This is a genomic window from Streptomyces sp. NBC_00989 (assembly GCF_045162655.1).
Classification (GTDB): Bacteria; Actinomycetota; Actinomycetes; order Streptomycetales; family Streptomycetaceae; genus Streptomyces.
On record NZ_CP108728.1, the window covers coordinates 6,724,385 to 6,780,481 of the forward strand.

Consider the following 56,097-nt stretch of genomic DNA (forward strand, 5'->3'; position numbering starts at 1 on the left):
GCTCCGCGCAGGAGGTCTACGAGCGTCTCGCGCTGCTGCTGCCCGCGCGCGGGATGCCCACCGGGGCGCCGCTCGACCCCACCCGCCCGTTCCTGCGCCCGCACGCCCCCTGGCCGGACCGCGCCCGCACCCCCGCGCCGCAGCCCGCCCCGCTCGCGCCGCCCGCCGCCGGGAAACCCGATGTCGCCGCCGCCGTCGACGAGGTCAAGCGGCTGCTCGGCGAGGGCCGTATCACGCAGGCCGTCGACATCCTCGGCGCGATCCTGCCCACCGCCGCCGAGCAGCACGGCGTGCACTCCCCGGTCGTCCGCACCCTGCGCAAGCAGTACGCGGCGACGCTCATGGACGACGGCCAGTACCGGCGCGCGTTGCCCGAACTGCGCCGCCTCGCCGACGAACGCGCCGCCGAGGCCGGCCCGTCCGACCCGCAGTCCCTGCGCTACCGCTACGACGCCGCCCAGTGCCTGGAGTCGCTCGGCGACCCGGCCGCGGCCCTCACGGAGTACCGCGCGCTGCTGCCGTACTACGAGAACCAGTACATGGCCGGCGACCCCGAACTCGCCCACGAGGTCCGCCGCCGCATGGGCCACCTGCTGCTCGCGCTCGGCGACCGGGGCGCGGCCCACGAGACCCTCGCCCGCCTCCTGGGCGACGTCGAACGCCGGCACGGCCCCGGCCACCCGCTCGCGGCCGACATCCGGCGCACGCTGCAATGGCTGGGGCAGGTGCGGGGCTAGCGGGACCGGCAGCTAGATTTTGCCGAGCACATTCAAGCCACACGCAACACCAGTCACGTACAAACCAGGGGTGGGGTCGTTCATGTCCGAGCACCGGCAGTCGAAGAAGCGCAGATACATAGCCTGGGGCGTCGCCGGTGCCGCCGTCGTCGCCGGCGGCGGCATCGCCGCGACGGACTCGATGGCCGCCACCACCTGGCCCGCCCAGAAGACCTACACCGGCCACGCCTTCGACACCTGCGCCGCCCCCTCCCTCGCCGCGATGAAGGCCTGGCACACCGACGGCGCCTACGGTGCCGCCGCCGTCTACATCGGTGGCAAGAACCGCGGGTGCAGCCAGCCCAACCTCACCGTCTCCTGGGTCAAGTCCCTCACCACGGTCGGCTGGAAGTTCATCCCGCTCTACGTCGGCTCGCAGCCGTCCTGCGGTTCCGGCGGCTCGGTGAAGATCAGCGCCTCCACGGCCGCCGCCGTCGGCAAGTCCGAGGCGGACGACGCGGTGGCCAAGTCCTCGGCGCTCGGCTTCAAGGCCGGCAGCCCGATCTACCTGGACATGGAGTCGTACGACATCACGAACACGTCCTGCAACAACGCCGTGTTGACGTACGTCCGCGCCTTCGACAAGGAACTGCGCGCCAAGATCTACCGCGCCGGCCTCTACGGCTTCTCCAGCTCCAGCGCCAAGGCGATCGCGACCGCGACCAACAAGACGGACCTGCCGGGCAACCTCTGGTACGCGCTGTGGGACAAGACGTACACCACGACCTCGGACTGGCCCTGGGGCTCCACCCAGTTCACCAGCCACAGCCGCGCCCACCAGTACATGGTCAACAGCAAGGAGACCCGCGGCGGTTACACGATCACCGTGGACCGCGACGCCTGGGACGCGCCGGTCGCCATCACCGGCTGAGCGCGCGGGCCCGTAGCGGGCGGGCGCGACGGACCTTGCGGAGCCCACGCGTGCGTGCCGGTGCCCGAAGTCCTGGTGAATCGTTGGTCGAATGGGTTGGCCCCAGGCGACCCACTGCCTACCATCGATCACCGCAAGACTTTGTGCACCGTCGCACAATCTCCAACGGGAGGCTCCCTTGCACCGCCGCCGTCGCACCGCGCTCGTCCTCACCGCCGTGATCGCCGCCGCGGCCCCTGCCCTGACCGCCTGCGGAAACGAGGCGCATCCGGGCGCCGCGGCCGTCGTGGGCGGCCAGCGCATCACCGTCGCGCAGCTGCAGAGCCGGGTCAACGAGGTGCGTACGGCCCAGCGGTCGGCCGTACAGAACGAGGCACAGTACGAGCGGGCCATCGCCACCACCGGCGGCCTCACCCGCGAGACGCTCTACGGCATGGTCTTCGACCAGGTCGTCCACCGCGCCGCGCAGGACGCCGGAGTCACCGTCACCCGCAAGGACATCCAGGACATGCGGGCCGGCCTCGCCCAGCAGGCGGGAGGCTCCAAGGCCCTGGAGGCGACCTGGCTCGCACAGTACGGCGTCCCCCCGCAGCGCCTCGACGAGAACCTCCGCCTCCAGGTGGAGGGCCGCAAACTCGCCGCGAAACTCGGCACCGACACCTCCCAGCCCGCCTTCTGGAAGGCCCTCTCCAACGCCTCCAAGGAACTCCATGTCGACCTCAACCCGCGCTACGGCACGTGGGACGTGACCAAGAGCAGCCGGGTGGACGCGAAGACGCCCTGGGTGCGGGAGGTCACCGCGGCGCAGAGCCAGGAGCCCGCGTGACCGGTGGGGTGGCGTAACGGTACGGCGGGCTTCCGCCGGGCGGCCGGCCTGTGGACAACAAGGGTGCACGGTGGCCTGTGGACAACCGGGGTGGACGCGGGCCTGTGGACAACTCCGGGGCTGTCGGCGGCGTGGGTTACGTTCGGAGGGTGAACGCAACCAGCCTCGGTCCCGAGGGCGCCCCCGCCCCCACCCCCGGCCGCATCGTCCTGCTCACCACCAGCCACCGTGTCGCCCTCGGCCTGCTGTCCTGGCCCGCCTGGCAGGCGCTGCGCGACGCCGACCGGGTGCTGTGCGCGGACGGAGCGCATCCCCAGCTGCCGTATCTCCGCGAAGCAGGGATACGGGTGGACGAGGCATCCCCGACCGCCGAGGAACTGGTCGCGGCCTGCGCGGGCGGCTCCACGGTCGTGGTCGTCGCCACCGGTGAGGGCGAGCCCACCCTCACCGACGGCCTGGCCCGCCTCGCCGGCTCGGGCCGCGTCCAGATGCCCGACCTGGAGCTGCTCCCCGCCTCCTACGACCTGCCGGGCGCCCGCCTCCTCGACCTCGTCCAGGTCATGGACCGCATCCGCGCCGAGTGCCCGTGGTCCTCGCAGCAGACCCACAAGGGCCTGGCGAAGTACGGCATCGAGGAGGCGTACGAACTCGTCGAGGCGATCGAGGAGGGCGACCGTGACGAACTGCGCGAGGAGTTGGGCGACGTCCTCCTCCAGGTCGTCTTCCACGCCCGCATCGCCGAGGAGGACCCCGACACCCCCTTCTCCATCGACGACGTGGCCGCCGGCATCATCACCAAACTGATCCACCGCCACCCCCATGTCTTCGGCGACGAGACGGCGTCAACTCCCGAAGAGGTCAAGGCGCATTGGCTGCGCACGAAGGCGGTCGAGAAACAGCGCACCTCCATCACCGAGGGCATCCCCATGGGCCAGCCCGGCCTCGCCCTCGCGTCGAAACTGGCATCACGCGTGCGTACGGCGGGACTTGAGGTGCCGTTGCCGACGGAGGACGACGGCATCGGGTACGAGTTGCTGGCGCTGGCCGCGCGGGCGGAGGCGGACGGGGTGGATCCGGAGGCGGCGCTGCGGGCGGCGGGACGGGCCTATCGGGATGCGATCAGGGAGGCGGAGGGCGTAACCGACGCCGAAGGCTGAGCCAACGGGCTTGTGAATCAGTACCTTTGACGGCGGGCGGTTGGGGATCGCGCGGGGGACGGGGGCGAGCGTGACAGAGGAACAGAAGCGGCTGGCGGTTGCGGGCGCCCAGGTGCTCATTGCGGGGGCGACCTCGACCGACTCGTGGGCGCCGATCCGCGACAACTTCGCGGCGTGGTTCAGGCGCCATCCGTCGGCCGATACGGACCGCCACCTCGGCGCGCTCGAAGGGCTCGACCGACGACTACAGGATCCGGACGCTCGGATCCTCATCGAGCTCAGGTGGAACTGGCGCATCTTCCTGTTCGACGTGCTCAGGAGCGCGTCCACCCCAGCGGCGGCCGCCACCGAACTCGCCTCTCTCATCAACGAGTTCGACCCCACCCGCGTTGTGCACCCGCCCGAACAACCACCCCCATCCGGCGACCACCTCGACTTCCGCGGCAGCACCTTCAAAGGCACCGTCGCCGCAGTCCAGCACAACCACTACGCCCCCACCTCCACCCCCATCCCGTCCGCCTGGCGCCCCGTCGGACACGTAGGCCCCGTGGAGTTCGGTGTACGTCCGACGCGGCACGTGCCCGGGCTGCCCGACGTGCCGCCGTACGTGCGGCGGGACTGTGACGACGACCTCCGTACCCGTCTCGCCCACAACGGCCTGGTGCTGATCCTCGGGGAGCCGTGCGCGGGCAAGTCGTACACGGCGTGGCACGGGGTGCGGTCGCTGAAGGACCACCGGCTCCACGCCCCGGACCAGGGCGACGACCTCCGTGCCGTGCTGCGCGCGTTGGACGGGAATCCCGGTGACTACGTCGTCTGGCTGGACGAGTTGACCGACCACCTGGGAAGCGGCGGTCTCGATCTGAAGCTCCTGGGACGGTTCACCTCCCTCGGAGCCGTCATGCTCGGCACGATCAGCCCCGACGAGTACTACCGGCGCCGCTCCGGGACCGCCCCGGGCGAGCGGGTCATCGCCGCGGCCCGCACGGTGGAGCTGGCGCGCGAGTGGAGCGACGCCGAACTGGAGCGGCTGGCGGGGCTCGACGACCCGCGCGCGTACCCGGCGTACATGTGGAGCGGCCGGGAGGGCGCGGCCTCGTACTTCGCGATCGGGCATCTGCTGTTCGACGAGTGGCAGCGCGTGGGGACCCAGGTCGAGCACCCGCGTGGGCGGTTACTGGTGCGAGCCGCGGTCGATCTCGCCCGGTGCGGCGTCAGGGGAGCGGTGCCGCTGGAGTTGTTGAGAGCGGTCCAGGGGCAGTACGGAACAGAGGAACGCGAGTCGTTCGAGGACGCTCTCGCCTGGGCGACGACACCTCTCTTCGGCGTATCGGGGCTCCTGGTGCAGGGGGACGAGCCGGGGACCTGGCGGGCGTACGGGGCTCTCGTCGCGGAAGCGCTGAGATCGGGCGGCAGTCTGGAACCGGTACCGGACGGCGTGTGGTGGGCGCTGCTGGACCAGCCCGGGGCACGCCTCTCCATCGACCGCGATGCCGTCCTCGACGCGGCCCGTACCGCGTTGCATCCCCGGCTCACGGGGGAGGACACGGCCCTGATGATCGCCTTCGCCGGCCGCGTCGGACCCAACGAGCGCTGGGACCTGCTGCGCCGGGCGGCGGACGCGGGCGACCGGCAGGGGGCCGAGGAGCTGGCCACGTTCCTGCTGACGCGCGGCGACACCAAGGAAGCCATGCCGTATCTGGAGCAGGCTGCCGAGGCAGGCAGCTCCAGGGCCGCGACCGCCCTGGGCGCCCTCCTCCGCGGCCAGGCCGAGACCTGGCTGCGCAAAGCAGCCGAAGACGGCGACCCGGTGGCCGCCCACGCACTCGGCGACGTGCTGATCGGCACCGGCCGTGAGGACGAGGCGCTCCGCTGGTACCGCCAGGCCGCCGCCGCGGGCCGTCACGAGGTCGCCGTAGGTCTCGGTGCCCTGCTCAGCAGATGGCGGGACCCCGAGGCGAAGGTCTGGCTGAGTTACGCCGCCGCATGGGGCGACCCGCGCGCCGTGGGCGAACTCGGCGTCCATCTCTCCTGGGAGCCGGAGGCCGACGAGGCGGAGGTGGTCCCGCTCTACCAGCGGGCCGCGCACGCCGGAGACGCGAACGCGGCGCACAACCTCGGCCTGTGGATGGTCAGACAGGGCCGGTTCGACGAGGCGATGGAGCTGTACCACCAGGCCCTCGAAGGGGGCGTCACCGACGCGGAGCGGTCCATCGCCCAGTTGCTGGAGGTACAGGGCAAGCCCGTCGAAGCCCAGGACTGGTACCGCAGGGCCGCGACCGCCAACCCCATCGGCCTCCCCGCCTCGCTGCCCCCACCACCCGAGGGCGACCGCATCCCCACCCCGGATACCGTCAGGGAGTGACCAACCAGCCCAGCCCGCCGAACCCCACTCCCATCCCCACCCCGACTCCCGCCCCCGAACTCTTCACCTGGGAATTCGCCACCGATCCCTACCCCGCCTACGCCTGGCTCCGCGAGCACGACCCCGTGCACAGGACGCGCCTCCCCAGCGGGGTTGAGGCCTGGTTGGTCACCCGGCACGCCGACGCCAAGCAGGCGCTCGCCGACCCGCGGCTCTCCAAGAACCCCGCGCATCACGACGAACCGGCGCACGCCAAGGGCAGGACCGGTATCCCGGGTGAGCGCAAGGCCGAGCTGATGACGCATCTGCTCAACATCGACCCGCCGGACCACACCCGCCTGCGCCGGCTGGTCAGCAAGGCGTTCACGCCTCGGCGGGTGGCCGAATTCGCGCCCCGGGTGCAGGAGTTGACGAACGATCTGATCGACCGGTTCGCGGCGAGCGGCTCCGCCGACCTCATCCACGACTTCGCCTTCCCACTCCCCATCTACGCGATCTGCGACCTGCTCGGCGTCCCCCGCGAGGACCAGGACGACTTCCGGGACTGGGCGGGCATGATGATCCGGCACGGGGGAGGGCCGCGGGGCGGGGTCGCACGGTCCGTCAAGAAGATGCGCGGCTATCTCGCCGAACTCATCCACCGCAAGCGCGAGGCCCTCTCCGACGCCCCCACCCCGCACCCCGGCGGGAACCTCTCCGGCACCCCCGCCCCCGTCCCCGGCGAGGACCTCATCTCCGGCCTCATCCGCGCCTCCGACGAGGGCGAGCACCTCACCGAGAACGAGGCCGCGGCGATGGCCTTCATCCTGCTGTTCGCCGGGTTCGAGACGACCGTCAACCTCATCGGCAACGGCATGTACGCCCTCCTCACCCACCCCGACCAGCGCACCCGCCTGGAGAAGTCCCTGGCCGCGGGGGAGCACGGCCTCCTCGAAACCGGCGTGGAGGAACTCCTGCGCTACGACGGCCCGGTGGAGCTCGCCACCTGGCGCTTCGCCACCCGCCCTCTCACCCTCGGCGGGCAGGACATCGCGGCCGGCGACCCCGTGCTGGTCGTACTCGCCGCCGCGGACCGCGACCCGGAACGGTTCGCCGATCCCGACGTCCTCGATCTCGGGCGCCGTGACAATCAACACCTCGGCTACGGCCACGGCATCCACTACTGCCTCGGCGCCCCGCTCGCCCGCCTGGAGGGCCAGACCGCGCTCGCCACCCTCCTCACCCGCCTCCCCGACCTGCAACTCGCCGCGGATCCGGCCGACTTGCGCTGGCGCGGCGGCCTCATCATGCGCGGACTGCGCACGCTCCCCGTGGAGTTCACCCCGGAGCGCCGCTGAACAGGGAGTTCCGGAGCGCCGCCGAACAGGCGATCCAGCCCCCTAAACCTGAAAGTGACACTTCTTCAACTCTGTGATCTTCACGTGATCTCCGTGGCATTAACTTGTGACAAGTGATCGACTGTGGATACGTTCACCTACCAGCGCGGCACCCCGCACGACCCCTCGCACCATCCCCCGCACCACCCGCCGCGTGGTCCCCCCGCTGTCACGCGAAAGGCCTCCGCATGCTCTCCGGGAACGGTCGTCACCGTCGCCCCCGTCAGGCTCCGGCTCTCCTCGTCGCGGCCGGCGTGACCGGCTCCGCCATCGCCATCCCCCTCCTCGGTGCCGCCTCCGCGAACGCCGCCGACGGGACCACCTGGGACAAGGTGGCCAACTGCGAGAGCGGCGGCTCCTGGAGCGAGAACAACGGCAACGGCTACTACGGCGGCCTGCAGATGTCCCAGGACGAATGGGACAAGTACGGCGGCCTCGACTACGCGCCGAGCGCCGACCTGGCCAGCCGCTCCCAGCAGATAGCCGTCGCCGAGAAGATCCTCGACGACAAGGGCACCACCCCGTGGATGACCTGCGCGCTGATCTCGGGCCTCACCACCACCTCGGGTTCGACGAACGTCGACACCGGCCTCGCGAGTGACTCTCCGTCGGCCAATCCGACCGACTCCTCCGACTCCGGCTCTGATTCCGACAGTTCGTCCGACTCGTCTGCTTCCTCCGGGTTGTCCGACTCGGGCACCACGGACTCGACTTCGTCCGACGCGTCCGGCGACTCGTCGACCGACAGCCCCTCGCCCGCCGCGACGGACAACTCCGCCAAGTCCGACAAGTCCACCACCCCCTCGAAGGGCAACGACTCGGTCGCCGCCTCCCCGAAGCTCGACGAATCGGACAACTCGGCCCAGGCGGTGGGCAAGTGGAGCCTCGTCGACACCGGCGCGCTCGGTGATTCCGATGACCGGCAGAGCGACCAGCAGGGCGGGCAGCAGAGCACTCAGCAGAGTGCCGGCAAGCACCGCGGGGCCAGCGCCGAGGAAAATGTGTCGCCGCAGACCTATACCGTCCGCGCCGGCGACTCCCTCGCGTCCATCGCCGACTCCCTTGGCTTCGACGGCGGATGGCGTGCGCTCTACGCCGAGAACAAAAAGGTGATAGGCGCCGATCCGACCCAGATCGCCGCCGGTCAGACCTTGGACGTGGGTACGGAAGCGGACGAAAAGTAGCAAGCGAACGGCGGGAGTTCACGTCACGCTTCGAGCTGAATGTCCGGTTTGATCAAAGTGTGGGATGAGTCTCAGAAGCCCTGATCGTCTTTGAAATTCCGCCGATTCCCTGTCTACGGTCAAGGCCGCTCGTCACCACGAGCGTCCGGTTGCCGCAACGCCGAGTCCTGCCAGCGGCCTCCGGGAACATTCGTCGCGTCAAGCGCCGTAGGCAGGAGCGGGGGACCCAAGGTAAGTGCCGGGCCCGGGAGTTGAGAGACGACCGGAACCGGCTTGGGGTTAAGTCGCGCACCGAGAGGTGTGCGGCCGGGCAACTCACACGGCCCGAACCCGACAGCTCACCTCGCAGGCGTCGGTGAGGGGATTGGGATTTTCCATGCTGTTTTCCAGCAAGGGCAAGCACCGCCGTCCGTCCAAGGCCACCCGCGTCGCCACGCTCGCTGGCGTCACCGGTGTCGCGATAGCCGCCCCGCTCATGGCGACCGGCAGCGCCTCCGCCGCCACCGCGTCCGAGTGGGACACGGTCGCCAGCTGCGAGTCCGGCGGCAACTGGTCCATCAACACCGGTAACGGCTACTACGGCGGCCTTCAGTTCTCCGCCTCGACGTGGGCCGCGTACGGCGGCACCGCCTACGCCTCCACCGCGAACCAGGCCTCCAAGTCCCAGCAGATCGCCGTCGCCGAGAAGGTTCTCGCCGCCCAGGGCAAGGGCGCCTGGCCCACCTGTGGCACCGGCCTGTCGGGCGCCGCCTACTCCGGCGGCAGCTCCAGCTCGTCGAGCGGCTCCAGCAGCTCCAGCTCCTCCAAGAGCACCACCGAGCGCTCCACGGGCGACACCACCGCCTCCCGCTCCGCCGAGCGTCCGGCCGCCAAGAAGACCGTCACCACCCCGACCGGCAAGAAGGTCAAGAAGGGTGACGGCGAGTACAAGGTCGTCAAGGGCGACACCCTCAGCGCCATCGCCGAGAAGCACAAGGTGAAGGGCGGCTGGCAGCAGCTGTTCAAGCTGAACAAGGACATCATCGACGACGCCGACTTCATCTTCCCGGGCCAGCAGCTCCACCTGAAGTGACGTCCCAAAACGATGTCCCGAGTGACATATCGGGCTCGTAGCTGAACCACAGCGCCCTCACATCCGTGGTGTCCACCATGGAGACCTCGTGAGGGTCACCCCCGTCCCCCACGGGCTCCCCGCTCCGGTGCGTGTTCCCCCGTACGCACCGGGGCGGGGCTTTTTGTGTCCCCGTGTTCTTCCGCGGGACTCTTTGTTCCGTTCGGAAACAATTTACTCTCGGTTCTGTCCAACAGACGGCCGACCGGATGGCCAATCGCCCCGAGCCGGTTAGGCTCGTCTCGCAGAGCCGCTGCGGTGTTGCCGTAGCCGCGTCAGATCCCCAAGAAGGAGATGCTCGTGCCGTCCATCGACGTCGTCGTAGCCCGGGAAATCCTGGACTCCCGAGGCAACCCCACGGTCGAGGTCGAGGTCGGCCTCGACGACGGCAGCACGGGTCGTGCCGCCGTTCCGTCCGGCGCCTCCACGGGTGCCTTCGAGGCCATCGAGCTGCGTGACGGTGACCCCAACCGCTACGGCGGCAAGGGTGTCGAGAAGGCCGTCCTCGCCGTCATCGAGCAGATCGGCCCGGAGCTCGTCGGCTACGACGCCACCGAGCAGCGCCTGATCGACCAGGCGATGTTCGACCTGGACGCCACCGACAACAAGGGCTCGCTCGGCGCCAACGCCATCCTCGGCGTCTCCCTCGCCGTCGCGCACGCCGCGTCCGAGGCCAGCGACCTCCCCCTCTTCCGCTACCTCGGCGGCCCGAACGCGCACCTGCTGCCCGTTCCGATGATGAACATCCTGAACGGCGGCTCGCACGCCGACTCCAACGTGGACATCCAGGAGTTCATGATCGCCCCGATCGGCGCGGAGTCCTTCTCCGAGGCGCTGCGCTGGGGCGCCGAGGTCTACCACACCCTCAAGAAGGTGCTGAAGACCAAGGGCCTGTCCACCGGCCTCGGCGACGAGGGCGGCTTCGCCCCGAACCTGGAGTCCAACCGCGCCGCCCTCGACCTCATCATCGAGGCCATCAAGCAGGCCGGTTACATCCCCGGCGAGCAGATCGGGCTCGCGCTCGACGTCGCCGCGTCCGAGTTCTACAAGGACGGCAAGTACGAGTTCGAGGGCAAGTCCCGCTCGGCCGCCGAGATGACCGAGTACTACGAGGAGCTCGTGGCGGCCTACCCGCTCGTCTCCATCGAGGACCCGCTGTACGAGGACGACTGGGCCGGCTGGAAGGTCATCACCGACCGCATCGGCGACAAGGTCCAGATCGTCGGCGACGACCTCTTCGTCACCAACCCCGAGCGCCTCGCCCGCGGCATCGAGGAGGGCACCGCCAACGCCCTGCTCGTCAAGGTGAACCAGATCGGCTCGCTGACCGAGACCCTGGACGCCGTCGAGATGGCCCAGCGCAACGGCTTCAAGTGCATGATGTCCCACCGCTCCGGCGAGACCGAGGACACCACCATCGCCGACCTCGCCGTCGCGGTGAACTGCGGCCAGATCAAGACCGGCGCCCCGGCCCGCTCGGACCGCGTCGCCAAGTACAACCAGCTGCTCCGCATCGAGGAGATCCTCGACGACGCCGCCGAGTACGCGGGCCGCAGCGCCTTCCCGCGCTTCAAGGGCTGACCTCAGGGTTCCACCGGGTCAATCCTTAGCCAGTCGTACGTACGTCCCCGCACCCGGTCCCGTACCGTGTGCGGGGACGTACGCACGTGTGAAGGGGAGGCGGGACATGGCCGTGAAGGACCGGGACCGGTTCTCCACCGCGACCAGGCTCAAGCTGCTCGGCGAGCAGACGGCGGCCCGTGTCTACCGCTCCCAGACCAAGCGGCAGGCCCGCCGGTCCCGGCTCACCGGCCGGGCGGCCCTCCTCGCCCTGGTGCTGTGCTCGCTGATCGTGGCGCTCGCCTACCCGATAAGGCAGTACGTCTCCCAGCGCGCCGAGATCTCCGATCTCCAACGGCAGCAGGAGCAGGCGCGACAGCGCGTCGAGCAGCTCCGCGACCTCAAGGCGCGCTGGCAGGACGACTCGTACGCGGAGCAGCAGATCCGGCAGCGGCTGCACTACGTGATGCCCGGGGAGACGGGCTACATCGTGATCGACCCGGACGCGGCCAAGCAGTCGCGCGCGGAACTGGGGGCGGCCGACCGTCCCTGGTACGCGAACGTGTGGGACGGCGTCGACAAGTCCGACGCCTCCGACCAGTGAGAACCACCAGCGAGCCAGTGAGAACCACCGGCGAGAACTGACCCAGAGAAAGACGTCCTGAAGACAGTCATGCAAACGCCCCCGCCGCCCACCCCGCGCACCGAGCCCACCGACGCGGACGTCGAGGCCTTCAAGCAGCAGCTCGGGCGTCCGCCGCGCGGGCTGCGCGCGATCGCACACCGGTGCCCGTGCGGACAGCCGGACGTGGTGGAGACGGCCCCCCGCCTCCCCGACGGCACGCCCTTCCCGACGACGTACTACCTCACGTGTCCGCGCGCCGCCTCGGCGATCGGCACCCTTGAGGCGAACGGCGTCATGAAGGAGATGACGGCCCGTCTGGAGACGGACCCGGAACTCGCCGCCGCGTACCGCGCCGCGCACGAGGACTACATCGCGCGCCGCGACGCCATCGAGGTCCTGGAGGGCTTCCCGAGCGCGGGCGGCATGCCGGACCGCGTGAAGTGCCTGCACGTCCTGGTGGGCCACTCGCTGGCCGCGGGCCCGGGTGTCAACCCGCTCGGCGACGAGGCGATCGCGATGCTGCCGGAGTGGTGGAGCAAGGGCCCGTGCGTGAGTGTGCCCGGGGTGCCGCCGACCGGCGAGGGCTGGCAGACGGAGACGACCGAGGACGGCAAGGGCTACTTCGCGTTCAAGCCCGTCGAGAAGCCCGTCGAGACGGCGGAGGACGACCAGTGACCCGGGTCGCCGCCGTCGACTGCGGTACGAACTCGATCCGCCTCCTCGTCGCCGACGTCGACCCGGCGACGGGCCAACTCCTCGACCTGGACCGGCGGATGACGATCGTCCGGCTCGGCCAGGGCGTGGACAAGACCGGCCGCCTCGCCCCCGAGGCGCTGGAGCGCACCTTCGCGGCCTGCCGCGACTACGCGGCGATCATCAAGGAACTCGGCGCCGAACGCCTCCGCTTCGTCGCCACGTCGGCCTCCCGCGACGCCTCGAACCGTGACGACTTCGTCCGCGGAGTCCTGGACATCCTCGGCGTCGAACCCGAGGTCATCACCGGCGACGAGGAGGCGGAACTCTCCTTCACCGGCGCGACAGCGGAACTGACCGGCCGGGATGACCTGGCCCTCGCCAAGCCCTACCTGGTCGTGGACATCGGCGGTGGCTCGACGGAGTTCGTCGTGGGCGACGACCAGGTCCGCGCGGCCCGCTCCGTGAACATCGGCTGCGTCCGCATGACCGAGCGCCACCTGGTCCGCGACGGCAAGGTCACCGACCCGCCGACCCCGGACCAGATCACGGCGATGCGCGCGGACATCGAGGCGGCCCTGGACCTCGCCGAACAGACGGTCCCGCTCCGCGAGGCCCGCACCCTGGTCGGCCTGGCCGGCTCGGTCACCACGGTCTCGGCGATCGCCCAGAACCTCCCCGAGTACGACACCGAGGCCATCCACCACTCCCGCGTCTCCTACGACCGCGTCCGCGAGATCACGGAGTCCCTCCTCCGCTCCACCCACGCCGAACGCGCCGCGATCCCCTCCATGCACCCGGGCCGCGTCGACGTCATCGGCGCGGGCGCCCTCGTACTGCTCTCGATCATGGAGCGCGTCGGGGCGACGGAGGTCGTGGTGAGCGAGCACGACATTTTGGACGGGATCGCTTTCTCCGCGGCGGCCGAGTCGAGGTAAGCGGCGGTCCTCGACGGGATCGGATGGTCTTTGGGCCGACCGCCTACAGGTTGCGGTACACGTCCCGCCGGTCGCCCACCTTGACGACGAGGATGACGAGTTCGCCATCGTTGATCTGGTAGGCGACCCGGTAGCTTCCGACCCGCAGCCGGTAGAGCCCCGACGGACCGGTGAGCTTCTTGACGTCGGCGTTCTCGTGATACGGGTCGTCACCGAGTGCGGTCAGCGCCGTCAGGATGCGCATGGCGTCGAGTCGACTGATGGCCCGGAGCTGCCGCTGCGCCGCCGTGGTGAACCGGAACGCGTACTTCACGCGGCGCCTTCACCGCGCTCGGTGAACAGATCTGCCAGCAGCTCGGCCATGGTCACGGTGGGGCCGTTCTCGGCCAGGACAGCTTCGGCCTCTCGGGCCAGCATGACGTCGGCCGCGTCTTCCAGGGCTTCGAAGTCCGCGATCGGTACCACGGCAGCCACCGGAGTGCCGTTGCGAGTGATGACCGTCGGGGTGCCTTCTTCGGCCAGGTTGATGCGCTCCGCGAGATGGGCACGGGCTTCCCGTATGGTCACGGTTTCCTCGGTCATGACGCCAGTGTACGCGCATGTGTGTACACGTGGCCGGAGTGAGTCGCGTTCAGGGGGCCCTGTGGTCCGTGAGCGGAACGTGCGCGACGGGGGGTGCGGATGATGGCAGTGCTGCCGTTTGACATCGTGATCGTCGTCCTGATCGGAGTGCTGATCTGGGCGTTGGTTCGTTCCAGCGCTCGACGTGCCCAAGCGCGACGTCAGGCCGGGACGGGACCGACCGTCCTGCCGCGCGTCCCCCAGGCACACGACCAAGGGGGCCGTACCCCGTCCGCACCTTCACCGGCCGGTGACGCGGGGCGACGTCCCATGCTGACGGTGGCCGCCGAGATAGCCGGAATCCTCGGGCTGTTCATCGCCCTGATCGTCCTCATCGACCCGCTAGGCAAGGGCGGACGCGGGCGCACCTCCGGCATCGCGTCCGGGGCCGCCGTGCTGGTGCCGGACGCGCACCACCAGCTTCCCCGTGGCCCGGTTGTGCTCCATGTCCCCGTGGGCCCGCGGTACTTGCTCCAGGCCGTCGTACACGCGGTCTACAGGGAAGGCGAGTTGACCGGCGGCGACCGCGTCGAGGATCTCCTGGAACACCGCAGGGGACAGGTCGGACGCGTCGCCGAAGTAGCCTGCCAGCCGAACTCCCCTCGGCAGGTACTCGTTCGGGGAGAAGTCCCGCACCGTCCACTGGTTGGAGAGGCTGCCGCCGAAGCAGGCCGTGCCGTGGACGCGTACCGCGCGCAGGGTGTCGGGCAGCGTCGGGGTGCCGACGAGGTCGAGGGCGGCGTCGACGCCGGACGGGTACAACTCCCGGACGGCGGACGCCACTTCGCCGGTGTCCAGCAAGGGGTGGTCGACGCCCCGCTCCTTCAGCGAAGTGAGGCGGTCGGGACGGCGGGTGGTGGACAGGACTGTCGCACCGCGCCACTTCGCCAGCGCGGCTGCCGCGAGCCCCACCGAGGACGTGCCGCCGCGGATCAGCACGGTCTGGCCGGGTCTCAGGTCCAGGCCGACGGTGAGCGAGCCGTAGGCGGTCTGCACCATCTCCGGGAGGGCGCCCAGCACTTCCCAGGGCAAATCGGTCTCGACGGGGATGACTTGGGACAGCGGCACCGACGTGTACTCGGCGTAGCCGCCGTCGTAGGTGCGCCCCATGTCGCCCATCATCGCGACGACCTTCCGCCCGCGAGCCAGTCCACTGCCGGCCGGGGCCGCGTCGACCGTGCCGGTGGCCTCGATACCCGGCACCCGGGGGAAGCTGACGCCCTCGCTCACCCCCAACCGCAGCTTCAGCTCGGACCGGTTGAGGCCGAACGCCTCGACGCGGATGCGTACCCAGCCGTCCCGCTCGGGCGGCAGCGGGAGCGTGGTCAGCCGTAGGTTCTCGACGGGGCCGGGGGCGGAGAGCTGGACGGCGCGCATGGTGGTCGGCGAGGACGTCATGGGGCTGCCAACGTGCGGCCGCGGCGGCTTCATTCCCGACACCCCCTGGATCTACGGCCGTTGGCGCACATGTAGGTCAGTTGATGTACGCGTGGGTCAGAAGTCCGCCACCAGGAGCCGGTAGCCGACGTCGACGGTGTCGAGCGCGAGCAGGTCGGCGTACCGGTCGTGCCAGCGGCCGGTCGCGAGGTCGTCCCTGAGCGCGGCCAGGCCGGGGGCGAGGGCGTCCTCCCCGGTCTGGGCGAGCATGGAGATGCCGGCGCGCACCCGGGGGTCGAGGTAGGCGTGGGGGCGGCGCCAGTACGCCGCGCCGAACCCGTCCGTGCAGTCGTGCGGGACCGGGACGGTCTCCACCCGCGCTCCGCCGAGCAGCGCGGCCAGCCGTTCGGTCGGGACGGCGCGGGTGTCGTCGTAGGCGGCGGCCTGGGGGAGGTAGTCGCGCACGAGCCAGAACCGCTCGCGGAAGACCCGCTGGTCCCAGGTCAGGACGACGACGCGGCGGCGCGCGACCCGGCGGAGTTCCGCGAGGCCGGCCGCGAGGTCGCTCCAGTGGTGGACGGTCAGCAGCGCCATGACGGCGTCGGCGGCGGCGTCGCGGAGGGGAAGGCGTTCGGCCACCGCGCACACGGCGGGCGCGGACCCGGGCGGGCGCTGGGCGAGCATGATCCGGCTGGGTTCTACGGCGAGAAGCGTGTGCGGAGGTTCGTAGGAGCCCGTGCCCGCGCCGATGTTGATCACGTCCTCGGCGTCCCCGAGGGCCGCGTGGATCCGCGCGGCGATGCGGGTGTCCGGGCGCCGGGTGCCGGCATACGTCGTGCCGAGCGTGTCGTAGACGGCCATGTCTTCAAGTATGGAGAGGAGCGGCTGTTCCGGACCCTCGTCGCCCCGAATTATTACCGGCCGGTATTAAACTCCTGAGCAGCCCATATAACGTATGAGCGGTTGCAGGGGCGCTCGCCGGCCCCCTTCAGAACACGTCCGTAAGAAAGTTCGTGAAGTTCTTCACAAGGAATTCTGTCCTGTTGGGCGATGAGACTGCCCCGGTTGGCCCTTCCGGGGTCTCGGCGGGGCTGGGAGCGTGTTCGGCGGGGCGGTGCGGGAGTGATTCGGGGGAGTTTCGGGAGGGTGTCGCGGAGGTGTGGTCCAAGGGGTCCGATGGTGCAGAGCGGCAGCTCACGCGGCCTTGACAACGGGGCGAACCGCACCGTGGTCCGCCCCCTGCGGAGTGACCTGGATCATGCGAGTCGCGGAGGATAACACACCCCCCACGCAAGCTTGTGAAGGGGCGCACGAGCGACCCCCCAGGGGCAGGTGGATACTCGATGGCATGAGCACCACGGAGCGTCCCAGGATCCTCGTAGTAGGCGGTGGGTACGTAGGCCTGTACGCAGCTCGGCGCATTCTCAAGAAGATGCGCTACGGCGAGGCGACCGTCACGGTCGTCGACCCCCGGTCGTACATGACCTACCAGCCCTTCCTCCCCGAAGCCGCCGCCGGCAGCATCTCCCCTCGGCACGTCGTCGTCCCGTTGCGACGCGTGCTGCCGAAGGCGGAGGTCCTCACCGGCCGGGTCACCACCATCGACCAGGACCGGAAGGTCGCCACGATCGCCCCCCTCGTGGGCGAGGCGTACGAGCTGCCTTTCGACTACCTCGTCATCGCGATGGGCGCGGTCTCCCGCACCTTCCCGATCCCCGGCCTCGCCGAGCAGGGCATCGGTATGAAGGGCATCGAGGAGTCCATCGGCCTGCGCAACCACGTCCTCGAGCAGCTCGACAAGGCCGACTCCACCACCGACGAGGAGATCCGCCGCAAGGCGCTCACCTTCGTCTTCGTCGGCGGCGGTTTCGCCGGTGCGGAGACCATCGGTGAGGTCGAGGACATGGCCCGGGACGCGGCCAAGTACTACACCAACGTCTCCCGCGAGGACATGCGCTTCGTCCTCGTCGACGCCGCCGACAAGATCCTCCCGGAGGTCGGCCCCAAGCTCGGCCTCTACGGCAAGGAGCACCTGGAGAGCCGCGGGATCGAGATCTACCTCTCGACCTCGATGGACTCCTGCGTCGACGGTCACGTCGTGCTGAAGAACGGCCTGGAGGTCGACTCCAACACGATCGTGTGGACGGCCGGCGTCAAGCCGAACCCCGTTCTCTCCCGCTTCGGCCTCCCGCTCGGCCCGCGCGGTCACGTCGACGCCCAGCCGACCCTCCAGGTCACCGGCACCGACTACATCTGGGCCGCCGGCGACAACGCCCAGGTGCCCGACATCGCCGCCCGCAAGGCCGGCGTCGAGAACGCCTGGTGCCCGCCGAACGCCCAGCACGCGCTGCGCCAGGCGAAGGTCCTCGGCGACAACGTGATCTCCGGTATGCGGGGCTTCCCGCAGAAGGAGTACTCGCACGCCAACAAGGGTGCGGTCGCCGGTCTCGGCCTGCACAAGGGCGTCGCGATGATCGTCATGGGCAAGGTGAAGATCAAGGTCAAGGGCCGTCTCGCCTGGTACATGCACCGTGGCTACCACGGTCTGGCCATGCCGACCTGGAACCGCAAGATCCGCGTCTTCGCCGACTGGACCCTCGCGATGTTCCTCAAGCGCGAGGTCGTGTCGCTCGGCGCCATGGAGAACCCCCGCGAGGAGTTCTACGAGGCCGCCAAGCCGGCGCCGGCGCCCGCTGCGGCCGCCAAGACCGAGGAGAAGGCCAAGGCCTCCTGACCCCCTCCGGTCACCGCTGACCCGTAGTACCCGTAGTACCTGTACGCCCGAAGGGGCCGCTCGCCATCCGTGGTGCGGGCGGCCCCTTCGGCGTTCCCCGGCACCCCCGCGTCCATGGTGGCTACACCTATTTTGCCTACTCGTAACGCTCAAGCAGGACTGCGATCGGGCCTGGCTGGTGTTTACGTAGTGATGGACAATTCCGGGATCCGCGTCACGGAGGTGTGCGCCATGGCTGATGCCGCGCTGCGGCTCAAATCCCTCTTCGAACAGCTACTGGGGACCTCTGTCCCGGTGCGCATCCGCGCCTGGGACGGATCCGAGGCAGGGCCGCCCGATGCGCCCACCTTGGTCGTACGCAACCGGCGTGCCCTGCGCCGGCTCCTGTGGAAGCCCGGCGAACTGGGCATGGCACGCGCCTGGGTCTCCGGCGACCTGGGCATCGAGGGCGACCTGTACGCGGCCCTCGACGCGATGTCCGAGCTGGTGTGGGAGCGCGGCGACGACGCCCGCACCCTCGCCCAGGCCCTGCGCGACCCCGAGGTGCGGTCCGCCGTACGCGGACTGGTCAAGCTCGGCGGGCTCCCGCTGCCGCCCGCCCCGCCCCCGGAGGAGGTCCGCCGCAGCCGCGCCCACCTCCACACCAAACGCACCGACAAACGCGCCATCAGCCACCACTACGACGTCGGCAACGACTTCTACGAGATCGTCCTCGGCCCGTCCATGGTCTACTCGTGCGCCTACTGGGAGTCCCCGGACGGCACCCTGGAGGACGCCCAGCGCGACAAGCTCGAACTCATCTGCCGCAAGCTGGAGTTGAGACCGGGCCGGCGACTGCTCGACGTCGGCTGCGGCTGGGGTTCGATGGCGATCCACGCGGCCCGCGAGTACGGCGTGAGCGTGGTCGGCGTGACCCTCTCGCAGGAACAGGCGGCCTACGCCCGTAAGCGCGTCGCGGGCGAGGGGCTCACCGACAAGGTGGAGATCCGGGTGCAGGACTACCGGGACGTCACCGACGGGCCCTACGACGCCATCTCCTCCATCGGTATGGCCGAACACGTGGGCGCCGAGCGGTACTTGGAGTACGCGGAGGTCCTCCACTCGCTGCTCAAGCCCGGCGGGCGGCTCCTGAACCACCAGATCGCCCGCCGCCCGCACCGCGACGAATCCGCTTACAACATCGACGAGTTCATCGACTCCTATGTCTTCCCCGACGGGGAACTCGCCCCGATCGGCACCACCGTGACCCAACTGGAGCGTGCCGGCCTCGAAGTGCGCGACGTCGAGGTGATCCGCGAGCACTACGCGCTCACCCTGCGCCGCTGGGTCGCCAACCTGGAGGCCGAGTGGGCCCGCGCGGCCAAGCTCGCCGGGGCCGGCCGGGCGCGCGTGTGGCGCCTGTACATGGCGGCCTCCGCACTCGCCTTCGAGCGCAACCGCATCGGCGTCAACCAGGTCCTGGCCGTCCGCACCCCGGACTCCGGGAACTCCGGGGTGCCGCTGCGCGCCCGCACCTGGAACTGAGCTCGTTTTTTCGGAGAACAGCAAGGGGCCCCGTTCCGATCCGGAACGGGGCCCCGACTCATGTACTGATACCGGGACCTGGCTACTCGGACTTGATGGCCGACAGCATGTTCAGCTTCGCCGCGCGCCGCGCCGGCCACAGGGCCGCCAGGACGCCGACCGTGCCCGCCAGGAGCAGGAAGAGCGCCATCCGGGCCCAGGGGATCACCAGTTCGTAGGTCGCCATCTTCGAGCCGATCAGCTCACCGGCCGCCCAGCCGAAGAACACGCCCAGCCCGATGCCGAGCACCCCGCCGAAGAGCGAGATCACCAGGGACTCCAGGCGGACCATCCGCTTGATGCCCTTGCGGTCCAGGCCGATCGCGCGCAGCATCCCGATCTCCTGCGAACGCTCGAAGACCGACATGGCCAGGGTGTTGATGACACCGAGGACCGCGACGATCACCGCCATGGCGAGCAGGCCGTAGACCATGTTGAGGATCAGGGTGAAGACCTGCGCGATGCTGTCGGAGAGGTCCTTCTTGTCCTGGACCTTGACGGCCGGGTTGGAGCCGAGGGCCTTCTCCAGCTTGTCCTTCGTCGAACTCGACGCCCCGTCGGCGGTCTTGACGAGGATCTGCATGTCGGCCGGGTCGGTCTGGTGCGGGGCGAGCGTCGCGTTGTCGAGCATGATGCCGCGGATCAGCGCGTTGCCCTCGTAGACCGCGGAGACGGTGAGTTGCTGCGCCTTGCCGTCCTCGTAGTGCGTGGTGAAGGTCGAACCGGCCTTCCAGCCATGGGACTTGGCCGTGTCGTCGTCCACGACGACCTGCGTGCCGGCGACCTTGAAGGTGCCGCTGTCGACCTTGAGGTCGGTGAGCTTGCCGATCGCGGAGCCGTTGACCCCGGTGAGGAACTCGGTCTCGCCGTTGATGCGCGACGGGGCGTTGCGCAGCGGGCTGGTCTCGGTGACGCCGGACGTGGTGGTGAGCGTCTTGTCGACGTCCGGGGAGAGCTGGTTGCCGTTCGCCATCGAGACGATGTAGTCGGCGCTGATCGCGGACGAGGCCATCTTGTCGATCGCCTGCTGGAGGCTGCCCGCCATCACCGTCATGCCGGTGATGAGGGTGAGGCCGATCATCAGCGCGGACGCGGTGGCGGCCGTACGGCGCGGGTTGCGCACCGAGTTCTGGCGGGCCAGCTTGCCGGAGATCCCGAAGATCCGCAGGACCGGGGCCGCCGCCGCGATCAGCGGGCGGGACAGCAGCGGGGTCAGGATGAACACCCCGATGATCAGCAGGACCGCGCCGATCCCCATGGGCGCCTGGCCGTCCGAACCGCTCATCGAGGTCGCCGCGATGACGACCGCGATGCCCGCGCCGGAGAACAGCGCGCCGAGCGTGTTGCGCAGTACCAGGGACTTGGCGGTGGCCGTCGCGTGCACGCTGCTCATCGCGGCGACCGGCGGGATCTTCGCGGCCCGGCGGCCGGGCAGCCAGGCGGCGAGCATGGTGATGAGGATGCCGACCGCGAGGGCGCTGAGGACCGTGTTCGGGGTGATGACCAGCGGGCCGTCCGGGACGGTCGCGCCGATCGTGCCCATCAGGGCGCGCAGCCCGGCGCCGATGCCGATACCGGCGACCAGACCGGCCACCGCGGCGATCGCGCCGACCACGAACGCCTCCAGCAGCACCGACCGCGTGACCTGCCGGCGCGAGGCGCCGACCGCGCGCAACAGGGCCAGTTCCTTGGTGCGTTGGGCGACCAGCATGGTGAAGGTGTTGGCGATGATGAACGTGCCGACGAAGAGCGCGATGCCCGCGAAGACCAGCAGCCCCGACTTGAGCCCGCTCATCGAGGAGGCGATCATCTCGGCCTGGTCGTCGGCGAGCTGCTTGGCGGTGGTGGTCTCGGTCTGCCCCTTGGGCAGCGCGCTGTCCAAGGCGGACTTCAGCGCGGCCTGACTGGTCCCCGCCGCGGCCTTCACGTCGATCTCGTCGTACGTCCCCGCCTTGCCGAACAGCTTCTGCGCGGTCGCGGTGTCGAAGAGGGCGAGGCTGCCGCCGGCGGCGACGTTGCCGTCGTCGGTGGTGAAGATGCCGGTGATCCTCGGGGTCAGCACCGGGCCGTCGACCGAGATGCGCACGGTGTCGCCGACCTTGTACCCGGCGCGCTTCGCGGTCTCGGAGTCGATGGCCACTTCACCCGAACCATGCGGCGCGGCACCGGACTTGAGGGGATAGCGGGAGTCCTTGTCCCCCCAGTAGTTCCCGCCCTCGGACTGGAAGCCGCCGCCGATGAGCTTGCCCTTCTTGTCGGCTATGGCGGTGAAGCCGTTCACGACCCCGGTCGCGGACGCGGCCCCGGGCACCTTCGCGCTGGTGTCGAGCATGGCCTGGGTCAGCTCGGGGGTCTTGCCGACGGTGTCCCGGTCGCTGTCCTGGTACTTCGCCTGGACGGCCACGTCGACCTGGTCGAAGCCCTTGGCCGAGCTGTTCTGGAAGGCGTTGGAGATGGTGTTGGTGAAGACCAGGGTCCCCGACACGAACGCGACGCCGAGCATCACGGCGAGCACGGTCATGAGGAGCCGGGCCTTGTGCGCGAGTACGTTGCGCAAGGCGGTACGGAACATGGGTTGTCTCAGTCCAGGTCTACGAGGGTCGAGCCGGGCGGCGGAGTCGATCGCCGGGGCGCTGAAGTCGGGCCCGGGGCGGCGGAGTCGGGCGTCGCCGGGCAGCGAAGCCGGGGCCCCTGGCGGTGAAGTCGGCTGCCGGGGCTGCGAGGTCGGGGTCCGAGGCGGTGAAGGCCGGGGCCCGTGGGGCGAGTTGAGGTGCCGTCAGATGGCCTGGCCGGAGCCGGTCAGCTGGTGCGGCCCTTGGCGTCGAACTGCTTCATGCGGTCGAGCACCGAGTCCGCCGTCGGCTCGTAGACCTCGTCGACGATGCGGCCGTCCGCGAGGAACACCACCCGGTCCGCGTACGCCGCCGCCACCGGGTCGTGGGTCACCATGACCACCGTCTGCCCCAACTCCCGTACGGAGTTGCGGAGAAAGCCCAGCACCTCGGCGCCGGAGCGCGAGTCCAGGTTTCCGGTCGGCTCGTCGCCGAAGATGATGTCGGGGCGGGAGGCCAACGCCCGTGCCACGGCGACGCGTTGCTGCTGGCCGCCGGAGAGCTGGGACGGCCGGTGCTTGAGCCGGTCGGCGAGACCGATCATCGTGATCACCGAGTCCAGCCACTGCTTGTCCGGCTTGCGGCCCGCGATGTCCATCGGGAGCGTGATGTTCTCCAGGGCCGTCAGCGTCGGCAGCAGGTTGAACGCCTGGAAGATGAAACCGATCTTGTCCCGGCGCAGCTTGGTGAGCTGCTTGTCCTTCAGGGAGCCCAGCTCGGTGTCGCCGATGCGCACGGAACCGGACGAGAAGCTGTCCAGGCCGGCCACGCAGTGCATCAGCGTGGACTTGCCGGACCCGGAGGGGCCCATGATCGCCGTGAACTCGGCCTGCCGGAAGGCGATCGAGACCTGGTCGAGGGCGACCACCTGGGTCTCGCCCTGTCCGTAGACCTTCGAAAGATCCGTGGCACGCGCGGCCACGGAGGTGGTCCGTTCGGCGATGGGGGTGGTGGTCACGGAGGGCGCTCCTGTCGGGACGACGGTACTGCTGGGGTCGTGTCCCATCCTCTCGGCCCGATCGTGCCGTGTAGTCAGCCGCTGTTCCGGTTCCGGGGGCAGCCTTCAGTCGGACTGCGCTCGGCGGTGTCATACCTGGGGATGAGGACCGCCCCGGAGATGCTTCAGGTCAAGAACCGGTGGAGCACCCTCGTTCGGGCGGTGAAATTCCGTCATTCCGCACACGCGACCCCAGACCGCACGCAAGGCTATTGGCAAGTGCTGATGGCTCATTCCGTGGTCTGATGAACCCTCAGACATCAATAAAATAAGACAACATCGGTCCGCCTGCCCGCTGTTGGGGACGCGCGTCCCGATAGGCTCGTGACCTCGATGCGGAGCCCACGGCCTGCCCGGATGGTGGAATGCAGACACGGCGAGCTTAAACCTCGCTGCCCCTTCGCGGGCGTGCCGGTTCAAGTCCGGCTCCGGGCACCATCGCAGTTACTGCGCGTGACCTATGGGAACGGTGTGTCGCGGCGGCGCTCGACGCGCACCGCGGGAGCGCCTTGGGAGTGGGGCCCTCATGTCGGTCGGTCGGGGCGCCGGCACCGGTGGCATCGGCTGGCTCCTGGAGCCGTACGCGGTCGACTGTGTGACGTTCGCACGCGGTGTCGAGCCGGTCGATCTCGCCTCCCGGCTGGGAGCCCCTCCGGGGCAGGAGCCGCCGCTGTCGTCCGCGGAAGAAGCGCTGGATCTGCTCACCGACCCGGGTGTCGACGGTGTCGCCAGGGTGGGCCGGGCCGGCGACTGGGCCTTCGCCGTCGAGTACGGCGACGCTGCGGGTTGCACGGAGACCGGACTGCGGGCCGTCTCGCGCGACGGGGCGGAGGCGGTCAACTTCCTGATGACACCGTGGAGTCCGCCGTCGATGTTCGCCTACTAAAGGGACGGCACGCACCTCTGCTCCTTCGGCATCGGCGAAGAGACCCGCCGCTGGGGGCGGGAGCCCGACCTGCTGGTCCCGGCCCTGGAGAAGTTCGGCGTCCTGCCCGGCCGGCGGGCGATGCCGACCGGCAGCGCGGCCGGCGACTGAGCATGATGGCGATCGAGGAGCACTTCGGGCTACGGCTGCGACAGCGGGACGTCGTCGGCGGCGGTGGGCTTCCTCTGTTTCGGGTACGGGAGCGGTAGGGGCACGCTCGGGCCTCGCTGCCGGCTTCCCGACCGTTGACAGGTGACCCGTGCGATCGGAGACTTGGGTCGTATCAGTCTGGTGAAGGAGAGTTCACCAGGCGAACATCGATCACACGGGAACGACCGCCAGCGAACGGCACACCCTCGAAGGGAACGTCCGATGCGTACCACCGTCGGCATCATCGGAGCCGGCCCCGCCGGGCTCCTCCTCGCCCGGCTGCTGCACAACGCCGGGATCGACTCGGTCGTACTGGAGAGCCGGGACCGGGACTACGTCGAGCACCGTCAGCGGGCCGGGATCCTGGAGCAGGGCACGGTCGACGTGCTGCGGGCGGCCGGTGCCGGTGAGCGGATGGACCGGGAGGGGCTGCGGCACGACGGGATCGAGCTGCGGTTCGACCGGAAGCGGCACCGGGTGGACTTCCCGGCCCTCACCGGCGGGCGGTCCGTGATGGTGTACGCGCAGACCGAGGTGTGCAAGGACCTCATCGCCCTGCAACTCAAGGAGGGCGGGCCGCTGCTGTTCGAGGCCGAGGCGCTGGCGGTGGAGGGCGCGAACACCGACAGCCCGCGGGTTCGGTTCCGGTACCAGGGGCGTGAGGACGTCCTCGACTGCGACTACGTCGTCGGGTGCGACGGCTTCTGGGGCGTCGCCCGCAACGCGATCCCCGCCGAACTCACCCGCGTCTTCGAACGGTCGTACCCCTACGCCTGGCTCGGCATCCTCGCCGACGTCGCGCCCTCCCACGACGAGCTCGTCTACGCCCGCCACGACCGCGGCTTCGCCCTCCTCTCCATGCGCTCCCCGTCCGTCTCCCGGCTCTACCTCCAGGTGGAGGAGGGCGCGGACGCCGAGAGCTGGAGCGACGACGCGATCTGGGGCGAACTGGAGCGACGGTTCGAGACCGAGGACGGCTGGCGGCTGGAGCGCGGGGCCATCACCCAGAAGTCCGTCACCCCGATGCGTTCGTACGTCCACGAGCCCATGCGGCACGGGCGGCTCTTCCTCGCCGGCGACGCCGCGCACATCGTCCCGCCGACCGGCGCCAAGGGGCTCAACCTCGCCGTCGGCGACGTCGTCACCTTCGCGAAGGCACTGACGTACAAGAAGGAGACGGGGAGTGGGGAGCGGCTCGACGCGTACTCCGCCACCTGTCTGCGGCGGGTGTGGCAGGCCGAGCGGTTCTCCTACGACATGACGAGCCTCCTGCACCGCGCGCCCGACGCGACGCCTTTCGAGGGGCGGCTCCAGCTGGCCCGGCTGGAGCGGATCGCGTCCTCGCGGGCGGCCGAGACGGATCTCGCGGAGGCGTACACCGGGTTCCCGCTCGATGAACAGGGAGACGGGCGGGGATAAGGGGGCTCTAAGGGGGGCGTCACGGCTTGGTACCAGTGTTCGCAAGGGGTGCGATCCACCGCGTACCTTGTCAGGACGAGGGGAAGATCCTCCCCAAGAGGTAGGGTCAATCCTTTGCCTACCTATTACTCTTGAGCCCAAGGCCGCGCGAGGCGGCCATGGAGGAGTGAAATGAGGAGCAGAAACCCGGTCTTCTCGCGACGGGGGTTCAGCCGCGACAACGGCTACGCGGGCTTCAACACCGCGCCGCAGGCCGGGGGCCCCGCCGTGGGCACGCAGGGCAACCCGTACGCGGGCGGCAACCCGTACGCGCAGAACCCGTACGCCCAGCAGGACCTTCAGCAGGGTGCACCGCCCCAGGCCCCGGCCACCACCGGCCGGATGACCATGGACGACGTCGTCCTGCGCACCGGCACCACCCTCGGCACGCTGATCGTCACGGCCGCGCTCGCCTGGGCGCTGCTCCCGGTCGACGACGCCAACATCAACCGCTCGTACGGCATCGGGATCGGCGCCGCGCTGATCGCGATGGTGCTGGCGTTCGTCCAGTCCTTCAAGCGCAAGCCCGTCCCGGCGCTGATCCTGTCGTACGCCGCACTGGAAGGCGTCTTCCTCGGCGTCGTCTCCAGCGTCGTCGACAACCGCATCGCGAGCGGCGCGGCCATGCAGGCCGTGATCGGCACGATGGCGGTCTTCGCCGGCGTGCTCATCGCGTACCGCGCGGGCTGGATCCGCGTGAACCGCCGTTTCTACGGCTTCGTGATGGCGGCCGCGCTCGGCTTCGTGCTGCTGATGGCCGTGAACCTGCTGTTCGCGGTGTTCGGCGGCGGTGACGGCCTCGGCTTCCGCAGCGGCCCGCTCGGCATCTTCTTCGGTGTCATCGGCATCATCCTCGGCGCGTGCTTCCTCGCCCTCGACTTCAAGCAGGTCGAGGACGGGATCGCCTACGGCGCCCCGAAGGAAGAGGCGTGGCTCGCCGCGTTCGGGCTCACGCTGACGCTGGTGTGGATCTACATGGAGTTCCTGCGGATCATCTCGATCCTCAACAGCAACAACTAGCCGGCGGCAAGCGGCGGCAAGCGGCGGCAAGCGGTTTGCGCGAAAGGGCCCCGGGTTCGTTCCCGGGGCCCTTCGTCATGTCCGTGATGAGTCGGTCTGTGGTGCGCGCCTAGAGCAGTTTGCGCGCGGCCCTCCTCAGGTCGTACTCGTGAATGATCGCCTTGGCGTGGCCGTACGCGAGGTCGTGCTCGGCGCGGAGCCAGCTGACCTTCTCCTCGAAGCGGAAGAGGGCGGGGCCTTCGTCGACGGTGCGCAGCCAGTCGGATACTTCACGACCGGTGCAATGGGGGATGCGGGCGAGCATGTTGCGATGGGTCTCCTGGGAGAACACTTGGGACATCGGCGCCTCCGGACGCATGGGGTGTAAGCCGGTCCTTCAGGTCACCGTGCCTGAGCGTTCGCCCGTTGGCAACAGTCCCGGTACGGCGCGTAGTCTCGCGGCGTGGTGGATACGACGCGGTTGACTCAAGCGGTGGATCACTTTGCGGACCGGCTCAGGGCCGCGCCGCAGAGCCGGTTGCAACGGGGCGCTGCCGCGGAGGCTTTGGGGCTGGCCAGGGAGTTTGCCCTGTGGGCGCAGCGGGTTGAGGATCCCCTGGGGGTGGCTCGGGAGATGCCGGATGCGGGGATGTTCGCCGCCGCCGATCAAATCACCGTCGCTGTGCATGACTTGGCGGTTGTGCTGGTGAATGACGCCGAGGTCGAGCGGGCGGTGGAGTTGGTTGCGGAGGCGCAGAAGAGGGCGGGGGTCTGAGGTGCGTCGGCGGCTGCGGGTGCGTCGTGGCTGGTCGCGCAGTTCCCCGCGCCCCTGAAACCCGCTGGCCCGCCGTTTGTGGCTTGCGGTCTGTCGTGGTGGTCGCGCCCGCGCGGCGGAGCCGCAAAATGACACAGCCCCGCGCCCCTAAAGACGCGGGCCCGCCGTGGGTTTTCAGGGACGCGTGGAACCGCGCGCCTAAAAACGCACGCCCGCTGTCTCTTTTAGGGGCGCGGGGAACTGCGCGACCAGCCCCCGCCGACCCGCACCCGACAACGAACCGGTGCACCCCAGAAAATCAAAGGGACGCTATGACCCTGTCCGCCAGGATGTACACGTTCTCCTCGCCGCACGCGAAGGTCAGGGTGTAGGCGCCCGAGATTCCGGAGCCGCCCAGGAGGAACGGGGTTTCGCCGGCGCGGAGGGCCGCTGCGAGGCGTTCGGCGGTTTCGCGGTGGCCCGGGGTCATGCAGAGGGTGGTGCCGTCGACGAAGACGTACACGTCGAGGGTGCCCAGGGGGCCGGGGCGGACGTCGGCCAGTTCCACGGCGGCCTCGGCCAGCTCCTCCAGCGTCGCCACCGTGCGTTCGTGGTCGTTCGCTACGGGCGACTGGGCCGGGACGAAGTCCGGGTGGGACGGGTGGCGGCGGCGGGCCGCGGCCAGTTCGGGGGACTCGCCGGCGAACTCGTCGGCGTCCGCGGAGAACTCGGTGACCGGCTCCAGCGGTTCGAGGCCCACGAAGTCGCTCTGGCGGGGCAGGAACAGCTCGCTGTCGGGCAGACCCAGCAGGGTCGGCACCTCGGTGTCGCGGGCTTCCTGGGCGGCCCAGAAGGCCCGCGCCTCGGCAAGTTCCCGCTCCCGCTCCTCGGCCAGCGCCTCGGCCACGGCGGCGCGTATCTCATCCGCGTCGGCATGGTTGCGGGCGGCGGGCACGAGCGCCCGTACGGCGGCGGCCCGGCCCTCGGCCAGTTCGGTGTGCAGGTCCGCCACCTGTCGACGGAGCACCAAGAGGGTGCGCAGGACGGCGACGCCCACGGCGCCTGTGGCGGCCGTGGTGAGCAGCAAAGCGATCGGCATGGCGCTCACTGACGTACTCCCGGTTCAAAGTCGACCCCCGACTTCCTACATCAGCTTGAAGGGCGGACTAACCAGCTGTCAGTGCGTAACGTCACGAAACGGGCAGGACTTTGGGCCCGATGTTTGGTGGTGAAACGGTCCTGACCTGGGAAAATCCCTCTCCGAAGGGAGATAGGTCACATCCTGGGGGAGATTGGATCACAAATCGGCCCAGAACCCAGGTGGTTACTGGGTTCCGGGCCTGATGGTGACGCAAAGTTCCCGTGTGATTACGGGGAGTTGGTCAGCTGAGGCGCTCGATGACCATCGCCATGCCCTGGCCGCCGCCGACGCACATCGTCTCCAGACCGAACTGCTTGTCGTGGAACTGGAGGGAGTTGATCAACGTGCCGGTGATGCGGGCGCCGGTCATGCCGAAGGGGTGGCCGACGGCGATCGCGCCGCCGTTCACGTTCAGCTTCTCCAGCGGGATGTTCAGGTCGCGGTAGGACGGGATCACCTGGGCGGCGAACGCCTCGTTGATCTCGAACAGGTCGATGTCGTCGACGGTGAGACCGGCGCGGCCCAGCGCCTGCTTGGACGCCTCGACCGGGCCGAGGCCCATGATCTCGGGGGAGAGGCCGGAGACACCGGTCGACACGATCCGGGCGAGGGGCGTGAGGCCGAGCTCACGGGCCTTCGTGTCGCTCATGATGACCACCGCGGCGGCGCCGTCGTTCAGCGGGCAGCAGTTGCCGGCCGTGACCAGGCCGTCGGGGCGGAACACCGGCTTCAGGCCGGAGACGCCCTCCAGGGTGACGCCGGCGCGCGGCCCGTCGTCCTTGCTGACGACCGTGCCGTCGGGCAGCGTGACCGGGGTGATCTCGCGCTCCCAGAAGCCGTTCTTGATGGCTTCCTCGGCGAGGTTCTGCGAGCGGACGCCGAACTCGTCCATGTTCTGGCGGGTGACGCCCTTGATGCGGGCGAGGTTCTCCGCGGTCTGGCCCATCGCGATGTACGGGTCGGGGAGCAGGCCGTCCTCGCGCGGGTCGTGCCAGCTGGAGCCCTCGGACGCGGCGGTGGCGGCGGTGCGGGCCTGCGCCTCGCCGAAGACCGGGTTCGTGGTGCCCGGGAGGCCGTCCGAGCTGCCCTTGGCGTAGCGCGAGACCATCTCGACGCCGGCCGAGATGAAGACGTCGCCCTCGCCGGCCTTGATGGCGTGCAGGGCCATGCGGCTGGTCTGGAGGGACGACGAACAGTAACGGGTGATCGTGCAGCCCGGCAGATGGTCCATGCCCATCTGCACGGCGACGATCCGGCCGAGGTTGTAGCCCTGCTCGCCGCCGGGGAGGCCGCAGCCGAGCATCAGGTCCTCGATGAGCTTCGGGTCCAGCTCGGGGATCTTGGCGAGGGCGGCCTGGATGATCGTGGCGGTGAGGTCGTCGGGGCGCAGGTCCTTGAGGGAGCCCTTGACGGCGCGGCCGATGGGGGAGCGGGCGGTCGAGACGATGACGGCTTCGGGCATCACGGCTCCATTGGCGTATGTGCGGGGACTGGCACGGCTTTCTTGGGAAGTTACCCGCACGTATGGCACAGGTCACGGGGATCGCTGTGTGACCCTGACCGCAGTTTTCTAAGCGCTTGCTTGGGCCTCCGGCGGACGAGCGGGCGGGCCGGTGGGGGTGGGCCTCCCTGGGGGCTGCGCCCCCAGACCCCCATCGGCCTGAACGGCCTCGTCCTCAAACGCCGGACGGGCTGGAGGGTGCCGCCTCCGGTTCCGGGACCCGGCGCCTCTTCCGGCGCTTCAGGAGAGCCCACGGCCCCCGCGGCCCCGTGGGCATCGCCGCCGTGACCTCCGTGCCCGGCTCCGAAGCCGCCTCCGCGGCCGCTCGTGCCACCGGCAGGAAGCCCTCGCGGCGGGACGCGTCCGGGCGGTCCTCCTCGGCCGGCCAGAGGCCCAGCGCGGCGCACACGGTCGGGAGGACGGCCATCGCGGCGGTCGCGTAGCCCTCCGCCGAGGGGTGGAAGTTGTCCGGGCCGAACAGCTCGCGCGGGTTCGCCGCGAACTCGGGGCCCAGCAGGTCGCCCAGCGACACCGTGCGCCCGCCCTGCTCGACCGTGCCGATCGTCTGGGCCGCCGCCAGCTGTCTGGACGCCCGGCGGGCCAGCCAGCGCAGCGGCTGCTGGACCTGCTCCACCGTCCCCAGGTCGGGACAGGTGCCGACGACCACCTCGGCGCCGGCCGTGCGCAGCCGCCGTACCGTCGCCGAGAGGTGGCGGACCGAGCGGGTCGGGTGCATGCGGTGGGTGACGTCGTTCGCGCCGATCATGATCACGCAGACGTCGGGCACCCGGGTGGTGTCCGCGAGGGCGAGGGCCACCTGGCGGTCCAGGTCGTCGGACTGGGCGCCCGGGAGGGCCACGTTGTGCAGCTCGACCGGGCGTTCCGCGACCGCGGCCAGGCCCGAGGCCAGCAGCGCGCCCGGGGTCTGGGCCGCCCGGTGGACACCCTGGCCCGCCGCCGTGGAGTCGCCGAGCATGGTCAGCCGGATCGGGGGTTCACCCGGGGTGTCGTAGCCGTGGCCGTACCTGCCGTCCGCGCTGGGCACATGGTTGCCGCCCGGCGCATGGCCGTTGCCCACATGGCGCTTCACGAAGCGGACCTCGGCCAGCACCAGCCCGATGGCCGCCGCGCCCACCAGTCCGACCCCGCCACCGCCGTACGCCGCACCGGCCGCGATCCGCCGGGCCACCCGCGCCCTCGACATCCTCGTCATACGTCGCCGCCACCTCCTCGTAGCCGTCATCCACTCCTTGCCCCGAACAGCACGTCGCCCAATCTCAACGGGCGGTGAACGTCATTTCCGGGCCTTAGGCTGGCATGACCCATAACGACCACTTCTTTGCAGCAACCGGAGACAACGGTGCAATTCCACGACTCGATGATCAGCCTCGTCGGCAACACTCCGCTGCTGAGGCTCAACAGTGTGACCGCGGGCATCCAGGCGACCGTTCTGGCCAAGGTGGAGTACTTCAACCCCGGCGGATCCGTGAAGGACCGCATCGCGCTGCGCATGATCGAGGCGGCCGAGAAGAGCGGGGAGCTCCAGCCCGGCGGCACCATCGTCGAGCCGACCAGCGGCAACACCGGCGTCGGCCTGGCCATCGTCGCCCAGCAGAAGGGGTACCACTGCATCTTCGTGTGCCCCGACAAGGTGTCCACCGACAAGATCAACGTGCTGCGCGCGTACGGCGCCGAAGTGGTCGTGTGCCCGACCGCCGTGGACCCCGAGCACCCGGACTCGTACTACAACGTCTCCGACCGCCTGGTCCGTGAGACGCCGGGCGCCTGGAAGCCGGACCAGTACTCCAACCCCAACAACCCGCTCTCCCACTACCACTCGACCGGCCCCGAGCTGTGGCAGCAGACCGAGGGGAAGATCACCCACTTCGTCGCGGGCGTCGGCACCGGCGGCACCATCTCCGGCACCGGGCGCTACCTCAAGGACGCCAGCGAGGGCCGGGTCCAGGTCGTCGGCGCCGACCCCGAGGGCTCCGTCTACTCCGGCGGCTCCGGGCGGCCGTATCTCGTCGAGGGCGTCGGTGAGGACTTCTGGCCGACCGCCTACGACCGGACCGTCGCGGACGAGATCGTCGCCGTGTCCGACAAGGACTCCTTCCAGATGACGCGCCGGCTGGCGAAGGAGGAGGGGCTGCTCGTCGGCGGCTCCTGCGGGATGGCCGTCGTGGCCGCTCTGCGGGTGGCCGAGCGGCTCGGGCCGGACGACGTCGTGGTCGTCCTCCTCCCCGACAGCGGGCGTGGGTACCTCTCGAAGATCTTCAACGACGAGTGGATGGCCGACTACGGCTTCCTGGAGGACGAGGGTCCCAGCGCCCGCGTCGCCGACGTCCTCAACGACAAGGTGCACGGCGCCATCCCGTCCCTCGTGCACATGCACCCGGAGGAGTCGGTCGGTGAGGCCATCGAGGTGCTGCGCGAGTACGGCGTCTCGCAGATGCCGATCGTGAAGCCGGGCGCCGGTCACCCCGACGTCATGGCGGCCGAGGTCGTCGGCTCCGTCGTCGAACGCGAGCTGCTGGACGCCCTGTTCACCCAGCGCGCCTCGCTGACCGACCCGCTGGAGAAGCACATGTCGGCCCCGCTGCCGCAGGTCGGCTCCGGTGAGCCGGTGGGCGACCTGATGACCGTGCTGGGCGGCGCCGACGCGGCGATCGTCCTGGTCGAGGGCAAGCCGACCGGGGTCATCAGCCGGCAGGACCTGCTGTCCTTCCTCGCCAAGGGCGGCAAGCAGTAGGAAACGTCCGGTGAACGGGCCGTGTCGACGGCGACTTTGCGGTTGCCCACCAAAACGGTGGACTTCGCGGAAGTGGTACGAGCGCGTCACGTCCACGCAGCACCCGCTTAACAAGCGTCGGGCACATTAGTGGATGTCGGCAGGGCGGGAGCGGCTCCCCGCCTCGCCGACACAAAAACGGCGTCACGGACCTCCGGAGCGGCTCCCGGACCTCCACCGACGCCTAGGACGCGCACGCCCGGCCCTGACCCGGCACGCGTCCCTCGCGGGGACCGCCGTCGTCCCGCCCTCCCGGCAACGGGGGGTGCGGCGGTCCCCGCGCATAGCTTTTCTATGGCCCCGCCGTGGCCCAACTCCCCAGCAGCGCAAGGCGCTCCGCCGTCTCCGAACCCGGCTCCGGTGTGTAGACCACGATCGTCTGGTCCAACTCCCCCGGTACCGCGAGTGTTTCGTACGGCAACGTCAGCAGGCCCGCGACCGGGTGCCGGATGCGCTTCACACCGTAGGCGCACTCCTTGACCTCGTGGTCGGCCCACAGGCGGCGGAAGTCCTCGCTCCTGACGGAGAGTTCGCCGACCAGGGCGCACAGGTCGGTGTCTCCCTGGTGCCGGCCCGAGTCCACCCGCAGGTTCGCCACGGCCTGGGCGGCGACGGCGGTCCAGTCGGGGTAGAGGTCGCGCGAGGCCGGGTCGAGGAACACATGGCGCGGGATGTTGCGGACGGCGGCGGGCATGGCGCTGAAGCCGCTCAGCGCGTCGGCGAGCGCGTTCCACGCGAGCACGTCCATCCGGCGTCCCAGGACGAACGCCGGCATCCGCTCCATGCCGTCGAGCAGCAACTGGACACCGGGGCGGACCCGGGGCGCGGGCGTCCCGTTCTTCTTGCGCCGAGGGCGGGCCACCGTACGCAAGTAGTCGTGTTCCGTGTCGTCCAGGCGCAGGACGCGGGCGACGGCGTCGAGCACCGCGTCCGAGACACTCGGCCCGCGGCCCTGTTCCAGGCGGATGTAGTAGTCGACGCTCACTCCGGCCAGCTGCGCGACCTCCTCGCGGCGCAGCCCGGGTACGCGGCGGCGACCGTGCGAGGGCAGCCCCACCTCCTCGGGCTGGATTCGAGCCCGGCGCGAGCGCAGGAAGTCTCCGATTTCCCCGTCCATGGGCTCGATGCTAGTGCCGCGTTCGAGGCGGGGAGAGGGCGGCGAGGGCCTGGGCCACGGCGGTGGTGGCCTTCGGGTCGTGGGCGGCCCGGTTCCCGTTGAGGGTGTGCGGGCTCAGCACGGGGATCGGGGAGGGGGTGGTGTGGGCGCCGGTGGCGCGGAGGATCGTCTCCAGGTGGGCTTCCGCACCGTGGGAGTGGTAGCCGATGACCAGACCGGTGGCGGGCTTTCCGGCGAGGGGCGAGTCGTCGCGGGGGCGGGAGAGCCAGTCCAGGGCGTTCTTCAGGGCGGCCGAGATGCTGGCGTTGTTGACCGGGCTCAGGACAGCAGGCTGCCCGCGGAGCTGACCTGGGCCCGCAGGGCGGCCACGCCGGGCGGGGCGGGATCGGTGTCCAAGTCCTCGTTGAACAGGGGCAGTTGGTCCAGGGCGGCGGCCAGGACCACCTCGTGCCCGGGGTGGTCCTGGGCCACGGCCGCGTGGGCGACCTGGGTGGTGACGGCCCCGGCGCGCAGGCTTCCGGACAGGACCAGCGTGCGGTGACGGGCGGCGGGTGATTGCGGCATTGCGGCGAACTCCAGGAAGGGATGGGGGAGTTGGAGCTCAGTTGGCGGTGGCGGCGATGGCGTCCAGGGTGCGCAGCGTCTCCGCGGACAGACCGATCGTCGCGGCGGCGATGTTCTCGGCGAGGTGGGCGCGGGTCGAGGTGCCAGGGATCAGCAGCATCGTGGGGGAACGGTGCAGCAGCCACGCGAGGGCGATCTGCCGTGCTGTGGCGCCGAGTTCGGCCGCGACCTGTTCCAGCGCCCTGGCCTGCAACGGCCGGAACCCGCCCAGCGGCCAGAACGGCACGAACGCGATGCCCTGCTCGGCGCACCGGTCCACCAGGGCGTCGTCCTGGCGGAAGGCGACGTTGTAGTGGTTCTGCACGGCGACCACCGGTGCGATCCGCCGCGCGGCCTCGACCTGCTCCGCGCTGACGTTGCTGACGCCCAGATCGCGGATCAGGCCCTGTTCGCGCAGTTCGGCCAGGACCGTGAACGGCTTGACGATGTCCTGCGCGGCCAGGGTGTCGGTCATCCGCAGATTCACCAGGTCCAGCACCTCCAGACCCAGGTGGTCCAGGTTGTCGTGGACGGCCCGCACCAGCTCCGGGCGCGACAGCGCCGCGGGCCAACCGCGCTCGGCCGTGCGGCGCGCGCCGACCTTGGTGGCGATGCGCAGGCCCTCGCGATAGGGGTGCAGGGCCTCACGGACCAGCCCGTTCACCAGATGCGGGCCGTAGTAGTCGCTGGTGTCGAGGTGGGTGATGCCCGCCTCGACCGCGGCGCGCAGGACGGCCAGGGCCTCGTCGCGGTCGCGGGGCGGGCCGTAGGCCATGGGCCCGGCCAGTTGGAGGGCGCCGTAGCCGACGCGGGTCACGGTCAGGGTCTCGGACAGGCGCAGGGTGCCGCCGGGAAGTACGTCGCTCATCGTGAACTCCTTGCTGAGCACACACTCGGGGGTGGGTCTCAACAGTGCCGCCGCGCTGGCGGAACCAACAGCCGATCACGGCTGAAGCGTGCCGAACCTCCAATGGGGGAGATCAAGACGTCCTGTACTTCCGTCATGGACCGGCCGGACCGGCGTATCGTGCATCGCCTCGATGCCGGTCAGGTCGGGATCAGGCGGCCGTCGCGGAGTCGGGTGCCCGCCTGTTTGAGGCGGTGCAGGACCGGGACGACGTCGACCTGGTGGACCGCGTCGAGGGCGCCGACCTTGGTGGTGACGTAGGAGTAGAGGTCGTCCATGGTGCGGCAGGTGACGGTCACCAGGAGGTTGGCGGACCCGGTGACGGCCGCGGCGAAGGTGGTCTCGGGGTGGGCGGAGAGGGCCTCGCCGGTGGCGTTCAGCCGACCGGGGGCGACGGTGAGCCACAGGTAGGCGGGGGCGTGGAAACCGAAGCGCGGGTAGGCCAGGTCCACGGCGACGCGCAGGGCGCCCGCCGCCAGCAGTTCCTCCAGGCGCGCGGAGACCCGGGACTTCGACCAGCCGCAGGCGCGGGCGAGTTCGACGACTCCGGCGCGCCCGTCGCGGGCGAGTTCGGCCATCAGCGGGCCGTCCTGCTCGCGCGGTGCTCCCGTGTTGCCGATGTCCTGGACCGTCCCGCTTACGGTGGCGCGCTGCTGCTGGTCGGAGGCGTGGAGCAGGGCCGCCTGGTCCTCGGTGAGCGGGTCGTCGAAAGCGAGCCATTTGGCGCCGCTGCCCAGGTACATGTGCATGACCGCACACGCGTCGAAGCCCAGCACCCTGGCGGTGTGCGGCAGGCGTTGCAGCACCGATCCGCCCTGGTCGCGGAGGCCGGTGTGGGTCTGGCACACGATCTCGGAGCCGCCGGAGGTGACGCTGACGTAGGCGGTGTCCTCGCGCGCGGCCAGCGCGTCCGCCAGGGCATCGGTGGCGTCGGGGCGGCACCGGACCCGGACGAACCAGGTCCGGTCGCCGAGCAGCGCGTGGCGGGGCAGGGCACGCACGCGGACGGCGCCGTCGGCGACCAGGGTGCGGTAGCGGCGGGCCACGGTCTGCTCGGAGACCTCGGCCACCTCGGCGATACGCCGGAAGGACGACCGCCCGTCGCGCAGCAGGCATTGAACGATCCGCCGGTCAGTCCGATCCATGACGGAAGTGTAGGCGTCGATTATCGGCTGTCATGGAGCTTTGGGCGCCGTGCGGCGGTCTGGCTGGGAGGGCGGTGGTGGTGAACCTGGGGCGATCACGACACCACACCTTCGGCTGCCTTCGAACCTGGTACTGGCAGACCCAGGAAAAACGCATCCCTGGGTAGCCCCGACGCGCCGGACCAGTGTGGTGGGTGTCGCCGGGGAAACGCCCCGGCGGTCACCTCACCGAGGAGCACCTCATGTCGTACGAGAATCTGGCCGGACGTACCGCCGTCGTCACCGGGGCCGCCAGTGGGATCGGCCAGGCCGTCGCCGTTCAACTCGCCGCGAACGGGGCGCGGGTGGCGCTGCTGGCCCGGCGCGGGGAGCGGCTGGAGGCGGTCGCGGGGAAGATCCGGGCGGACGGGGGACAGGCCCTCGCGGTCGTCGCCGATGTCACCGACGACGCGGCCGTGGAGCGGGCCGCCGCGACCGTGCACGAGGCGTTCGGGACCGTCGACCTGGTCGTCAACGCTGCCGGTGTCATGCTGCCGAACCCCGTCGACGACGGGCGTATCGACGAGTGGCAGCGGATGCTCGACACCAACGTCACCGGCGTCCTGCGTGTCATCCGCGCCTTCACCGGCGATCTGGTGGCGGCGGCCGGGGAAGGCCGTACCGCGGACCTGGTGAACATCTCGTCGATCGGCGCGCACATCCCGTTCCCCACCTACGCGGTGTACGGGGCGACCAAGGCCGCGGTCACGTATCTCTCGCAGTCGCTGCGCACCGAGTTCGGGCCCCGGGACGTACGAGTCACCAACGTCGAGCCGGGGTTGACGGAGACCGAGCTGGCCACGCACATCGACAGCGCCGAGCTGGCCGGTCAACTGGACGGAATGCTGGAGCAGTTGGGCTGGCTGGCGCCCGAGGAGGTCGCCGACGTCGTGGCCTACGCGGCGAGCCGCGCCCGGCACGTCAACCTGCGGCAGATCATGGTGCTGCCGACCCGCCAGGCGTGACCGGGACGGTCAGCCCTCCCACTCGCTGTCCTGGGAGGACCCGCGGCGCCGGCCGCCGAAGAGCCCCGGGTTGGTGCGGGCGGCCTGGACGGCGTTGACGCCGACGATGCCGGCCCAGGCCACCAGCAGGCCGGGGAGATGGGCGATGCCGCCGCCGATCGCGGACAGCGGGATCGCCAGGACCATCGAGACGATGCCGAAACCGAAGCGTTCGCCCCAGGAGTCGTTGGCAGCCCTCGGTCCGCGCGAGCCGCGGGCCACCACCATCTGCTGCTCGGCCATCTGCCGGCGCACCCGGCGCTCCACCGCGCCGTCGATCCGCTGGTCGACCTTCTCCAGGAACGAGTCGACCAGCGCCGACTCGTACTCGTCGCCCAGTTCCCTGCGCGCTTGCAGGGTGGCGTTGAGTTCCTTCTTGAGTTCGACGTCGTTCGCATCCATTCCCGTCATGCGACTCAGATTAGGGAGCCGCAGCGCTCGCTGCACTGGGGATAGCCCCCCTGTTGGACGTCGGGTTCACCGGGAGCACCCCGAGCGACTCCAGCACCCGGCGATGACCGTGCTCGACACCCGTGATGCTGACCTCGATACCCCGGTCCCGCAGCTCGCCCACCGCGTCCTTCAGCGCGAGCGCACCCGTCGCGTCCACCGCCGTCAGCCCTGACAGCCGTAGGTCCACGGCGGTCACGTCCTGGACGTCGGCCAGGCCGCGGCGGAAGCGGTGGGCGGCGGCGAACAGGAGCGGGCCGTCGAAGCGGTAGGTCACCGTGCCGGTGGCGGTGGGGAGTTCGTCGGTCGTGGCGGGGGCGAGGCGGGTGCCGCGCATCGCCGCGCGCAGGGCGAGCAGGACCGAGACACCGAGGCCGATCAGTACCGCCCGCACCAGGTCGAGGGCGAGGGTGCCGGCCGCCGTGAGGACCAGGACCAGGGCGTCGCCGCGCGTCGAGCGGGCCATCGCGCGGACCGCGTCCGTCTCCACCATGCGGATCGCGGTCGCGAGCAGCACCCCGGCCAGCGCGGCCAGGGGGATACGGCCCACCAGCGGCGCCGCGACCGCGACGATCCCGGCGAGGATCACGGCGTGCGCGAGGGCGGCCAGGCGGGAGGTGGCGCCGGTGCGGACGTTGACCGCGGTGCGGGCGATGGCGCCGGTCGCCGGGACACCGCCGAAGAGGGGGGCCGCGAGGTTGGCGATGCCCTGGCCGAAGAGTTCCTTGCCGGGGTCGTGGCGCTCACCGGGGCGCATCGCGTCCGCGACCGAGGCGGACAACAGGGACTCCAGGGCGGCCAGCGCCGCTACCGCCGCTGCCGGGAGCAGGAGGGACGGGACGCGGGAGACGTCCAGGAAGGCGAGGGACGGGGCCGGGATCGAGGACGGGAGTGTGCCCAGCCGGGTGACGTGCAGGTGCAGGGCCTCCGAGACGACGGTCGCCACGGCAACTGCCGCCAGGGAGAAGGGAACCGTCGGCTTCCAGCGCGCCCCGGCCAGCATCAGCGCCGCCGAGCCGAGGGCGAGCAGGAGGGCGGCCCAGTGCGGGGTCGCGTCGAACTCCTCCGCCGCCCGGGCCGCGACCACCGCGACCTGGTCACCGCTCGGGGTGGGCACGCCCAGCGCCGACGGCACCTGCTGGAGCCCGATCACACACGCGATGCCGATCGTGAAACCGGCGATCACGGGTGCGGGGACGTACGCCATCGCCGCCCCCGCGCGGGCGAAGGCGAGCACGAGGAGCATGACGCCGGAGATCAGACCGACCGTCAGGACGCCGTTCGCGCCGTACTCGTGGACGATCGGGACGAGGACCACGGTCATCGCGCCGGTCGGGCCGCTGACCTGGCGCGCGGAGCCGCCGAACAGCGCGGCGAGGGAGCCCGCGACGATCGCGGTGATCAGGCCGGAGGCGGCGCCGAGACCGGACGTGACCCCGAAACCGAGGGCCAGGGGGAGTGCTACGACGGCGACGGTGAGGCCGCACAGGAGGTCGCGGCGCGGGGCGCGGGTCATGGTGCGGAAGTCGGCGGGGGAGGGCAGGACGGAGAGCACGCCGTTCATGGTCATGAGCTTCTTCGCGTCAGGAGCGTGGGGGAGTGGAGAGTGGCGAGTGGTGAGGGGCCCAACAGGTTTGTCGTCGTGGGGAGTTGGGGCTACGGCAGCAGCGACACGAGCCCCGTGTCGAGGTCGAAGCGCGCCGCGACGACATGCGCCGAGGTGAAGGCGGGGTCGGCGCGGATCGCGTCCCTGACCCAGGCCGTGTGGGCCCGCATGGTGTGCTCGGCCCAGTCGCCGGGCAGGGCGCGGGTGCGGCGCGCGGCCGGGCTGATCTCGTCCACGAGAAGGGCGAGATGGCCGGGGACGGGGGCGCCGGTGTCCAGGTGCGCGAGGGTCGCCGCCACCGCGCCGCAGCGCTCGTGGCCGAGCACCAGCACCAGGGGGATGCGCAGTTCCTCCACCCCGTACTGGATGGACGCGAGCACCGCCTCGTCCAGGACCTCGCCGGCCGTCCTTATGCACAACAGGTCGCCGAGGCCCTGGTCGAAGACCAGCTCCGGCGGCACCCGGGAGTCGATGCAGCCGACGATCACCGCGAACGGGTGCTGTGCGGTGGCCAGTTGACGGCGCAGCCGGCGGCTCTCGTCCGGGTGGCGGGAGTGGTCGGTGGCGTAGCGGCGGTTGCCGTCCAGGAGTTCGGCGAGCGCGGCGGAGGCGGTGGTCGGGTGGGATTGTGGGCCGACGGCGGCGGTGGCGGTCGTAGGGGTGGCGGCCAGCGCGCCGACGGCGGTGGCCGTCAGAAAGGCCCTGCGGTTCGAGGCCATGCGTTTCCTCAGGTGGTGAGCGTGAAATCACCCTACGCATGCGCCTAGTTACCCAGAGTGCCGATTTAACGACGCTTGGGTGATTCGTCGTCAGATCATCGACCGGTCATTACTTCGCCCGGCGACTACTTCGTGATGCCGTGCTGCTTCGCGTACGTGTTCGCCACGTCCTCCGGGTCCTTCTTGTCCTTGTCCACCTGGCGGTTCAGCTCGGTCAGCTGGGCCGTGGTGAGGAGGTTGCCGACGCGGGCCAGGGCCTTGCGGACCGTCGGGTCGGCCACGCGGTCGGCGATGAGCGGGACGATGTGCTGGCTGGGGATCAGGGTCTTGGGGTCGGTCAGGACGACCCAGTCGTTGGCCTTGATGTCGGTGTCGGTGGTGAACAGGTTCGCCACGTCCACATCACCCTTCTTCAGCGCGCCCTTCACCAACGGCCCGTCGGAATCAAGGGACTTGAACTCCTTGAACTCCACGCCGTACACGTCCTTCAGCCCTACGACGCCCACCTGACGGGTCTTCACCTCGGCGGAGGCGCCGAGGGTCAGCTTGCCGTTGTGCTTCGCCAGGTCGGCCAGCGAGGTCAGGCCGTACTTCCTGGCGGTCGCGCGGGTGACGACGAAGCAGTCCGCGTCCTCGGCGATGCCGTAGGGCAGGACCTGGAGGCCGGAGGGGAGGGCGAGGGTGAGGGCGTTCTGCATCTCGCCCGCCTCCGCGACCTTGGACTTGGGCTGGAGGTAGGTGAGCAGGGAGCCCTGGTACTCGGGGAGGAGGTCGATGTCGCCGCTCTTGAGGGCGGGGAAGACGATCTCGCGGGTGCCGAGGTTGGGGCGGACCTTGACCTTCACGCCGGCCGCTTCGAGGGCGGCGGCGTAGAGGTAGCCGAGGACCTGGTTCTCGGTGAAGTTGGCGGTGCCGATGGTGACGCCGTTCTTGCTGGAGGCGCTGCCACCGCCGGCGGAGCCCCCGCCGTCCAGGGAGGTGACGCCGCCCGCGCAGGAGGACAGGAGGGGGACGGCGACGGCCGTTCCGGCGAGGGCGCCGAGGAGGGTGCGACGGTTCATTTCGGAGTTCCCGGTTTCCCTAGGCGGTGCGGTGGCGGAAGAGGAGGCGCTGGAGGCCGGAGAGGCCGAGGTCCAGGACGATGGCGACGAGCGCGACGAGCACCGCCCCGCCGAGCACCTGCACGAGGTCGCGCTGGGCGAGTCCGTCGAAGACGTAGCGGCCCAGGCCGCCGAACGAGACGTAGGCGGCGATCGTGGCGGTGGCCACCACCTGGATGAGGGCGAGGCGCAGGCCGGTCATGATCAGGGGGAGCGCGAGGGGCAACTCGACCTGGAACAGGACCTGGTGGCCGCGCATGCCCTGCCCGCGTGCCGCGTCCTTCACGTCCGGGTCCACGGCCGTCATCCCGGCGTAGGTGTTCGTCACGATCGACGGGACCGCGAGGGCGACCAGCGCGATGTACACCGGCCACATCGACAGGCCGCTGGCGAGGAAGACGAGGACGACCAGGCCCACGGTCGGCAGCGCGCGGCCGAAGGAGGCGAGGTTGATCGCGAGGAACGCGCCCTTGCCGGTGTGCCCGATCAGCAGGCCGAGCGGGAGGCCGATCGCGGCCGCGATGAGGGTCGCGAGGAGCGAGTACTGGAGGTGCTCGGCGAGGCGGTGCGCGATGCCGTCCGAACCGGCCCACTGGGAGCCGCTGGTCAGCCACTTGCCGAGGTTCTTGAAGAGTTCGAACATCAGGCTCGCCGCCTCGTCCATGGGGTGAGTACGTACTGGAGGGCGACCAGGGCCGCGTCCGCGACCACGGCGAGCAGCAGGGTGAGGACCACGCCCACGATCACCGGCGTCGGGAAGTCGCGCTGGAAGCCGTCGGTGAAGAGCTGGCCGAGGCCGCCGTCGCCGATGTAGGTCGCGACCGAGACGAGCGAGATCGACATGACGGTGGCGATACGGACGCCCGCCATGATCACCGGGAGCGCGAGGGGGAGTTCGACGGTGAGGAGCGTGCGCAGGGGGCGCGTGCCCATCGCCTTCGCGGCCTCCTTCGTCTTCGCGGGGACCGAGTCGAGGCCCTCGACCGTGTTCCGCAGCAGCACGACCAGCGTGTAGACCGTCAGGCCGATCACGGTGGTGGTGCGGGTGAGGCCGCTGATCGGGAGCAGGAGCACGAAGATCGCGATCGACGGGATCGTGAAGAGCACGTTCGAGAGGCCGAGCAGGAAGCCGCGCAGCGGGCGGACCCGGTGGGCGACCACGGCCAGCGGGAGCGAGATCAGCAGGCCGAGGAAGACGGCGGTCATCGCGGCCTGGAGGTGCGAGAACGTGAGGCTCGTGAGGTCGTCGGTGTGGTCGCCGATCCACGACCAGTCGATCGTCATGCCGCGACCCTCGCCTCGGCGTGCGCCTGGCCCGCGTGGGTGTGGATGTCGTCGCGGGACGAGACGCCGGTGAGGACGCCGGCCGCGTCGACACGGGCGATCAGACCGTTCGGGGAGGCGACGGACTCGTTGAGGGCCGCGAGCAGGGAGTCGCCGTCCGTCAGCGGTCGTACGGGGATCTCGGCGCCGTCCGCGGCTTTGGTCGCCCAGTGGAGGGGCTTGCGGGCCTCGTCGAGTACGAGCGTCCAGGTGCCGCCCTCGGGGGCAGGGCCCTGCGGGACCTCGGCGAGGGTCTTCAGCGAGAGCAGCTTGAGGCCGCGCTCGGCACCGAGGAAGTCGGCGACGAAGTCGTCGGCCGGGCGGGCGAGGAGTTCGGCGGGGGCCGCGCACTGGACGAGGTGACCGCCGGTGCGGAAGATCGCGATGCGGTCGCCGAGCCGTACGGCCTCGTCGACGTCGTGCGTGACGAAGACGATGGTCTTGTTCAACTCCTTCTGGAGCCTGAGCAGTTCGTCCTGGAGCTGGGTGCGGACCACCGGGTCCACGGCGCCGAACGGCTCGTCCATCAGGAGCACCGGCGGGTCGGCGGCGAGCGCGCGGGCCACGCCGACGCGCTGTTGCTGGCCGCCGGAGAGCTGGTGCGGGTACCGCTTGCCGGCGTCGGCGGCGAGGCCGACGGTCTCCAGCAGTTCGGCCGCGCGGGCCCTGGCCTTCTTCCGGCCGTGGCCCAGGAGCAGCGGCACGGTGGCGATGTTGTCCAGCACCGTGCGGTGCGGGAAGAGGCCCGACTGCTGGATGACGTACCCGATGGAACGGCGCAGTTCGGCCGCGTCCTGCTGGGTGACGTCCTTGCCGCCGACCTTGATGACGCCCGAGGTCGGGTCGATCATCCGGTTGATCATCCGAAGGGTGGTCGTCTTGCCGCAACCGGAGGAACCGACCAGTACGGTGACCCCGCCTTCCGGCATCTCCAGGGAGAGGTCGTGAACTGCTGTCGTGCCGTTGGGGAAGCGTTTGTGGACCGCGTCGAACTGGATCATGAGTTGTCCCTTGCCCGGCTGTATAACGTCATGCAGAGTTCTCGGTGTCTGAATAGTTTGTCAATGTCTCCGCGTTAATCCGAGGTAACGGATGCCCGGCAGGCAAGATCGAGTGTCCTGATTGAGGGGAGTTTGGCGCCATATGTCGTCTCAGATCGCGGACACCCCGGATGCGATGGTGTCCGGGAACTCCGACCTCGTCGTCCTCGACGGCGTCGGATTCGGGGTCGCCGACGTCGTCCGGCTCGCCGACGGGGACGCCCGGCCGGTCCCCGGCACCGACGCGATGAAGCGCGCCACCGAGTCCTGGGACGCGGCCCGCCAGATCGCCGCGACCGGCCGCGTCTACGGCCGCTCGACCGGTGTCGGCGCCAACCGGAACGAGGACGTGCCCACGGAGGCGGCCGCCGAGCACGGGCTGAGGTTGCTGCGCAGCCACGCGGGCGCGATCGGCGACGAGCTTCCGGCCCGGGAAGTGCGGGCGATGCTCGCGGTCCGCGCGAACCAGTTGCTGGCCGGGGGCGCGGGACTACGTCCGACGGTCGTCACGGCGCTGTGCGAGGCGCTGGAGCACGGGGTGTATCCGGTCGTCAACGAGTTCGGCTCGGTGGGGACGGGGGATATCGCCGCGCTGGCTCAGGTGGGACTGGCGTTGGTGGGGGAGCATCCCTGGCGGGGTGTGGACGGTGTTGGCGGGGCGCCGGGCGGGGTGGTCTTCGGCGGGCGAGATGCCGAGGGGCGCGGCGAGCCGGGTACGGCGAGTTCTGGCGGGCGGGGCGCGGGGACTTCCGGCGGCCTTGGCGCCGAGGGTTCCGGCGACGGGGATTCGCGGGGCTTCGGGGAGCCTGGCGCTGAGGGGCTCGACGGCCGCGACGCGATGGAATCCGGTGGCCGCGACGCGGGAGGTTCCGGCGGCAGTGGCGCGGGGGGCCCTGGTGCCAGGGGGCACGGCAGTCGCGATGCCGCGGTGGTCGGTGGCCGTGGTGCGGAGATTTCCGGTAGCCGGAGCGCTGGGACCTCCGGCGGCCGGGGCGCCGGGGATCGAGGCACGGGAGGTTCTGCCGGCCGCGATGCCGGGACGGCCGGGGGCCCCGACGCCGCCGGGCCCGGCAGCCGTGGCGCGCTGCCCTCAAGTGCCCGTGCCCGCAACGGAGTTCCCGAGTACGCCCTCACTGGAGTTCCAGAGCCCCATGCCCTCGCCGGTGTCCCCGAACCCCAACCCCTCGACAACAACGACGCGTTGGCGTTGATCAGCAGCAACGCCCTCACCCTGGGGCAGTCCGCTCTCGCCCTGCACGAGTTGCGCGGGCTGATCGGGGCCACCCAGGTCGTCGGGGCGCTCTCGCTGCTCGCCGTCGACGGGTCGCACGAGCCGTATGCCGCGCCCGTGCATGCCGCTCGGCCGCATCGGGGGTCCACCGAAGTCGCCCGGCGGATGCGGGAGTTGATCGGGGCCGCCGACCGGCCGACCCCTCCGCTCGGGCGTATTCAGGACCCGTACGGCTTCCGGTGTCTGCCGCAGATCCATGGGCCCGCGCACGACGCGGCGGACGCGTTGGAGGCGGTGCTCGCGATCGAGATCAACGCCGCCGCCGAGAACCCCTTCATCTCCGCCGAGGACATGACCGCCTACCACCACGGCGGCTTCTACCAGGCCCAACTCGTCCTCGCCCTGGACCACTTCAGGCTCGCGCTCACCCAGGTGGCCCGGCTGTCGACGTCCCGGCTCTCCTCGCTGAACGAGCCCGCGTTCACCCGTCTCAAGCCGTTCCTCGCCGACAACGAGGCCGCGTCCTCCGGCGTGATGATCCTGGAGTACGCCGCCGCTGCCGCCCTCGGCGACCTGCGCGCGTTCTCGGCTCCCGCCTCGCTCGGGCACGCTGTACTCTCCCGGGGCGTCGAGGAACAGGCCAGCTTCGCCTCGCTCGCCGCCCGTCAGACACTGCGCGCCTGCCGCGCGTACCGTCTCGTCGTCGGCTGCGAACTCGTCGCCGCCGTACGGGCGTTGCGCCAGCGCGACCTGCGGCCCGACCCGGAACTCCCGGTCGGCCGCGCGCTGGAGCTGGCCGAATCGGTGCTCGACGACGAGACGGCGGACCGGCCGCTCACGGACGATGTGACGGCGGCGGCAGGACTGCTGGACCGGTTCACCGAGATCTGGAGGGGGAGCACGTCATGAGCGTGGACAGGAGTGTGGACGGGAGCGTGGAGAAGAGCGAGGACGGGAGTGTGGGTGAGGTTGTGGACGGGGCCGTGGGCAGGAGTGTGGGTGTGACCGACAGCCCGGCCGCCCGGCTACAGGCGCTCTTCGAGGGGCACCGGCTCACGCCGACCCAGCGGCGCATCGCGCACAGCATGGTGCGCCGCGCCGCCGACGTGCCGTTCCTCTCCAGCGTCGAACTCGCCGAACTCGCCGGCGTCAGCCAGCCCTCCGTGACCCGCTTCGCGGTCGCCCTCGGCTTCGACGGCTACCCGGCGCTGCGCAAACACCTCCGCGAGGTCGCACCCGCCGAGTCGACCGCGGACACCGCGTCGTACAACGAGTACCAGCAGGCCGTGGAAGCCGAGATCGAAAACCTGAAGCACCTCGCCGAGATACTGGCCGACCCCCGGCCGGTCGCCAAGGCCGGCCGGCTGCTCGCCGCCTCGCGCCCGCTGCCCGTCCTCGGCCTGCGCGCGGCGGCCTCCCAGGCGTACGGCTTCGCGTACTTCGCCGCCAAGGTCCATCCGGACGTACGGCTGCTCAACGAGGGCGGCACGATGATCCACGACCGGATCGACGCGGCCGTCCGCGCCGGCGCCACCGCCCTGCTGTGCTTCGCGCTGCCCCGCCATCCGCGCGAGGTCGTCGACACCCTGGCGTACGCGAGGGAGGCGGGCCTGACCGTCGTCACCGTCGCGGACTCCGCGTTCGCACCCGTCGCCAAGGTCTCCGACCTGCTGATCCCGGCCGCCGTCGGCACCGGCCTCGCCTTCGACACGGCCTGCGCGCCGATGCTGCTGGGCCGCGTCCTCCTGGAGGCGATGTGCGACGACCTGCCGGACGCGCAGGCGAGGCTTGAGGAGTTCGACGCGCGGGCGGCGGCGCGGGGGCTGTTCGTGGAGTGAGACACCCTGTCCCATCCGGTGGCTTCTCAGACTCGTCTCACGTTCGCTCACTAGTCTCCCGGCCGGACAGAGCTGTGCCGGGACGACCAGGAGGCGGGACGTGGCACGCGGAGATCGCAGAGTCCAGGGGCTGGCCCGAGTGGCAGTCGTCGTACGGGCCGGAGCTGCCCCGATGTGGTGGTTCGGGGTGCTGGCGGCGGGTGTCGGAGTACTGCTGCCCGGTATCACCGGGCGCCGGATCGGGGTGATGGCCGGGGCCGCGCTGTTCATCGTCGCGGCGGTCGTGGTGTCGTACGCGCGCCGCAGGCGCTACACCGCGCTGGCCCGCGGTGCCGCCCGGGCCGGGAAGCACGACGTGCTCCAGGACCGTGCGGTGAGCACGCGGAACTGGCGTCGCGCCCACCGCTGGTGGCTCGTCCTCGCCTTCGCCCTCGCGCTGGCCAGTGGGTTCGCCGTGCCCGCGGCGGGCGGCATGCTGCTCGCCGGTGCCGGTACCGGGCTGCGTCTCAAGGCCGCCTGGCTGGGCCGCCGCGAGCGCGCCGACGACGTACTGCTGTGGATCCGGGTCGACTGGCTGGACAAGCGGCACGGCGCCCCCGCCGGCAAGCCGGTCAAGGGCTACCGTTCAACCGGCATCGCCGCGGGCGACGCGACCCCGGGCGGGGCGCGCCGCCGCAGCGACGTCTTCGCCTGACCGGGGCCGGGCTGGACCTCGGGTCGGGCTAGACCTCCAGGTCCGCCTCGATCCTCTTCAACTGGTGCCTGGCCATCGCCAGGTTGGCGCGGGTGGAGTCCAGCACCAGGTAGAGGAACAGGCCGTTGCCACCACGGCCCTTGATCAGGCGGATCAGGTGGTACTGGCTCGACAGGGTGATCAGGATGTCCTCGATCTCGCCCTTCAGGCCGAGGTGCTCCATCGTGCGCAGCTTGGAGCGCACGACGTCGGTGTTCCCGGCGGCGGCGACGCCGAGGTCGAAGGTCTTGCTGCCGCCCATCGTGCCGAGCGCCATACCGCTGGTGTAGTCGACGAGCGCGACCCCGGTCGCGCCCTCGATCGAGGTCAGCGCCTCTTTGAGAGAGGTTTCGGTGTTGGCCATGACAGTGCTCCTTTGGTTCCGTTCAACTTTCCGTGGTGGTGCGCGCGTTGGTGCCTGTGGTGGTGCGTGGTGCGCGCGCTGTTCTCGTTCGTGCGGTGGTGGTTTTCGGGGGCGCCTTGGCGGGCGCCCCGTCGGCCTGCTCCTCGGATGCGGATGTGGCGGTGGCGGTGGCGGTGGCTTGGGCGGTGGCTTCGGCCGCGGCCGCCGCCTCGGCGTCGACCAGTTCCCCGATCCGGGCCCCCGCGCGGCGGCCCTCCAGCAGCAGCCGGCCGACGTGGACACGGTCCTGGGCGAGCACGGTGAGCACGGCGCCCCGGCCCGCCGCGTAGGTCGCGACATAGCCGTAGACCCCGCGCACGATCAGCTCGCGGAAGTCGCCCTGCCCGGTCGCGTCCGCCATCCGTACGGCCACGCCGAGCGCCGTCACGGTCAGCGCGGCCACCCGCTCCGGCTCGACGCCCGGGGTGTCCTGCGCCAGGACGAGACCGTTGACGCCCGCCGCCAGCGCCCCGGTCAGCTGGGGCACACGGGCTCTCAACCGGCGCAGCTCGTCGAGGATCTCTGCCTCGGAGGCCATCGGCTCTCTCCTCTCGGCGCGTGCTCGCTGCCACTCAAAGGGCCTCCAGCGCATCTCTGAGCCTCTTCAGCAATGTGATGTCGGGGTCGGTGACGTCGGGCAGGGGACTGGCGGCGGGCGGGCGCGGCCGGGGCGACACGAGCCCCGCCGACACCAGCCGCCGGACGTCCAGCAGCGTGGGGTACGCCCGCCGCCCCAGCGCCCGCGCGATGTCCGGCGCCGTGCGGACGCCGTCCACCCACGCCAGCACCGCCGCCTGCCGGGCGGTGATCGGCGGGGGCGCGACGGGGTCGGCCCGCACCAGCGGCGCGCCGTCCGTCGCCGCGTCCGGCCAGACGCGGTGCAACAGATCTCGGCGGCGCAGCGTCTCGCGCTCCAGTGCGGCCACCGGAACCGGCCGCACGGAGCCGAGCGGATGCGTGACGCCGTAGCGGAAACGGCCCGGGGTGCTGCTGGGCGCGAGCACGAAGTACGCCGCGTCGTACAGCGCCCCGAGGTGGCACAGTTCCAGCGCGCCCGGGCTCAACTGGCCGCCGTCCAGCAGCAGTCGGGTCGTGGCGTGCCGGTCGTCGGTCGCCTTGGCCGCGGCCTCCCAGGCACCGGCGCGCAGCGTGCCGTGCGCGGTGAGGAGGAGGTCGAGGCCGGGGGCGGACGGGCTTTCGGCGTGCACGACCCGGCCGTCCACGAGATGGAGGCTGCCGCGCTCACGGACGAGGACACCGGTGGCCTTCTCGGCGGCGAGCCGCGTCAGCATCGGCGAGACACCGCCCCAGCCCCGTTCGCCGGCGTCGGCCTTGGCCCGCACGGGCAGCCGGGGCGGCGGGGTGGTGGGCGTGGCCTTGACCGCGGTCATCCCAGCACCAGCCGTCCGGCCATCTCGCCGAGCCGGATGCGGGCCAGCGCGAGATTGCCCTCCGCGCGGGCCAGCCACAGATGCAGGAACACACTGCTGTCGAACGACGTCCGCACGAACCGGAGCACGTGATAGCTGTCCCGGTTGCTGACGATCAGATCCTCCAGCGGGGGATCGTCGGCCTCCTCTCCGTCCGCCCCGACGGACGCGAACGCCCGGTGCTCCGCCGCGAGCCGCGCCAGCTCGGCGGCCTCGGCGGCACTGGCCTCCTGGTCGCCGCCGGGTGACTCCCCGACGACCCCCAGGGCCAGCCCGCTCGTCCAGTCGACCAGCGCGGCGCCCCGGGCACCGGGCAGTCGCATGGCCTCAAGTAAGCACTCGTCGATTCCGGGCACCGTGGCTCCCCTCCCGCCTGCGGTTCGGCTGAGTGACGACGAAGCTACGCACCGTGTGGCCGAGGGGTGAGGGATCTGGCATTTTCCAGTGGAACATGCCCTCGAGTGACTAAGGTGGGTCAACTGACCCCGTTTTCACACGAGTTGCATGGGTCAGTTGAACCCTGCTCGCACCGGTGTGCGTCAACGGCGCCCAGGCGCTCGCAGGGTGGTGAGCGCGGCGGCGTGCGCCCCGCCGGATTCGGCCACGATCTCCGCCACCGTCTGCGGCTCCCGCACGGTCGCGAACGCCATGCCCCCGGCACCGTCCGGCACGAAGCCGTAAACCCCGGGCCGGGCAAGGGAGTTGTAGGCGTAGTGCGTCGCGAAGTAGTACGCCCCGGTGTCCAGCGCCGCCGCGTAGTCACCCTGCTCCAGCAAGGGCAACGCCTGTCCCTCGGCCAGCAGGTCACCCGCGAAGCACGCGGGCCCGGCGACGTCCTGCACCACGTCCGCCCCCGACTTGGGCCGCCCCTTCCCGTCGTAGGCGGCGATCCGCAGCGGCCACGACTGCGGCGCGTACACCGTCCGCGTCGCGACCTGCACGCCCGCGTGGGTGATCGCGATCGGCCGCCCGCCGGCGCTCTTCGTGTACTCGACCCGGGCTACCACCGTGCCCTGCTTGGCCAGCATCGACCGCCCGAACTCGGTCACCAGCCCGTACCGCCCGTCGAACAGCCCCGGCACCGCCTCCCGCAGCAGCCGCGCGTACTGCGCGTACGTCGGGGTCGTCGCGTCCGAACCGAAGTTCACGCCCAGGCCGCCGCCGATGTCGAGCGTGTCGATCTGCCGCCGTCCGAGCCGCGCGTTGATCTCCTCCGCCAGCTCGTACGTCTCCGCGACACCCCGCGCCAGCAACGCCAGCGGGATGCCCTGCGACCCGGTGTGCGCGTGCAGCCGGGTCAGCCACGGCCGCTCCGCGAACGCCCGCACCACCCACTCCCGCGCCCCCTCGTCCCGCAGCGCCACCCCGAACTTCGAGGTCGCGGTCGCCGTGGAGAGCGCGGCGATCGACCCGCCGCCGATCTGCGGATTGACCCGGATGCCGAGCGGGGAGCGGCTGGTGGCGGACCGCATGAGCGCGTCGATGCGCTCCAGCTCCTGCGGATTGTCCGCGTTCACGGCGATCCCCAGCGCCAGCGCCTCCCGCAACTCCGCCGGCGTCTTCGCGGGAGCGTCCAGCACCGTCCGCTCCGGCCGTACGCCCGCCGCCCGCGCGAGGGCCAGCTCACCCGGGCTCGCCACCTCCGCGCCGATGCCCTCGTCGTGCAGCAGTCGCAGCACCGGGACGAGCGGACTCGCCTTCACGGCGAACGCGTGCAGCACGGGCGTCCCGGGTGCCGTCACCGCGTCGAACGCGGCCCGCAGCGCCGCCGCCGACTCCCGGATACCGGCGACGTCCAGGAGCGCGGCGATGGGAGCGCCGGGTCCCAGGAGCCCCTGCTCCACGGCGGCCCGGACGGCTTCGTCCCGGCGGGCGGTGCGTTCGGCGCCGGGATCCATGCGATCCGTGCCGGGACCGGTGCCGTCCGTGTGACCCTGGATTTCGTCGTTCACTGCTGCCCCCGTCATGTCGTTGCCCGTGGTCGTTACATCCAGCCAAACACTCAGAGCCTGCCCACAAGGACGCCCCCATGTATTGACTAGTTCTATTCACGAAGACAGGATGTGAATAGCTGTAGTAGAAAATCCACTGAGAGCAGTCCGCTAGGAGGCAGACCATGTCAGGACCCCGCCCCGTACGAGCACCGCGCGGTACGGAACTGAGCGCCCTGGGATGGCAGCAGGAAGCCGCCCTGCGGATGCTGCAGAACAACCTGGACCCCGAGGTCGCCGAACACCCCGACAAGCTCGTCGTCTACGGCGGCACCGGCAAGGCCGCCCGCGACTGGCGCTCCTTCGACGCCATGGTCCGCACACTGCGCACCCTGAAGCAGGACGAGACGATGCTCGTCCAGTCGGGCCGTCCGGTCGGCGTGATGCAGACCCACGAGTGGGCGCCGCGCGTCCTCATCGCCAACTCCAACCTCGTCGGCGACTGGGCGAACTGGGAGGAGTTCCGGCGCCTTGAGGCCCTCGGACTCACCATGTACGGCCAGATGACCGCCGGTTCCTGGATCTACATCGGCACCCAGGGCATCCTCCAGGGCACCTACGAGACCTTCGCCGCCGTCGCCGCGAAGAAGTTCAACGGCACCCTCGCCGGCACCATCACCCTCACCGCCGGCCTCGGCGGCATGGGCGGCGCCCAGCCCCTCGCGGTCACGATGAACGACGGCGTCGCGATCTGTATCGACGTCGACCCGCGCGCCATCGAACGCCGCATCGAGCACCGCTACCTGGACGTCCGCGCCGACTCCCTCGCGCACGCCCTCCAACTCGCCGTCGAGGCCCGCGACGCCCGCCGCCCGCTCTCCATCGGCCTCCTCGGCAACGCCGCCGAACTGTTCCCGCAGATGCTCGCCGAGGGCGCCCCCATCGACATCGTGACCGACCAGACCTCGGCCCACGACCCGCTGGCCTACCTGCCGATCGGCATCGCATTCGAGGACATGGCCGACGCCGCCGCCAAGGACCCGGCGGGCTTCACCGCCCGCGCCCGCGAGTCCATGGCCAAGCACGTCGAGGCGATGGTCGGCTTCATGGACGCCGGCTCGGAGGTCTTCGACTACGGCAACTCGATCCGGGGCGAGGCCCAACTCGCCGGATACGAGCGGGCGTTCGCCTTCCCCGGCTTCGTCCCCGCCTACATCCGCCCCCTCTTCTCCGAGGGCAAGGGCCCCTTCCGCTGGGCCGCCCTGTCCGGCGAGGCCTCCGACATCCACAAGACCGACAAGGCGATCCTCGACCTCTTCCCGGAGAACGAGTCCCTCCACCGCTGGATCAAGCTGGCCGGCGAACGCGTCCACTTCCAGGGCCTCCCGGCCCGCATCTGCTGGCTCGGCTACGGCGAGCGCGACAAGGCCGGCGAGCGCTTCAACGACATGGTGGCCTCCGGCGAGCTGGCCGCCCCGCTGGTCATCGGCCGCGACCACCTGGACTCCGGCTCCGTCGCCTCCCCCTACCGCGAGACCGAGGCCATGCTCGACGGCTCCGACGCGATCGCCGACTGGCCGTTGCTCAACGCGATGGTCAACGTGGCGTCGGGCGCCTCCTGGGTCTCCATCCACCACGGCGGCGGCGTCGGCATGGGCCGCTCCATCCACGCGGGCCAGGTGACGGTGGCCGACGGCACGCCTCTCGCCGGCGAGAAGATCCGCCGGGTCCTCACGAACGACCCCGGCATGGGCGTCATCCGGCACGTCGACGCCGGCTACGACATCGCGGAGCGGGTCGCGGACGAGCGGGGCGTGCGGGTGCCGATGCGCGAGGGTGGAGACGCGTGACCTTCCACAGCATGTGGGCGGAGTTGCTGCCGATCGGCCGCAACTCCGCCTCCGGCGGCTACCGCCGCTACGCCTGGACCGGCGCCGACGCCGAGTGCCGGGACTGGTTCAAGGCGCAAGCCGAGGCTCGCGGGCTGACCTACGAGCTGGACCGCAACGGCAACCAGTGGGCCTGGCTCGGTGACCCCACCGCCGGGGACGCCGTCGTCACCGGGTCGCACCTCGACTCGGTACCCGACGGCGGGGCCTTCGACGGGCCCCTCGGAGTCGTGTCGTCCTTCGCCGCGCTCGACGAACTGCGCGGCAGGGGAGCGGAGTTCACCAAGCCGCTCGCCATCGTGAACTTCGGTGACGAGGAGGGCGCCCGCTTCGGGCTCGCCTGTGTCGGGTCACGGCTGACCGCCGGGCAGCTCACCGTCGAGCAGGCGCACCGGCTGACCGACGGCGACGGGGTCACGCTGCCGCAGGCCATGGCCACCGCCGGTTACGACGCCGACGCCATCGGCCCCGACCCCGAACGGCTCGCCCGCATCGGCGCGTTCGTCGAGCTCCACGTCGAACAGGGCCGCGCCCTGGACCTCTCCGGCGACCAGGTCGGCATCGCCAGCGTCATCTGGCCGCACGGGCGTTGGCGGTTCGACTTCCGGGGCGAGGCCAACCACGCCGGTACGACGAGGCTGGTGGACCGGCGGGACCCCATGCTGTCGTACGCCGAGACCGTGCTCGCCGCCCGCCGCGAGGCCCAACTCGCGGGCGCCGTAGCCACGTTCGGGAAGATCGCCGTAGAACCGAACGGCGTCAACGCCATCCCCTCCCTGGTGCGCGGCTGGCTCGACTCCCGCGCCGCCGATCAGCGGACCCTCGACACCGTGGTCACCGGCGTCGAGAAGGCGGCCCGCGAGTACGCCGAAGCCCACGGCGTCGACCTGGACGTCGTCCGGGAGTCCTTCACCCCCGTCGTCGAGTTCGACCACGCCCTGCGCGACGAACTCGCCCGGGTCCTGCGGAAGGAGACGGAGCTGAACGTCCCCGTCCTCGGTACCGGTGCCGGACACGACGCCGGAATCCTCTCCGGGAGCATCCCGACCGCCATGCTGTTCGTGCGCAACCCCACGGGCGTCTCGCACTCCCCGGCCGAGTTCGCGGCCGAGGACGACTGCGTGGCCGGGGTGACCGCACTCGCCGACGTACTGGAAGGGCTGGCCTGCAGGTGACGCACCCCACCACGCGGACGTACTGGCTGGAACACGCCTGGCTCGACACCAACGTCGAGCCGGGCGTAGCCCTGGACGTAGCGGACGGCCGTATCACCGCCGTCCGCACCGGAGTTGACGCGCCACCCCCCGGCGCCGAGCCCCTCCGAGGCCTCACCCTCCCCGGTCTCGCCAACGCCCACAGCCACGCCTTCCACCGCGCCCTGCGCGGCACCGTGCAGGTGGGCTCCGGGACCTTCTGGACCTGGCGGGAGCTCATGTACTCCTTCGCCGACCAGCTCACCCCGGACACCTACCACGCACTGGCCCGCGCGGTGTACGCCGAGATGGCGCTGGCCGGGATCACGGCGGTGGGCGAGTTCCACTACGTGCACCACGCCCACGGCGGCACCCCCTACGCCGACCCCAACGCCATGGGCGAGGCCCTCATCGCCGCCGCCTCCGAAGCCGGTATCCGCATCACCCTCCTCGACACCGCCTACCTTTCCTCCGGCTTCGGCCAGCCCCCCAACCGCCACCAGCTCCGCTTCTCCGACGGAAGCGCGGACGCCTGGGCGGAACGCTGTTCACTTCTCAAGGAACGGGATCACGCGAGGATCGGTGCCGCCATCCACTCCGTACGGGCCGTGCCCGCACGGGAGTTGGCGACGGTGGCCCGCTGGGCCGAAGAGCGCCGGGCCCCGCTCCACGTCCACCTCTCCGAGCAGACCGCCGAGAACGACGCCTGCCGCACCGCCCACGACTGCACCCCGACCCAACTCCTCGCCGACCACGGGGTGCTGGGCCCCCGCACCACCGGCGTCCACAACACGCACCTCACGGACGAGGACATCGCGCTGCTGGGGCGCTCGGGCACCGGTACCTGCATGTGCCCGACGACGGAACGGGACCTTGCCGACGGCATCGGCCCGGCGGTCGCCCTCCAACGAGCCGGCTCACCCCTCTCCCTCGGCTCCGACAGCCACGCGGTGATCGACCTGCTCGAAGAGGCCAGAGCGATGGAGCTGAACGAGCGCCTGCGCACCCGCACGAGGGGTCACTGGACGGCGGCGGCCCTGCTCCGCGCGGCTTCGGCGGACGGTCACGCGGCGCTGGGCTGGGAGGAAGCGGGCACGCTGGAGGCAGGCGCGCTCGCCGACTTCACGACGATCGCGCTCGACTCGGTCAGAACAGCGGGGCCGGTGCCCAGGCTCGGTGCCGAGACGGCCGTATTCGCGGCGACGGCAGCGGACGTACGGCACACGGTCGTGGGCGGCCGGCACGTCGTACGCGACGGGGCGCACGCGCTCGTACCGGACGTACCGCAGGC

52 protein-coding genes, 1 tRNA gene, 1 pseudogene and 1 riboswitch (2 of these 55 only partly in view) are annotated in these 56,097 nt (G+C 70.8%); of the genes and pseudogenes, 27 read left to right on the top strand and 27 right to left on the bottom strand.

Features of this window, described 5'->3' with window-relative positions:
• From OG714_RS29955 to OG714_RS30010, 12 genes are all read left to right on the top strand, one after another.
• On the top strand, positions 1-737 hold the 3' end of the coding sequence (locus tag OG714_RS29955; RefSeq protein ID WP_406132004.1) for a protein kinase domain-containing protein. Its footprint begins 751 nt before the window's first position; 737 of the gene's 1,488 nt are visible here — the last part of the coding sequence; its start codon lies beyond the left edge, outside the window; its stop codon occupies positions 735-737.
• A gap of 82 nt (positions 738-819) precedes the next feature.
• A complete protein-coding gene (locus tag OG714_RS29960) occupies positions 820-1,647 on the top strand; it encodes a glycoside hydrolase domain-containing protein (protein WP_406125605.1) in 828 nt (275 codons plus the stop codon).
• Between the two features lie 178 nt (positions 1,648-1,825).
• Positions 1,826-2,473 carry a SurA N-terminal domain-containing protein gene (locus OG714_RS29965; RefSeq protein WP_406125606.1) on the top strand — a complete coding sequence of 216 codons (648 nt, stop codon included), beginning with the start codon at positions 1,826-1,828 and terminating at the stop codon, positions 2,471-2,473.
• 149 nt (positions 2,474-2,622) lie between these two features.
• Positions 2,623-3,630, top strand: a complete 1,008-nt coding sequence (locus OG714_RS29970) for a nucleoside triphosphate pyrophosphohydrolase (RefSeq protein ID WP_406125608.1) — start codon at positions 2,623-2,625, stop codon at positions 3,628-3,630.
• Positions 3,631-3,700: 70 nt separating this feature from the next.
• Positions 3,701-5,995, top strand: a complete 2,295-nt coding sequence (locus OG714_RS29975) for a tetratricopeptide repeat protein (RefSeq protein ID WP_406125610.1) — start codon at positions 3,701-3,703, stop codon at positions 5,993-5,995.
• Positions 5,992-7,332 carry a cytochrome P450 gene (locus tag OG714_RS29980; protein WP_406125612.1) on the top strand — a complete coding sequence of 447 codons (1,341 nt, stop codon included), beginning with the start codon at positions 5,992-5,994 and terminating at the stop codon, positions 7,330-7,332. Before OG714_RS29975 ends, OG714_RS29980 begins: the two co-directional genes overlap by 4 nt.
• A gap of 227 nt (positions 7,333-7,559) precedes the next feature.
• Positions 7,560-8,555, top strand: a complete 996-nt coding sequence (locus OG714_RS29985; protein ID WP_406125614.1) for a transglycosylase family protein — start codon at positions 7,560-7,562, stop codon at positions 8,553-8,555.
• Between the two features lie 193 nt (positions 8,556-8,748).
• A riboswitch (cyclic di-AMP (ydaO/yuaA leader) is annotated at positions 8,749-8,922 on the top strand.
• Between the two features lie 9 nt (positions 8,923-8,931).
• Entirely contained in the window at positions 8,932-9,627 is a 696-nt protein-coding gene (locus tag OG714_RS29990; RefSeq protein ID WP_406125616.1) for a transglycosylase family protein, read from the top strand.
• 333 nt (positions 9,628-9,960) lie between these two features.
• Positions 9,961-11,247 carry a phosphopyruvate hydratase gene (gene eno, locus OG714_RS29995; protein WP_317881007.1) on the top strand — a complete coding sequence of 429 codons (1,287 nt, stop codon included), beginning with the start codon at positions 9,961-9,963 and terminating at the stop codon, positions 11,245-11,247.
• A 106-nt stretch (positions 11,248-11,353) separates the two neighbouring features.
• The gene (locus OG714_RS30000; RefSeq protein ID WP_019066681.1) at positions 11,354-11,830 is read left to right on the top strand and encodes a septum formation initiator family protein; all 477 of its coding nucleotides are present in this window, start codon (positions 11,354-11,356) and stop codon (positions 11,828-11,830) included.
• A gap of 69 nt (positions 11,831-11,899) precedes the next feature.
• Positions 11,900-12,526 (top strand): DUF501 domain-containing protein, encoded by a 627-nt coding sequence (locus tag OG714_RS30005; protein ID WP_406125619.1) that lies wholly within the window; start codon positions 11,900-11,902, stop codon positions 12,524-12,526.
• A complete protein-coding gene (locus OG714_RS30010; protein WP_406125621.1) occupies positions 12,523-13,482 on the top strand; it encodes an exopolyphosphatase in 960 nt (319 codons plus the stop codon). Before OG714_RS30005 ends, OG714_RS30010 begins: the two co-directional genes overlap by 4 nt.
• Positions 13,483-13,525: 43 nt before the next feature.
• On the opposite strand, the gene OG714_RS30015 is transcribed toward OG714_RS30010, so the two are convergent.
• The 4 genes from OG714_RS30015 to OG714_RS30030 form a co-directional block, all read right to left on the bottom strand.
• Entirely contained in the window at positions 13,526-13,795 is a 270-nt protein-coding gene (locus tag OG714_RS30015) for a type II toxin-antitoxin system RelE/ParE family toxin (protein WP_406125623.1), read from the bottom strand.
• Positions 13,792-14,064, bottom strand: a complete 273-nt coding sequence (locus OG714_RS30020) for a type II toxin-antitoxin system Phd/YefM family antitoxin (protein WP_406125625.1) — start codon at positions 14,062-14,064, stop codon at positions 13,792-13,794. Before OG714_RS30020 ends, OG714_RS30015 begins: the two co-directional genes overlap by 4 nt.
• Before the next feature lie 381 nt (positions 14,065-14,445).
• A complete protein-coding gene (locus tag OG714_RS30025; protein WP_406125627.1) occupies positions 14,446-15,501 on the bottom strand; it encodes a zinc-binding dehydrogenase in 1,056 nt (351 codons plus the stop codon).
• Between the two features lie 96 nt (positions 15,502-15,597).
• Positions 15,598-16,341: a class I SAM-dependent methyltransferase gene (locus tag OG714_RS30030; RefSeq protein WP_406125629.1), complete on the bottom strand. Its 744-nt coding sequence runs from the start codon at positions 16,339-16,341 to the stop codon at positions 15,598-15,600.
• A 487-nt stretch (positions 16,342-16,828) separates the two neighbouring features.
• Here OG714_RS30030 and OG714_RS30035 point away from each other — a divergent pair, with 487 nt between their 5' ends.
• Complete coding sequence (locus OG714_RS30035; protein WP_406125631.1) at positions 16,829-18,214, top strand: NAD(P)/FAD-dependent oxidoreductase; 1,386 nt, start codon at positions 16,829-16,831, stop codon at positions 18,212-18,214.
• A gap of 231 nt (positions 18,215-18,445) precedes the next feature.
• Entirely contained in the window at positions 18,446-19,738 is a 1,293-nt protein-coding gene (locus OG714_RS30040; protein WP_406125633.1) for a class I SAM-dependent methyltransferase, read from the top strand.
• 82 nt (positions 19,739-19,820) lie between these two features.
• On the opposite strand, the gene OG714_RS30045 is transcribed toward OG714_RS30040, so the two are convergent.
• Together OG714_RS30045 and OG714_RS30050 are read right to left on the bottom strand one after the other, a co-directional pair.
• Positions 19,821-22,349, bottom strand: coding sequence for an ABC transporter permease (locus OG714_RS30045; RefSeq protein WP_406125635.1), 2,529 nt, complete (start codon positions 22,347-22,349; stop codon positions 19,821-19,823).
• 227 nt (positions 22,350-22,576) lie between these two features.
• Positions 22,577-23,347 carry an ABC transporter ATP-binding protein gene (locus OG714_RS30050; RefSeq protein ID WP_406125637.1) on the bottom strand — a complete coding sequence of 257 codons (771 nt, stop codon included), beginning with the start codon at positions 23,345-23,347 and terminating at the stop codon, positions 22,577-22,579.
• A 390-nt stretch (positions 23,348-23,737) separates the two neighbouring features.
• Between OG714_RS30050 and OG714_RS30055 the strand changes: the two genes are divergently transcribed.
• The 4 genes from OG714_RS30055 (at position 23,738) to OG714_RS30070 (ending at position 26,939) form a co-directional block, all read left to right on the top strand.
• A tRNA-Leu gene (locus tag OG714_RS30055) sits at positions 23,738-23,824 on the top strand.
• Between the two features lie 88 nt (positions 23,825-23,912).
• Positions 23,913-24,272 carry a hypothetical protein gene (locus OG714_RS30060; RefSeq protein ID WP_406125639.1) on the top strand — a complete coding sequence of 120 codons (360 nt, stop codon included), beginning with the start codon at positions 23,913-23,915 and terminating at the stop codon, positions 24,270-24,272.
• A gap of 411 nt (positions 24,273-24,683) precedes the next feature.
• Positions 24,684-25,880: a 4-hydroxybenzoate 3-monooxygenase gene (locus OG714_RS30065; RefSeq protein ID WP_406125641.1), complete on the top strand. Its 1,197-nt coding sequence runs from the start codon at positions 24,684-24,686 to the stop codon at positions 25,878-25,880.
• A 171-nt stretch (positions 25,881-26,051) separates the two neighbouring features.
• Positions 26,052-26,939, top strand: a complete 888-nt coding sequence (locus tag OG714_RS30070) for a Bax inhibitor-1/YccA family protein (protein ID WP_406125643.1) — start codon at positions 26,052-26,054, stop codon at positions 26,937-26,939.
• 109 nt (positions 26,940-27,048) lie between these two features.
• Here the strand turns inward: OG714_RS30070 and OG714_RS30075 are convergent, their stop codons facing one another.
• A complete protein-coding gene (locus OG714_RS30075; RefSeq protein ID WP_026151524.1) occupies positions 27,049-27,279 on the bottom strand; it encodes a DUF4287 domain-containing protein in 231 nt (76 codons plus the stop codon).
• A gap of 102 nt (positions 27,280-27,381) precedes the next feature.
• Between OG714_RS30075 and OG714_RS30080 the strand changes: the two genes are divergently transcribed.
• Positions 27,382-27,693: a hypothetical protein gene (locus OG714_RS30080; protein ID WP_406125645.1), complete on the top strand. Its 312-nt coding sequence runs from the start codon at positions 27,382-27,384 to the stop codon at positions 27,691-27,693.
• Between the two features lie 298 nt (positions 27,694-27,991).
• On the opposite strand, the gene OG714_RS30085 is transcribed toward OG714_RS30080, so the two are convergent.
• From OG714_RS30085 to OG714_RS30095, 3 genes are all read right to left on the bottom strand, one after another.
• The gene (locus OG714_RS30085; RefSeq protein ID WP_406125646.1) at positions 27,992-28,780 is read right to left on the bottom strand and encodes a hypothetical protein; all 789 of its coding nucleotides are present in this window, start codon (positions 28,778-28,780) and stop codon (positions 27,992-27,994) included.
• A gap of 274 nt (positions 28,781-29,054) precedes the next feature.
• A complete protein-coding gene (locus OG714_RS30090) occupies positions 29,055-30,275 on the bottom strand; it encodes an acetyl-CoA C-acetyltransferase (RefSeq protein WP_406125648.1) in 1,221 nt (406 codons plus the stop codon).
• Between the two features lie 214 nt (positions 30,276-30,489).
• Positions 30,490-31,527 carry an SGNH/GDSL hydrolase family protein gene (locus OG714_RS30095; protein ID WP_406125650.1) on the bottom strand — a complete coding sequence of 346 codons (1,038 nt, stop codon included), beginning with the start codon at positions 31,525-31,527 and terminating at the stop codon, positions 30,490-30,492.
• Positions 31,528-31,674: 147 nt separating this feature from the next.
• Between OG714_RS30095 and OG714_RS30100 the strand changes: the two genes are divergently transcribed.
• Complete coding sequence (locus tag OG714_RS30100; protein ID WP_327403508.1) at positions 31,675-33,066, top strand: cystathionine beta-synthase; 1,392 nt, start codon at positions 31,675-31,677, stop codon at positions 33,064-33,066.
• A 331-nt stretch (positions 33,067-33,397) separates the two neighbouring features.
• On the opposite strand, the gene OG714_RS30105 is transcribed toward OG714_RS30100, so the two are convergent.
• The 5 genes and pseudogenes from OG714_RS30105 to OG714_RS30125 all read right to left on the bottom strand — a co-directional run bounded on the left by OG714_RS30105 (position 33,398) and on the right by OG714_RS30125 (position 36,877).
• Positions 33,398-34,222 carry a helix-turn-helix transcriptional regulator gene (locus OG714_RS30105; protein ID WP_406125652.1) on the bottom strand — a complete coding sequence of 275 codons (825 nt, stop codon included), beginning with the start codon at positions 34,220-34,222 and terminating at the stop codon, positions 33,398-33,400.
• A 184-nt stretch (positions 34,223-34,406) separates the two neighbouring features.
• A pseudogene (locus OG714_RS30110) lies at positions 34,407-34,544 on the bottom strand (NAD(P)H-dependent oxidoreductase); the annotation flags it as partial.
• Positions 34,541-34,786, bottom strand: coding sequence for an NADPH-dependent FMN reductase (locus OG714_RS30115; protein ID WP_406125654.1), 246 nt, complete (start codon positions 34,784-34,786; stop codon positions 34,541-34,543). The gene OG714_RS30115 and the pseudogene OG714_RS30110, both read right to left, overlap by 4 nt.
• A gap of 37 nt (positions 34,787-34,823) precedes the next feature.
• Positions 34,824-35,693: an oxidoreductase gene (locus OG714_RS30120; protein WP_406125656.1), complete on the bottom strand. Its 870-nt coding sequence runs from the start codon at positions 35,691-35,693 to the stop codon at positions 34,824-34,826.
• A gap of 179 nt (positions 35,694-35,872) precedes the next feature.
• Complete coding sequence (locus OG714_RS30125; RefSeq protein WP_406125658.1) at positions 35,873-36,877, bottom strand: Lrp/AsnC family transcriptional regulator; 1,005 nt, start codon at positions 36,875-36,877, stop codon at positions 35,873-35,875.
• A 242-nt stretch (positions 36,878-37,119) separates the two neighbouring features.
• Here OG714_RS30125 and OG714_RS30130 point away from each other — a divergent pair, with 242 nt between their 5' ends.
• Positions 37,120-37,881, top strand: coding sequence for an SDR family oxidoreductase (locus OG714_RS30130; RefSeq protein WP_406125659.1), 762 nt, complete (start codon positions 37,120-37,122; stop codon positions 37,879-37,881).
• Positions 37,882-37,890: 9 nt separating this feature from the next.
• On the opposite strand, the gene OG714_RS30135 is transcribed toward OG714_RS30130, so the two are convergent.
• The 7 genes from OG714_RS30135 to OG714_RS30165 all read right to left on the bottom strand — a co-directional run bounded on the left by OG714_RS30135 (position 37,891) and on the right by OG714_RS30165 (position 44,119).
• A complete protein-coding gene (locus OG714_RS30135) occupies positions 37,891-38,322 on the bottom strand; it encodes a hypothetical protein (RefSeq protein ID WP_406132005.1) in 432 nt (143 codons plus the stop codon).
• Positions 38,323-38,341: 19 nt separating this feature from the next.
• Positions 38,342-39,940 (bottom strand): SulP family inorganic anion transporter, encoded by a 1,599-nt coding sequence (locus OG714_RS30140; protein WP_406125661.1) that lies wholly within the window; start codon positions 39,938-39,940, stop codon positions 38,342-38,344.
• 86 nt (positions 39,941-40,026) lie between these two features.
• Complete coding sequence (locus OG714_RS30145) at positions 40,027-40,695, bottom strand: carbonic anhydrase (RefSeq protein ID WP_406125663.1); 669 nt, start codon at positions 40,693-40,695, stop codon at positions 40,027-40,029.
• 125 nt (positions 40,696-40,820) lie between these two features.
• Positions 40,821-41,756: an ABC transporter substrate-binding protein gene (locus OG714_RS30150; protein WP_406125665.1), complete on the bottom strand. Its 936-nt coding sequence runs from the start codon at positions 41,754-41,756 to the stop codon at positions 40,821-40,823.
• Positions 41,757-41,775: 19 nt separating this feature from the next.
• A complete protein-coding gene (locus OG714_RS30155; RefSeq protein ID WP_406132007.1) occupies positions 41,776-42,438 on the bottom strand; it encodes an ABC transporter permease in 663 nt (220 codons plus the stop codon).
• Positions 42,438-43,079, bottom strand: coding sequence for an ABC transporter permease (locus OG714_RS30160; RefSeq protein ID WP_406125667.1), 642 nt, complete (start codon positions 43,077-43,079; stop codon positions 42,438-42,440). The genes OG714_RS30155 and OG714_RS30160 overlap by 1 nt, the downstream gene beginning before the upstream one ends.
• The gene (locus OG714_RS30165; protein ID WP_406125669.1) at positions 43,076-44,119 is read right to left on the bottom strand and encodes an ABC transporter ATP-binding protein; all 1,044 of its coding nucleotides are present in this window, start codon (positions 44,117-44,119) and stop codon (positions 43,076-43,078) included. Before OG714_RS30165 ends, OG714_RS30160 begins: the two co-directional genes overlap by 4 nt.
• A 142-nt stretch (positions 44,120-44,261) precedes the next feature.
• Here OG714_RS30165 and OG714_RS30170 point away from each other — a divergent pair, with 142 nt between their 5' ends.
• The 3 genes from OG714_RS30170 to OG714_RS30180 all read left to right on the top strand — a co-directional run bounded on the left by OG714_RS30170 (position 44,262) and on the right by OG714_RS30180 (position 47,921).
• On the top strand, positions 44,262-46,298 hold the full coding sequence (locus tag OG714_RS30170) for an aromatic amino acid ammonia-lyase (protein ID WP_406125671.1): 2,037 nt from the start codon (positions 44,262-44,264) through the stop codon (positions 46,296-46,298).
• A complete protein-coding gene (locus OG714_RS30175) occupies positions 46,295-47,227 on the top strand; it encodes a MurR/RpiR family transcriptional regulator (RefSeq protein ID WP_406125673.1) in 933 nt (310 codons plus the stop codon). Before OG714_RS30170 ends, OG714_RS30175 begins: the two co-directional genes overlap by 4 nt.
• 100 nt (positions 47,228-47,327) lie before the next feature.
• Positions 47,328-47,921, top strand: coding sequence for a hypothetical protein (locus OG714_RS30180; protein WP_406125674.1), 594 nt, complete (start codon positions 47,328-47,330; stop codon positions 47,919-47,921).
• Positions 47,922-47,949: 28 nt separating this feature from the next.
• Here the strand turns inward: OG714_RS30180 and OG714_RS30185 are convergent, their stop codons facing one another.
• From OG714_RS30185 to OG714_RS30205, 5 genes are all read right to left on the bottom strand, one after another.
• Positions 47,950-48,324 carry a hypothetical protein gene (locus OG714_RS30185; RefSeq protein WP_329251083.1) on the bottom strand — a complete coding sequence of 125 codons (375 nt, stop codon included), beginning with the start codon at positions 48,322-48,324 and terminating at the stop codon, positions 47,950-47,952.
• A gap of 22 nt (positions 48,325-48,346) precedes the next feature.
• On the bottom strand, positions 48,347-48,901 hold the full coding sequence (locus tag OG714_RS30190; protein ID WP_406125675.1) for a roadblock/LC7 domain-containing protein: 555 nt from the start codon (positions 48,899-48,901) through the stop codon (positions 48,347-48,349).
• Between the two features lie 34 nt (positions 48,902-48,935).
• On the bottom strand, positions 48,936-49,754 hold the full coding sequence (locus tag OG714_RS30195) for a transcriptional regulator (protein WP_406125677.1): 819 nt from the start codon (positions 49,752-49,754) through the stop codon (positions 48,936-48,938).
• Complete coding sequence (locus tag OG714_RS30200) at positions 49,751-50,149, bottom strand: hypothetical protein (RefSeq protein ID WP_406125679.1); 399 nt, start codon at positions 50,147-50,149, stop codon at positions 49,751-49,753. The genes OG714_RS30195 and OG714_RS30200 overlap by 4 nt, the downstream gene beginning before the upstream one ends.
• 183 nt (positions 50,150-50,332) lie before the next feature.
• The gene (locus OG714_RS30205; RefSeq protein WP_406132008.1) at positions 50,333-51,691 is read right to left on the bottom strand and encodes a diaminopimelate decarboxylase; all 1,359 of its coding nucleotides are present in this window, start codon (positions 51,689-51,691) and stop codon (positions 50,333-50,335) included.
• A gap of 218 nt (positions 51,692-51,909) precedes the next feature.
• Between OG714_RS30205 and hutU the strand changes: the two genes are divergently transcribed.
• The 3 genes in view from hutU to OG714_RS30220 are tightly spaced (each overlapping or abutting the next) and all read left to right on the top strand, a layout consistent with a single transcriptional unit that may run on beyond the window.
• Positions 51,910-53,574 carry a urocanate hydratase gene (gene hutU / locus OG714_RS30210; RefSeq protein WP_406125681.1) on the top strand — a complete coding sequence of 555 codons (1,665 nt, stop codon included), beginning with the start codon at positions 51,910-51,912 and terminating at the stop codon, positions 53,572-53,574.
• Positions 53,571-54,788: an allantoate amidohydrolase gene (locus tag OG714_RS30215; RefSeq protein WP_406125682.1), complete on the top strand. Its 1,218-nt coding sequence runs from the start codon at positions 53,571-53,573 to the stop codon at positions 54,786-54,788. The genes hutU and OG714_RS30215 overlap by 4 nt, the downstream gene beginning before the upstream one ends.
• Positions 54,785-56,097 carry the 5' portion of a formimidoylglutamate deiminase gene (locus OG714_RS30220; protein ID WP_406125684.1) on the top strand. 34 nt of this gene lie beyond the right edge of the window, so the window shows 1,313 of its 1,347 coding nt (coding positions 1-1,313); its start codon is at positions 54,785-54,787; the stop codon falls past the right edge of the window. Before OG714_RS30215 ends, OG714_RS30220 begins: the two co-directional genes overlap by 4 nt.

Coding starts and splice junctions, on each gene's coding strand:
- OG714_RS29990 (WP_406125616.1), top strand. CDS start 8,932: ATGCTGTTTTCCAGCAAGGGCAAGCACCGCCGTCCGTCCAAGGCCACC.
- OG714_RS30000 (WP_019066681.1), top strand. CDS start 11,354: ATGGCCGTGAAGGACCGGGACCGGTTCTCCACCGCGACCAGGCTCAAG.
- OG714_RS30070 (WP_406125643.1), top strand. CDS start 26,052: ATGAGGAGCAGAAACCCGGTCTTCTCGCGACGGGGGTTCAGCCGCGAC.
- OG714_RS30035 (WP_406125631.1), top strand. CDS start 16,829: ATGAGCACCACGGAGCGTCCCAGGATCCTCGTAGTAGGCGGTGGGTAC.
- OG714_RS30095 (WP_406125650.1), bottom strand. CDS start 31,527: ATGACGAGGATGTCGAGGGCGCGGGTGGCCCGGCGGATCGCGGCCGGT.
- OG714_RS30145 (WP_406125663.1), bottom strand. CDS start 40,695: ATGGCCTCGAACCGCAGGGCCTTTCTGACGGCCACCGCCGTCGGCGCG.
- OG714_RS29985 (WP_406125614.1), top strand. CDS start 7,560: ATGCTCTCCGGGAACGGTCGTCACCGTCGCCCCCGTCAGGCTCCGGCT.
- OG714_RS30060 (WP_406125639.1), top strand. CDS start 23,913: ATGTCGGTCGGTCGGGGCGCCGGCACCGGTGGCATCGGCTGGCTCCTG.
- OG714_RS30155 (WP_406132007.1), bottom strand. CDS start 42,438: ATGTTCGAACTCTTCAAGAACCTCGGCAAGTGGCTGACCAGCGGCTCC.
- OG714_RS30025 (WP_406125627.1), bottom strand. CDS start 15,501: ATGACGTCCTCGCCGACCACCATGCGCGCCGTCCAGCTCTCCGCCCCC.
- OG714_RS30165 (WP_406125669.1), bottom strand. CDS start 44,119: ATGATCCAGTTCGACGCGGTCCACAAACGCTTCCCCAACGGCACGACA.
- OG714_RS30125 (WP_406125658.1), bottom strand. CDS start 36,877: ATGGATCGGACTGACCGGCGGATCGTTCAATGCCTGCTGCGCGACGGG.
- OG714_RS30040 (WP_406125633.1), top strand. CDS start 18,446: ATGGCTGATGCCGCGCTGCGGCTCAAATCCCTCTTCGAACAGCTACTG.
- OG714_RS30190 (WP_406125675.1), bottom strand. CDS start 48,901: ATGGCCTCCGAGGCAGAGATCCTCGACGAGCTGCGCCGGTTGAGAGCC.
- OG714_RS30005 (WP_406125619.1), top strand. CDS start 11,900: ATGCAAACGCCCCCGCCGCCCACCCCGCGCACCGAGCCCACCGACGCG.
- OG714_RS30020 (WP_406125625.1), bottom strand. CDS start 14,064: ATGACCGAGGAAACCGTGACCATACGGGAAGCCCGTGCCCATCTCGCG.
- OG714_RS30045 (WP_406125635.1), bottom strand. CDS start 22,349: ATGTTCCGTACCGCCTTGCGCAACGTACTCGCGCACAAGGCCCGGCTC.
- OG714_RS30175 (WP_406125673.1), top strand. CDS start 46,295: ATGAGCGTGGACAGGAGTGTGGACGGGAGCGTGGAGAAGAGCGAGGAC.
- OG714_RS30120 (WP_406125656.1), bottom strand. CDS start 35,693: ATGAGCGACGTACTTCCCGGCGGCACCCTGCGCCTGTCCGAGACCCTG.
- OG714_RS30075 (WP_026151524.1), bottom strand. CDS start 27,279: ATGTCCCAAGTGTTCTCCCAGGAGACCCATCGCAACATGCTCGCCCGC.
- OG714_RS30185 (WP_329251083.1), bottom strand. CDS start 48,324: ATGGCCAACACCGAAACCTCTCTCAAAGAGGCGCTGACCTCGATCGAG.
- OG714_RS29960 (WP_406125605.1), top strand. CDS start 820: ATGTCCGAGCACCGGCAGTCGAAGAAGCGCAGATACATAGCCTGGGGC.
- OG714_RS30195 (WP_406125677.1), bottom strand. CDS start 49,754: ATGACCGCGGTCAAGGCCACGCCCACCACCCCGCCGCCCCGGCTGCCC.
- OG714_RS30160 (WP_406125667.1), bottom strand. CDS start 43,079: ATGACGATCGACTGGTCGTGGATCGGCGACCACACCGACGACCTCACG.
- eno (WP_317881007.1), top strand. CDS start 9,961: ATGCTCGTGCCGTCCATCGACGTCGTCGTAGCCCGGGAAATCCTGGAC.
- OG714_RS30205 (WP_406132008.1), bottom strand. CDS start 51,691: ATGGATCCCGGCGCCGAACGCACCGCCCGCCGGGACGAAGCCGTCCGG.
- OG714_RS30105 (WP_406125652.1), bottom strand. CDS start 34,222: ATGGACGGGGAAATCGGAGACTTCCTGCGCTCGCGCCGGGCTCGAATC.
- OG714_RS30030 (WP_406125629.1), bottom strand. CDS start 16,341: ATGGCCGTCTACGACACGCTCGGCACGACGTATGCCGGCACCCGGCGC.
- hutU (WP_406125681.1), top strand. CDS start 51,910: ATGTCAGGACCCCGCCCCGTACGAGCACCGCGCGGTACGGAACTGAGC.
- OG714_RS30065 (WP_406125641.1), top strand. CDS start 24,684: ATGCGTACCACCGTCGGCATCATCGGAGCCGGCCCCGCCGGGCTCCTC.
- OG714_RS30135 (WP_406132005.1), bottom strand. CDS start 38,322: ATGGATGCGAACGACGTCGAACTCAAGAAGGAACTCAACGCCACCCTG.
- OG714_RS30130 (WP_406125659.1), top strand. CDS start 37,120: ATGTCGTACGAGAATCTGGCCGGACGTACCGCCGTCGTCACCGGGGCC.
- OG714_RS30090 (WP_406125648.1), bottom strand. CDS start 30,275: ATGCCCGAAGCCGTCATCGTCTCGACCGCCCGCTCCCCCATCGGCCGC.
- OG714_RS30115 (WP_406125654.1), bottom strand. CDS start 34,786: ATGCCGCAATCACCCGCCGCCCGTCACCGCACGCTGGTCCTGTCCGGA.
- OG714_RS30140 (WP_406125661.1), bottom strand. CDS start 39,940: ATGACCATGAACGGCGTGCTCTCCGTCCTGCCCTCCCCCGCCGACTTC.
- OG714_RS30170 (WP_406125671.1), top strand. CDS start 44,262: ATGTCGTCTCAGATCGCGGACACCCCGGATGCGATGGTGTCCGGGAAC.
- OG714_RS30150 (WP_406125665.1), bottom strand. CDS start 41,756: ATGAACCGTCGCACCCTCCTCGGCGCCCTCGCCGGAACGGCCGTCGCC.